The sequence below is a fragment of the Clostridium sp. CTA-1 genome, assembly GCF_054768215.1.
In genome coordinates, this window is the sequence record NZ_BAAAAP010000007.1 from 57,672 (window position 1) to 115,342 (window position 57,671).

Here is a 57,671-nt window from a genome sequence, read left to right on the forward strand (position 1 = left end):
GATTTGACAGCAGTTAGAATATTAGTAGATACAGTTAAGGATTGTTATGCAGCTTTAGGTATAGCACATACTGTATATAAACCTATACCAGGAAGATTTAAAGATTATATAGCAATGCCTAAACCTAATATGTATCAATCATTACATTCCACAGTAATGGGAGTAGGTGGTAGACCCTTTGAAATTCAAATAAGAACTTATGAAATGCATAAAACTGCAGAATATGGTATAGCAGCTCACTGGAAATATAAAGAAGCTGTAGAGAGTTCTAATAATATAGATTTGAAATTAACATGGCTTAGAGAAATGTTAGATTGGCAAAAGGAGACCACAGACCCAGAAGAATTTATGCAAGGCTTTAAAATAGATTTATTTTCTGATGAGGTTTTTGTATTTACTCCAAAGGGCAAGGTTATAAGCTTACCTAACAGAGCGACACCAGTAGATTTTGCATATAAAATACATACAGATATAGGTCACAGATGCATAGGCGCTAAGGTAAATGGTAAAATGGTACCTTTAGATTATGAACTTAAAACGGGAGAGATAATAGAAGTTCTAACCTCTACTACGCCTAAAGGCCCAAATTTAGATTGGCTTAGTATGGTAAAGAGCAATCAAGCTAAAAGTAAAATAAGAGCTTGGTTTAAGAAAGAAGATAAAGAAGAAAATATAAATAAAGGTAAGGATATATTAGAAAAAGAAACTAAAAAACAAGGTTACAACTTTGGGGAACTTGCAAAGGGCGAAGTTTTAGAAACTGTATTAAAAAGATACAATATGAGCAGTATAGAAGATATGTTTGCTGCTGTTGGTATAGGGGCTCTAGCTGCTTCAGCAGTGGTATTAAGATTTAGAGAGCAGTATCTAAAGAAGAATAAACCAGAGCTTAATTGGAATGAAGTTAGGGATCAAATAAGCAAGTCAAATAAACAAAAAAAGAAAAAGAGCAGTTCTCCAGGAATAATAGTAAAAGGTGAGGACAATTTATTAGTTAGATTTGCTAAATGCTGTAACCCTGTACCAGGAGACAAAATAATAGGATACATAACAAAGGGTAGAGGAATATCCATACATAGAACTGATTGCAAAAATATGGAACAGTTAGTAGAAGAGGATCCAACAAAGATAGTAGAAGTTAGTTGGGGAAAGCCAAAGGGTGGAGAGTATATTTCAGAACTAGAAGTTAGAGCTGAAAATACAGATGGTTTATTAGCAGATATTATGCTAACCATAAATGGAAGTAAGACAAATCTTTATGCTGTGAATGCAAAACCAATTAAAAATGACTCAGTGGTTGTAAATATAAAATTAAAAATAAGTAATATAGAAGATTTAAAATCAGTAATGAAAGACATAAGAAAACTAAAGGGTGTCTTAGAAGTATATAGGACTAAAAAGTAAATACTATAACTATATAAGATTAAAATAAAGGTGGGATATGTTTGAGAGCGGTAGTTCAAAGAGTTATATCTTCTAAAGTAGAAGTAGATGGAAAAGTTATAGGAAGTATAGGCAAAGGATTAAATGTTCTTTTAGGAATATCAAGAGAAGATACAGAAGAGGATATAAAATATTTAAAAGAAAAAATAATAAATTTAAGAATATTTGAAGATGAAAATGAAAAATTAAACAAATCCTTATTAGATATAGGTGGAGATATAATAATCGTTTCTCAATTTACTTTATATGGAGATTGTAGAAAAGGAAGAAGACCGAGTTTTGTAGAAGCTTTAGGAGGAGAAGAAGCTTATATATTATATAATAAGTTTGTAGAATCAATAAAAAGAGAAGTAAACAATGTAGCAACTGGAGAATTTGGAGCGGATATGAAGGTTTATATAGAAAATGATGGGCCAGTTACAATACTTTTGGATAGTAAAAAGACATTTTAAAAATTTAGTTATATACTAGAAAGAGTAGAAAAAATTAAAAAGAGGTGTATTTAATGGATATAAAGACAATACCTGTTGGTATATATAATGCGAATTGTTATTTGTTAATAGACCAAGATAAATGTGCAATTATAGATCCAGGTGGAGACTCAGAGGATATAATAAAGACTATAGAAGACAATAATTTAATGCCACAATTTATTTTGCTAACCCATGGACATATAGATCATGTAGGCGGGGTAGAGGCAATAAAAGATAAATATAATATACCTTTTTATATAAACAAAAAAGATGAGGATCTAATTAAAGAGGCAGGATATATATTTGGGAACTTTGGTAAATACAAAAATGCAGATGAGTATTTGGTAGAAGGAAAGGTGTTTCAATTAGGGAATTTAAAAATAAAGGCTATAGAAACTCCAGGACATAGTCCAGGTGGTATGAGTTTTTTAGTGAATAATGTTATATTTACAGGAGATACATTGTTTAGAGAGTCTATTGGAAGAAGTGATTTTATTGGAGGAAATCATAATACATTAATAAATAGTATTCAAAGCAAGATAATTGTGTTAGAACCGGATATATATGTGTTACCAGGTCATGGACCAGAATCTACAGTAGGTTATGAAAAAGATAACAATCCATTTTTTTAAAATAGCATATATCCCTTTAAAAGCATTGGAGTGCATAATATGAAGCTGAAAGTAAATTTAAACGATATGCAGTACAGATACGATGTATATCAAATATTAAATATATATTATAATTTTTATGATATTATTTTTGATAATGAAGATTATGATATGAAAATAGAAATAACTGATGAAGGAATGTATATAAAAAAAGAAGAAGATGAAATAAAATATGAAAAAGATACTAGTTTAGTTAAGAAAGAATGGGTAAAAAAATTTCTTTTTTTATATTTAAAATCAATTACTAATAAAAATTTGCCCTGGGGAACTTTAGTAGGAATAAGACCAAGTAAGATAGCTTTAGATTTAATGAATAAAGGAATGGAAGAAAAAGAAATAATAGATTGGTTTAGTAAGCATCGCAATACTAGAGAGGATAAAACTAAATTATGTATAGATATTGCTAATATGGAAAAATCTATTGTAAACAAGGATAAAAACACTATAAGCGTATATGTAGGTATGCCTTTTTGTCCAACTAGATGTTTATACTGTTCCTTTACATCAAATCCAATAGGCAAGTGTAAGAACTTAGTAGAGCCTTATTTAAAGGCTCTTTATTATGAAATGGATATGCTTTCAAAATATATACAGCATAAGGGGCTAAAAATACAATGCGTTTATTTTGGGGGGGGAACTCCAACTTCTGTTAATAATGCTCAGTTTGAAAAAACATTAAACAAAATATATTATAATTTTGTACATAATAAAGAAGTAGAAGAATTTACAGTGGAATGTGGAAGACCAGATAGTATCACAGAAGAAAAATTACTATCCATGAAAAAATATAATGTACATAGAATAAGCATAAATCCCCAAACTATGAACAATAGCACTTTAAAAAATATAGGAAGAACCCATTCGGTAGAAGATATAGAAAGAATTTATCACTTAGCTAAGAGCATAGGATTTAAGAACATAAACATGGATTTAATAGTAGGTCTTCCAGGTGAAGGAATAGAGGAAATAAAAAACACTTGCAGGAGGATTAAAAAGTTAAATCCTGATAATATAACAGTTCATGGTATGTCAATAAAAAGAGGTTCTATACTTCACGAAAAGTTAGTTAACAAAATGGAATTTAATATTCCTAAACAGGAAGAATTAAATAGAATGTATGAAGAAACGGAAGTTTTAGCTAAAGATTTAGGCATGAAGCCTTATTACATGTATAGACAAAAAAATATGTTAGGAAATATGGAAAACGTAGGGTATTCAAAAGAAAATAAAATAGGTATATATAATATACAAATGATAGAAGAAAGACAAACCATAATAGCGTTAGGAGCAGATGCTGTATCTAAAATAATATTTATGGATGAAAATAGGATTGAAAGATCACCTAATGTTAAAGATGTAATAGAATATACAAAAAGAGTAGAAGAAATGGTACAGAGAAAGAAAAAAATATTAGATACTTTATATTTATAATGTTTAGGAGGAATATAAATGTCATTGCAAGCGCCAAAGGGTACAAAAGATTTATTGCCTACAGAATCATATAAGTGGCAATATTTAGAGAATAAATTTAGAAATATAGCAGCAGATTTTGGATGTAGAGAAATAAGAACTCCAGTTTTTGAATATACAGAGTTATTTCAAAGGGGAGTAGGGGAAACTACAGATGTAGTTCAAAAGGAAATGTATACTTTTGAAGATAAAGCTGGTAGAAGTATAACTTTAAAACCAGAAGGAACATCACCAGCAGTAAGAGCTTTTGTTGAAGGAAGATTATTCAATGAAACTCAACCTACTAAGATGTATTATTTTACACCTGTTATGAGATATGAAAATGTTCAAAAGGGGAGACTTAGACAACATCACCAATTTGGAATAGAAATTTTCGGAGCAAAAGATGCATCTGTGGATGCAGAAGTTATAAGTATACCTGTTAGAATATATAAAGAATTAGGTGTAAATGGTGTAGAATTAAATATAAATAGCATAGGTTGCCCTAAATGTAGAAAAACTTATAATGAAGCACTAAAAAAATATTTATCTAAAAACTATGATAAACTATGTTCAACTTGCAAGATTAGATTTGATAAAAATCCACTTAGAATATTAGATTGCAAAGTTGATACTTGTAAAGAAATAGTAAAGGATGCACCAATTATATTAGATTATATATGTGATGAATGTAAGGAACATTTTGAATCACTAAAAAGTTATTTAGATGTGTTAAATATAAATTATAAAGTAGATCCATTTATAGTTAGAGGATTAGATTATTATAGTAAAACTGTATTTGAATTTATAACAGATGATATAACTATATGTGCAGGAGGAAGATATGACTATCTTATAGAAGAAATAGGTGGGCCTTCTATGCCAGCAGTAGGATTTGGAATGGGAATGGAAAGATTACTTTTAACATTGCAAGAAAAAGCAATAGAAATTCCGGAAGAAGCATATGTAGATTTATATTTAGGAAATATGGGAGATAAGGCTAAATTAGAAGTTTTAAAATTAGCTAAGGAATTAAGAGACAGACACATAAAATGTGAAATAGATCATATGGGTAAAAGCGTTAAAGCCCAAATGAAGTATGCCAATAGGATAGGTGCAAAATATTCTATGGTATTAGGTGAAGAAGAATTAAATACTGGTAAAGCAACAGTTAAAAGAATGGAAGATGGAGAGCAAATAGAAGTTAATATAAAAGATATAGATACATTAATTAAAGTATTTAAATAGACAAAAATAAAATAACAAATCTATATTTGGAGGAATAAAAATGGGAGAAGCGTTAAGAGGACTTAAGAGAACAATAATGTGTGGTGAGCCTAGAGAAAATAATATAGGACAAAAAGTTACAGTTATGGGATGGGTTCAAAGAAAGAGAAATTTAGGAGGTTTAATATTTGTAGATTTAAGAGATAGAACAGGAATTATGCAGATAGTTTTTGGCGAAGAAATAAAGAAAGAAGCCTTCGAAAAATCAGATAACGTAAAATCAGAATATTGCATAGCTGTAACAGGTGAAATAGTTAAAAGACAATCACCAAACAATGATATGGAAACTGGAGCTGTGGAATTAAAAGGAGAAGATATAAAAATATTATCTGAATCAGAAACACCTCCTATATACATAAAGGAAGGTTTGGATGCGTCTGAAAATATAAGATTAAAATATAGATATCTTGATTTAAGAAGACCAGATATGCAAAAAATATTTATGGTAAGACATAAGACATGTAAAGTTGTTAGAAATTTCTTAGATGAAAATGGCTTTTTAGAAATGGAAACTCCAATACTTACAAAAAGTACTCCAGAAGGAGCCCGTGACTATTTAGTTCCAAGTAGAAATTATAAAGGAATGTTTTATGCATTACCACAATCACCACAAATATTTAAACAGCTTTTAATGGTTTCAGGCTATGATAAATATTTCCAAATAACAAAATGTTTTAGGGATGAAGATTTAAGAGCTAATAGACAACCAGAATTTACACAAATAGATATGGAATTATCATTTGTAGAAGAAGATGATGTAATAGAATTAAACGAAAGATTATTAGCTAAAGTATTTAAAGAAGTTGCAGGAATAGATGTGAAACTTCCAATAGAAAGAATGCCATACAAAATAGCTATGGAAAGATACGGTTCAGATAAACCAGATTTAAGATTTGGAATGGAAATAAATGATTTAACAGAAGTTGTTAAAAATTCAGAATTTAAAGTATTCAAAGGAGCTATAGAAAACGGTGGTTCTGTAAGAGCAATCAAAGCAGGTAACTGTGCTAATATGGGAAGAAAACAAATAGATAAGCTACAAGACTTTGTTAAAACTTATAAAGCAAAAGGATTAGCTTGGATAGCTTACAAAGAAGATGAAATAAAATCTCCAATAGCTAAATTCTTAACAGAAGAAGAAATGAAAGCTATATTAGAAAAAATGGATGCTAAAGTAGGCGATTTAATATTAATAGTAGCAGATAAAAATAATGTAGTATTTGAAAGCTTAGGTGCATTAAGATTACACCTAGCAAAAGAATTAGATATTATAAATAAAGATGAATTTAGATTTGTATGGATAACTGAATTCCCATTATTATCTTACAATGAAGAAGAGGGCAGATATCAAGCAGAACATCATCCATTTACGGCATTAATGGATGAGGATATAGAACTATTAGATACAGACCCAGGAAAGGTAAGAGCAAAGGCTTACGACATAGTATTAAACGGAGAAGAATTAGGTGGAGGAAGTATAAGAATACATGATAGTAAACTTCAAGAAAAAATGTTTAATGTATTAGGCTTCACTAAAGAAAAGGCTTGGGAAAGATTTGGGTTCTTACTTGAAGCATTTAAATTTGGACCACCACCACATGGTGGATTAGCTTATGGTCTTGATAGAATGATAATGTTTTTAGCAGGAACAGAAAATATTAAAGACGTAATAACATTCCCTAAGAATCAAAATGCATTCTGCCCATTAACAGAAGCACCAAATGTAGTTGATGAAAATCAATTAGAAGAATTAGGAATAAAAAAAATAGAAAAAGAAGATTAATAAAATAAGGAAAGTGCGAGGCGCTTTCCTTATTTTATCTATTAAGTATTCGTGTCATTTTAAGAGTGTAACTTTGGTTTTTACCTAATTTTTTATCCATATGACTTAAAACAGAATAAGAAATACTTAAAAATACTAGACCAACTGCTGTTGCAAGTAATTCATACTGTTTTATGCCTAAGTTTTTAAAAATTAAAAGAGAACTAACTAAACCAATTACTAGCATTATTAATGGAAAAGTATATGTCCAAAATGTCATAGCAAAAAATGATTTGGTAGCCATATCTATTTCTACCATATCTCCTATAGACACTCCTAGCGTATCTTTAACATCTGTAGTTATAGATTTAGATCCACAGTTAGATTTGCAACCAGCACAGTTATCTCCACAACCAGATTTTCTTTTAAATATAACAGAAGCATAGCCATCTTTTACTGATTTAATATAACCTATTTCTTTCATAAAATCACCCCTATATTAATGGCATTTGTTGTTTATTAATTATATCATAGATTTAAATAATAAGTAAAATGATATATATGTAAAATAAGGTTAGATATTTTAAAAGAATTTAAATTTACATAAATAAAAAATATTATAAGTGAAATATTATAATTAGAAAGGAGTGTTTTTATGTCTAATAAATATAATAGAACACAACATGATAAAAAGGAAGACGGAAATTTTAAAAAGAAAAATATAAAACATGATCCTCAGGCAGAAAGTGCAAGGGCAGTATTTGGATTGAAAGAGAATAAATAATTTAACTATATCTGAATAAAATTTTAAAAAATTATGATTTTCGTAATGTATTACATTAAAATTATAAATAAATTATATACTAATAATATAAAAGTAATAGTTATAAATATCCCCTCATAAAATTTTATGGGGGGATGAACATGGAAATAATGAAATTTTTAGTCCTGTCCATTATATCTGAAGCTCTTTGGGAAGGAACAAAAATGTTTTGGCAGGATGGTAAGTTAAGTATTGATAGAGTAGGAGCTCTCATTTTTAGTGAAATATTATGCTTAAGTACAGGTATGGATTTTTTAAAGGAATTAGATATAAATGTTAATGTTCCTTATTTAGGAATAATTTTCACAGGATTTTTAATTTCTAGAGGATCAAATTTTATGCATGATTTAATTTCTAGCACAACTATAATGAAAGAAAATATAAAAAAGTAAAAGCATATAAAAATTTAATTTGTACACTCTATAATTAGAAAGGGGTGTATTAAATTATGCATAGAGAAGATAAAAAAGAAGCAAAGAGAATGAAAAAAAGTGAAAAGCCAGAAAAAATACAGGTAGATGAAATGAAAAAACATTCATCTAAAGGTGCCATAAAATTAACTGAATAAAATAATAAAGATATGTTTTATTAAAGTAAATATATAGTTTATTATGGGTGCACTATTTATAGTACACTCATATTTTATGTTTATAGCTTATTTATAAAGAATTAAATTATAAATAAATTTGTAATTATTTAAATAAATATAAAAGAATCGATTTAAAACGATATGTATTTTTCTCTTAGATTGAAAATATGAATAAAAAGAATTTAAAATAAAAAACTATAAGAGAAAGGAGAGGATTAAAATGTATTCTAATAGTTATAAAGGAGAAAAACATAAAAAATCAAAAGAATTAGATGGGCATAGGCCACAATATGATGCAGATAATAGAGAAAAAAAGGCGCCTTCTAAATATGAGAATTTTAAAGGAGAACCTATAGAATAAATATAAATAAATTTTTTAAACTATAAAATTAAAGGATATTTTGAAAATATATGATTTAGAAGAAAATAATACAAAAAATTCATTTAATTCACTAGAGTAATATCAAAAAAATAACACAAACTTATATTACAAACTTAATTAAGTTTGTAATATTTTTAAAGATAAAAGGAGGACGATTAAAATGGCAAACAGAAGTTCAAATCAATTAGTAGTACCAGAAGCTAAACAAGGATTAAAAAATTTAAAAATGGAAGTTGCTAACGAAGTAGGTTTATCAAACTACGATACTGTTGATAAAGGAAACTTAACAGCAAGACAAAACGGCTATGTTGGTGGCGGAATGACAAAGAAAATGGTAGAAGCATACGAAAATAGCTTAAAATAGTAATTGAGTTAATTAAATTAAAATATAAAGCTTGTTAATTAAAACAGCTTAAGAGATTAGATATATTTATATGTATCTAATCTCTTTTGAATTTATGGATAATATATTATGCATTTATAGAGTAGTTATAATTAAACAGTTATATAGTAATACCAATTAATTATTAAAAATTAATTGATTTGTTGACTAAAAGGTAATAATATGTTATTATTATAACGTTAAATCATTCTTGCCGGAGTGGTGGAATTGGCAGACGCAACGGATTCAAAATCCGTCGAGGGTAACTTCGTGCGGGTTCGACTCCCGCCTTCGGCACCAATATAAATATGCTTAAAGACTTTGGATTAGATTTCCAAGGTCTTTTGTTTTATGTTAGTATAATTATTAAAACAAAATAGCATTTATTTAATAATACATTATATTTTTTACATTATACATCAACTTCCTGAATTAATTTTATTTTATCTTCGGCGAATTTTTCAGAAGAAGTTTTTTCTTTATTCAGTGTAAAGGTATCTTTTTTCTCATATATTATTTCCCCATCTTTTTTTATACTTAATACCCCACTAAAATTAAACATAAATTAAGACCCCTTTCCCAAATCGAACGTGTGTTCAAGTATATTTTAATATGTTTTAATAAAATTTGCAAGTTTTTTAATTAAATTACTTTATGTGAAAATTATTACATATTTATTCTGAAAATGTAATTGTCTGCATACAGAATTTAAGGACAAGTATTTACTTTTTTAGACAAAATAAAAAGCTAACAAACATATACGAGTTACATGTAGTTATAAACATAACATCATGAAATCTCTATATATTTGTTAGCTTTACATATCTGCATTTTAATCTCAGATAATTAATTTTTAGTGTATTTTATTTATTTGGATTGAAATCAAAGCCAGCTTCTTTTAATTTTCTAGATAAATCAGCTTCTTTTTCTAACTCTTTATTTCTTTCCTCTAGCTCTTTAATATAATTTATCATTTGTTCTCTGGTTATTCCATTTGGAAATATGTTCTTATCTAATTCAAATTCATAATTATTCCCATTTATATTAGCTTTAGAAATTATACTATTTCTATTTTCAGATCTTCCTAAAATATAATCTACGGAGCAATTAAAGAAGTCAGCTAACTTAGATAAGGTAAGAGTATCAGGAATTCTGTTACCATTTTCCCAATTAGAAACTGTTTGTTTTGATACATTTAGAAATTTTGCCAATTCAGTTTGATTTAAATCTTTTCTTAATCTTTCACATTTCAACCTATCTTTTATTTCTGCCAACTTTTTCACCCCTTTATTTATACTATATTATAAACCATATGTTGACTTTTTAAAACTAATGTAAACTATAAGAATATTTTTTAAGAAAAATGATAAAATACAGTTGAAAGTATTCTTAAAGTTGACTATAATAAAAATATAAATAGTATTCTTATAGTTTACTTAAAAACAGCTATTAAGGAGGTGAGTTTTATGGCAACAGCAAAAAAACTAAAAGCTTATAGATGCTTAAAAGGTGCAAAACAAGAGGATATAGCAAGACTAATAGGAGTAGCTCTAAATACTTATAATTTTAAGGAGAATGGCAAAAAACCTTTTACCTTAAATGAGGCCAAAATTATATGAGATTTTTTTGATACTACCATAGACGAACTTTTTTTCAAAAGAAATAGTAAACTTTAAGAATACTTGAAAATCCATAGTTTAACATTGAGAGGAATAAATCCTAAGGAGGAGTCCTCAAGTGGCAGTAATAAAAACAAAAGAATATAGAACAATAAGAAACTTATCTATTTCAAAATTGAGTTGCAAAAGTAAAATAGCTAGAAGTTATATTACAGAATTAGAAGAAGGTAAATATGAAAATCCAGGGTTAAAGGTTATTTGTAATCTATGCAAAACATTAAAAATTACACCAAATGAATTAATTGATGAAGAACTATGGAAGTGGTGGTAGACATAGTAAACCAATAATTATTGGATAAGTATAAAAAACTATATATAAATTATGGATTAATTTAATTATAGAAATATTTTATTTTGTATACTATGGATAAAAAAGAAAGTGGTGATATGTTGGCAGAAGTTAAATGGATAAAGATAACAACTAATATGTTTGATGATGAAAAAATAAAATTAATAGATGCTATGCCAGAAAGAGATACTGTTCATTATATTTGGATAAGGCTTTTAGTTCAAGCAGGTAAAACAAATGCAAATGGATATATTTTTCTAAATGATAATGTTCCATATACAGAAGAAATGCTAAGTACAATTTTTAATAGGCCATTAAATAGTTTAAGGCTTGCGTTAAAAGTACTTAGAGATTTTGGCATGATACAGATACGAGAAGATAAATTAATAAAAATAACTAACTGGTCCAAACATCAAAATATAGAAGGTATGGAGAAAGTTAGACAACAAACAAGGCAAAGGGTAGCTAAACATAGAGCTAAGAAAAAAGAATCATTGGAAGAAGCTAAAGGGGAAAGTCTCATAAGTAATAAAAATAAAAAAAGTGTAATGTTACATGAAACGTTAAGTAACGGTAGAGATATAGATATAGAAGATATAGATATAGAAATAAAAGAAGATAGAAAGAGTGATATAAGAAAAAATTTAGATAAAATCAATGAAGTATATTTTAATACTTTTTATAGGCAAATAAGTGCTACTTATTTAAATCAAGTATTAAAAATTATGGCTAAAGAAGATTATACTGATCTATTAATATATGCATTAAATATTACAAAAAAAAGAGAACAGGAACAGGGCAAAATAAAAGGCTTTAAATATACAATGTCAATTTTGGAAAGCTGGATAAATAAAGGATATAAATTACCACAAGATGTAAAGAAAAACGAGATAAGTAAGAAATGGAGGGAAGGCGAGGTATATGAAACAAGTAGGAGAAGCTTTGGAGAAGACCTTAAAAAGCAGGGAATTGGATTATAATATTGCTGGTCAAAATGAAAAAGTTGAAATATGTTCTGTATGTGGAGAAGCTATTGAAAAGATTACTTATATTCCAGGGTTAAATAGGGTATAAAAGGTCCTGTAATGTGCAAATGTAAAAGGGAGGCTCTAATAGCAAAAGAAAAAGAAGAAATAAATAAAGAAAAGCAATTAAGATTAAAAAGGATTATTAAAAATAGTTTAATAGATGAAAAATTTAGAAATAGTAAATTTGAAAATTGGGATTTTACTAAAGGTAATGACAAAATGTATAAAATAGCTAATAAATATACTAAAAAATTTGAAAACATGAAAAAAGAATCTGTAGGACTGTTATTATATGGTTCCCCAGGAAATGGTAAAACCTATACTGTTGCATGTATAGCAAATTGTCTTATAGAAAAAATGTTACCAGTTATATGTGTAAATGCAGATAGCTTATTGAATAGAATTAAAGACACATATAAAAAATGGGGCAAAGAAGTAGAAGAAGATGTATTAAGAGGATTAGATAATGCAGATTTATTGATAATAGATGATTTAGGGACAGAGCAGGATACAGAATGGACTAGAACTAAAATCTATAATATTTTAGATAGTAGATATAGAAATGGATTACCACTTATAATTACAACAAATTTATCTCTTATGGAGCTTAAAAATAGATATGAAAAAAGGACATACTATAGAATTTTAGAAATGTGCACTCCTATTTTAAATGATGGTAAAAATATAAGAGAAGAAAAGGCTAAAGAGAAAACAGAAATATTAAAAGAATTGTTAAATTAAGAATATTGATTGTCTTGAATAATATAATAGAAAATTAAGTATGGTGGAGGGATAAGATGTCAACTGTATTAGTTAAGGAAGTAGAAAATAAAGTTTTTGAGGAGATAGAGTCATTTAGAGAAGAAAATAAAGTACTGAAAATTTTATTAAAAGAGTATGTAAAGAAAAGCATAGATTATGAGAAATTATTAAAGGAAAGTATGAATTTATTAGACAAATATCAAGAGGAATTAGAAATTTTAAGAGTTGAAAAAAATAGATGGACGGATGAAGTGGTCAAGCATTACTTTAGAATAAAAGACTTGCAAAAATCTCTAGATAGTATAGGAAAAGAAATAATGATATATGAGTTAAATAAAAATAATAAGAAATGTAAGAAAATATATAAAGTTTAAACTAAAAGGCAATTCTAAAGATCTTTAAAGATATCAAAAAGTAGCATTATAATTATGGAAAATATAATAAAGAATTATTATAGGAGGCTAGATATGTTGGATAAAAAATTATATACAAGAACAGAAGAAAGATTATATAGGTATTTTAGAAGTAAAAAAGAATTGAGTAAATTAAAAAATAGGGTAAATCATCTTTCTAATAGAATAGAAATTATAATGGATAAAATTAAAAATAATAATGTAACATTAGAAGAAGAGTCTAGAAGTAGAACATATGATGAAATAGTACAAACCTCTAGTAATGGAACAAGCTATGCGGAGAGGGAGTTAGTAAGGCAAATAGAGAGATTAGAAATAGAATTAGGAGAAAAAATTAAGAAGAAAGGAAAAGTAGAATATAAAATAAGAGAAATAGAAGAAGAAATATCCGTAATGGAGGATAACCTTTCATCACTAAATGAAGAAAATAAAAAATTTATAGAGTTTAAGTATGGAGAAAATAAAAGTGTAGATTGGATAGCTATAGAAATGTTTGGAAGAGCAAGGAGCACAGCTTATAGAAAAAAGAATGAATTAGTAGAACGTGTAGCACAATTGAATAACCTTATAGTATAAACAGAGTTCTTGGCTTCAGAGGGAGTTTTTACTCTCCCTAAAGGATAACGACTTCTTAGGAGTTTTACTCCTTAGAAGTCGTTATCCTTTAGGGGAAATCGTTATCCAGGGACGTAACCGCTCTTTACTTCCACTTTGAAGAAGATGGGAGTATTAGAGCGGGTAATCATCGGATAAAAATATTTTGGGACAAAAATGGGACAAAGTTGGGATAAATAAAGTATTGAAATGAAATATAATAGTATTATAAAAATAGCAGAGGTTTTATTGTATAAGACAACTGCAAAGTATTCATTTAAAAAATAAGTGAATAGTATGAAAGCAAATTAAAATTTACAGCCTTTAAGAATAAGTTAAAAAACTAAATAATTTGGATTGAAAATTTTATCATCCTTAAATAGTGCATTAGATTCGCAAAATAAGTTTTAATGCTTATAACTTCTTATAAGTAAAGTTATAAATTAAGACTTTTATAAAATCTAATGCTTATTTATTTGAAGAAAACTTAAAGGTTGTACAGTAAGCATAGGAGGTGAGCTATATTCAATAATTTATCATAATGAGGATGATTTAAGGTTATGTAATAGGCTGACTAAATAAATGATTAAACTATTGTTAAAAATATTTGCAGAAGAATTAGTAACCTTAAACAAATAAAATTTAATTGAGGAAGGTGAGAAAAAGTGAGAACACCTTTAGAGATTTTGAAATTTAATTTACAAGAAAAACAGTATCCTTATTTTGAGGATAAGGAGCTAGAATTGCTATTAGAAATCAATAATAATGATGTAGAAAAAGCAAGCTATAAAGGGTGTATTCTTAAGGCAATTGCAGATGATGGCATAGAAGTTGCAGGTATAAAATTACAAAGCAATAGGGTTTATTGGTTAACCTTAGCAGAACATTTTAAAGAAGAGCAAAAGATTCTAAAGAATCAGACCCCTATGGAAAGAGTTGATGAACATTAATGAATAATATAAATAGGGCAAAAATAAGCAAAAATATATATGAACAGCTAGAAAAAAGAGATTTATTAAAAGAAATAAAAATATTAAGAATAGGTAAAAATGCTTTTGAAGAAAAACTAGATGAAGTATATGTATGCACTATAAAAGGATATTATTATAAAAATAATAGTAATATAATTACAACTTCTATAGAGGGATTAGAAGTTAATAATTTGTATAATGACAAATTATTAATTATCTATAATGATATAAGCTCTAAAGTACAAAAAGATGATTATTTCATATTAGATGGAACTAAGTATGAAATAGTTGACACAGGAAATATTCAAAACCTAGTATTTGATATGATACTAAACAGGGTGTGATTATATGAGAGAATTTGAAGTAAATATAGATAGCATTATTGATGGATTATCTGAATTTGAAATTCAATCTAAGACTGCTATAAGTAGGTATGCAGATATTGCTGCAAAAAAACTAGAAGAAGATGCTAAAAAAAATGCACCTTGGAAGGATGAATCAGGTAAGGATATTGAAACAATTAAAGGTGGAAAAGAGTGGAAATGTGATAAATGTAATATTTATATTGCTGGAAACAAGGATTACTATCAGTCATTAGAATTATGTAATGATAAAAAATATGCAATATTAAAACCAACTATAGATAAGTTAAGCCCACAAATACTTAAGGGAATGAGTAATTTATTTGGGAAGTGATGTAAATGTCTAAATTTAATTACAAAGTTCCAGGAGATTCCATACAACAAGACCTAATTAATAATGCTATACCTGAAACTTTATGGCAAAAGGTATATTTATATTTAAAAAAATTAGGATATAATGTGTATGCTCCTGGACAAAAGAGAAACAAATGTACAGAAAGCTATGTAGTTATAAAGGAAAATGGTGTCCATGCCCTAGTTGGAAATATATCTGGTTATAAACTATTTGATATTATAGCTTATAGCCCTATGGATCAATATTCCACTATGGAATTTTATGTAGAGAATTTAAAAGAAGCTTTAGAAAAAATAAAAGATTTTAGACTTACAGGGAATGAGACACCAAGCATTATAGATTATGATGTACAAGCTTACACTACAAGCATAGAATATCAACAATTTAAAAGTTTAAGGAGGTAATTTAATGATAAGTGGAAAAACTTTAGTTAATGTTGTGAAAGTTAATTTTATTGATGAGGTAACAAATACAAAACATACAATAGAAACAAGTAATGAAATAGATATAGAACCTATAAACAGTAAGGGTAAAAGAGATATATTAAGGATTAAAAATAAAATTTATGGAATAAATGAAACAGATGATATTGTTATAGGTTACAAGTTAAAAATGAAAGACAATCTATTTAATATAGAAACTATGGCTTTGATAGATGGAGGAACTATACAAGATAATAAATATTGTGGAACAGAAGTAGGTATAGCAGTAGAAAGACATCCATTTACTATGGAAATATTCACAGAAGAAAAAGACTATTCTAGAACCACAGGCTATGTTAAGTTCGTGTATAAGCATTGTAAAGGTAAGCCAGCTAAATATAAAATTCAAGATGGAAAATTTTTAGTGTCTTCATATGAGGCTGAAAGTATACCATTTAGAAATGAAAAACCTGTAGAAATAGAATTTTTAAATAAATTAGAAGAAAATAATAATGGAGAAAAGCCAGGAGAATCTACTCCAATTGAAGATATAGGGGTAGAAGGTGGAGAAGTAGAAAGTAAAAATCCAGATGTGGGAGTAAGTATAACTAACAGGGTAGTGTGGAGTTTTTCAAATAAAATTAATCAAGACGATGTTAACCTAGAAAACTTTATTATAAAGAGAAAATCTGATAATTCTAGAGTAAATGGAAATGTAACTATAGATGATACTAAGAAAATAGTAACATTTGTACCTTATTCTTTAGCAATAGATACAGTTTATATTGCTGAAGCTAGGGAGATAAGTAAATTAGATGGAAGTGGTAAAACCACAGCATTATCCACAGAATTTAAAACAATAAAAATTAGATAGTGAGGGGATAATAAAATGGATTTAAAGTTAACTAATATAGAAGATTTAAAAAAAGTAGCTCAAGGTGAAGTGATTCAGTTGCCACAATTTAGCCAAGGGATACCTTTTAATGCTAGAGTTAAAAGAGTATCTCTTTTAAATTTGGTAAGAAAAGGAGTAGTACCTAACAAATTATTAAGTGCAGCAGAGGAACTATTTTATGGTAAACAGAGTTCAAAAGAAAATGTTGATTTAGCACAAATGACAGATGTTATGTATATTATGGCTGAAAATGCACTTGTAGAGCCTTCCATAGAAGATTTAAAAAGTGTAGGATTAGAGCTTACAGATGAACAAATAGTAGCATTGTTTAATTATACACAGGAAGGTGTTAGTGAATTAGACTCCTTTCGTGAAGAGCCAGAGAATACTGAGTGTAATATCGATAAGTAAACAATATAGACAAAGGCCCAGTGAAGTTATAGGGTTGACTAATGATTATGAGGCCTTTTGTTTTGATGAGGCCTGTGTTTATATATTAAATGAGATTAGTAAAGAAGATGCTAGAGAGCCTAAGTTTAGAGATGGAGATAGAACAAATAAAACTAATAATGAAGATGTTATTCAATGGTTAAACGCTAATAGCAAAAGTTAGTTTTTAACTTTTTGCTTTTTAACCATAAATAAATATTAAAACTATATTATATAAATTTAAAAGGAAATAATAAATATAAAAAGAGATTAAAGTAATAAAAATTTAAATTATTATTTAAATGAAGCTAGAAAACTTTTTATTCCCAAAGGTGGGAGGTGAGAAAAAATATGGCAGTGAGGGTAGGAGAAGCAGTTGCTCAGCTAACATTAGATACTACTGAATTTACAAGGGGCATTAATGGCGCAGGAAGAGAATTGGAAATATTCGTGCATAGAGTTGAGGAAGAAAAAACTAAAATTGAAAAGCTGCAGGAAGCACTAACCAAAAAAGCAAAGACTTTCAGTAACATAGGAAAATCTATGGAAAGGCCTAGTGCTGCGGCACAAAATCTTCTTAAAACTGGGATAAAAAATACTCTTGATGAAGAAGCAAAGAGTAAGAACCCAAAAAAAGGCCCTGCTAATATTGCAAAGGGCAATTATGAAAAAATTCAAAAGGATATACAAGCTTCCATAAAAAAAGTACAAGATTCTTTTGCACAATTACAAACATCTATAGTAAAACAATTAATACCGATATTTAATAATCAGTTAGTACCCATATTGAATAATAAGTTAATCCCAATATTTGCAAAGGTAGCTAATAAAACAATAGAATTAATGAATTCATTTAATAAATTACCCAATCCTGTAAAAAATGCTATTGCAGTAATGATTGTATCAATAGCCGGAGTTGCTAAAACATTTACCGTGCTTGGTAAAATTGTAAGCACTATAAATAATGTAATAGGTGTATTCGGCAAACTAAAAAAAGCTGCTGGAATATTTAGTGTGCTACGAACTTTAATTACTCCCCATACACTTATAATTGTAGCTGCTATTGCAGCAATAGGATTTATAGTATATGAAGTAATCAAGCATTGGGATACTTTGAAAAAATATGCAACTCAGTTTGGAAAATTCATAGGAAATGTATTTAAAGGAATAGGTAAAGTTATAAACTCAATTATACAAGGAGCTATTCATGCATTTCAAGGATTCATTAAAGTACTTCAATGGGTAGGTGGAATGGTACAAAACATAATAAATGGATGTATAGCGATATTTCGAGGCGTTGGAAATATATTACATGGAATTGTACAAGGTTGGATTAATATATTTAAGGGACTAGGTAATCTAGCAGGAACACTTTTTAATATAGGTAAAAATATAGTTGATGGCCTTATAAATGGTATAAAATCTATGTTTGGAAATGTAGGAGCAGCAATAGGAAGCTTAGCAAGTAAAATAGCAGATAGATTCAAAAGCTTTTTAGGTATAAATTCTCCATCACGTGTATTTTCTAATTATGGTAAATCACTTGGAGAAGGTCTCATACAGGGTATTGATAACCAACAAAGTGCTGTAGATACTAAAATTAAAGATATGGCCGATAAGATCAAAGGCTTAGGTAATGTAAGAGCAAATTTTAATGGATTAAATAATATGTCACTTAGTGGAGCGTATGGTGGTACTGGAGCATATGGTGGTACTTATGGATCTCCATATGGACTTAATAATATGAGTAAAAGTATGGGACTTACACAAGATATAAAAATGTATGTAACTATACCAAATGCAGATAAAGAAGGGGCTACTAAGATAGCTAATGAATTTAAACAAATGACAGAAAGTTCTATGAAAAATGTTATGACAGGATTATTTATGAATGATGTATTAAGAGATTAGGAGGTGGCTTGTATGAACTTAAATAGAATAAAAGATTTTAAAGTAGATCTACTTTATGAAGATGGAAAAAATACAGGTGGCGTAATAACTAATTATAAGCCACCTCGTCCTGCTTATTTTCGTAAGGGTATTAGAACAGTACAAGGATACACATATTTTGAAAAAGGTGTTAAAAGTGATTGTATTATTGAGTTTACAGTTGTTTTTAATATAAAAGGAGAAAATGATGATGAAACACAAAGTAATATAACTAAGTTTTTAAACTTTAGAAAAAATTATTCAGGTAGATTCATATTTGTAGATGAATTTGGAATTCAATACAAAGGATATTTACAAAATAAGTTTGAGATAGATACTCCTATCGAAGGTGATATATATTATATAAATTTAGAGCTTTTATGTAATCATGAAGCTAGTGGATGGGTGAAGGATAATGGCAAAGTGTAAAGTAGAATTTTATAAAAAAAATGGATATCAGGCTTTTGAAGATGGTGATGCTAATAAAATAATATTAGAACATTGTTTAGTGTCAGTAAAAATAAATAGAAATTTAACTACACCTACTGCTGAAGCTACGATTACAGCGCAATATGAAAATCTACCTACTGCTATTTTTGCAGGGGGAACGCAAGGCGTAATAGATAATTTTGCACAGGTAAAAATTTATATAGAGGATGTACTTCAATTTGCAGGTGTAATAAAAAAATATGATTATAATACACTTGATAAAACGATAGAAATGACTTGCCATGATATGTATTATAGAATGCTAAATTTATGTGATAAGGAATTAAAATTCTATAATAAAACTGCAACAGATATAATTTCTACTGTTGTATCAGATGCTAAATGTAGTTTTCAAAGAAGTGGAGGAAATAATTATACTGTACCTAAATTAGAATGCGAAATAGGTACTATGTATAATGATATAATTGGTAATTTAGTAGAAACTATGTATGCTAGAATAAGGGCAAACAAAAGCGGTACAATAGTGTTAGAAGAACAATATCCTGCTTATAGTGAATCAAATCATGAATCAAATCATCATGATTATGTCTTATCTGTTGATACTAATTTATCTAGTGAAACTGCCAGTAGAGATTCTAATTTAATGAGAAATATATTAAAAATTTGTTGTAATGATAAATATTCTATTTTTGAATCTAAAACCATGACTAGTTATTTAAATGGCGAAAGATGGGTAGACATAATTGATAATCCATTAGCTAGTACTTCATTATTAAAACAAAAGGTAGCAGGATATAAATTTTTAGATATGTGGAGAGAAAGTACTGTTTTAAATGTAGTGCCAGTAGCTGGAATACCTAACATTGATTTAGGACAAGTAGTTAAATTAGTAAATAATCAAAGAGGTAGTGGTTGGTATTTAATCGTTGGAATAAGTACAGAAATAAATGCTGACACATATGTAGATACATTGCAATTACAAGGTATGAGAGATAAAAGGAAGGTATATGAACAATGCACCCAAATAGGCGGTGGAAAATTAAAGCAATAGTAGGTGATTAACATGGCACATATGGGATATAAAAATTTTAGAGAGCCAGTAGTCTATATTCTAGATCAAGAATTAAGAAAAAGGGATTTTAAAAATCAAATAAATACAAGTCAAGATTCAAAGTATACTGGTGAATTACCTGAATATCCATGTAGAATAATTAGAGATAGCAATAATAAAGCATATAAATTTATATATGCTAATGGAACAGATATGCAATGGCAAGAAGAACTAATTAGAAATGCAGAAGGCAGAGTATATAGAATCAAAACAACCTATCCTAATAATATAAATAAAACAATACAATTAATTAAAGATAGTCATGGTAAATTAGAAATAATAGATTATGTATAGGAGGTGGCAATAATATGGGATTACCTTCCTATGTAGTTAACTTTGATGAACTTTCAGATCTTATTAAAGATTATTTACAAAATGGTGTAAAAGTTGACATAGGCAATATAAATTTTTCTACTAAAGATATGGAAAATTTATTATCACAAATTAAAGATAAAATACAAGGTGTAGATTATAATGATTTAATAAATGCTTTAAATGCCTTAGGTGTAAAGTTAGATAATTTAAGTGGAAATTTAGGTATATCAGGTACACAAAAAATTTATGGAAAAATGCTAGAGATTCCTGCAATAGAAGGAAAGCATATAATAGGATTTAAGGGAAATGGACAAATAACAGGTATAACATATTCACAATCAAGCTGGAGATTTGAAGATAGCTGGGATTTGCAAATAGGCAATGATAAATTATTTGAAGGTGTACGTACTAAAGAATATGGTGAACATAAATTTTTCAATGTATTTTATCCTATAAATGGGACAGTTGAGTTTATTTACAATAATATTAGTGGAACGAGTAAAGTTTTATGGGTAGATTTTTGTGTATTGGAGAGTTAAATTATGAGTTTACCTAAATATATAATTAATTTTGATGAGCTTACAGATAATTTAAAAAATAATTTATTAAGTTTGATAGATGATAATATAAGAACTAATTATCCAGAAATAAATACAAATAATATACAAGAGTTATTACAACAATTAAAAGATCTATTGCCAAGCGTACAATATGAAGGTCTAAAGAAGAAAATTGATTCTTTAATATATAGAAAAATTGAAGGCATTCAAAAGGTAAAAGGTATATTATTAGACATCCCAGCAATACAAAATGATTATAAAGAGCAATTTAGATTTGATAAAGATGTATATATTACAGGACTGCATTTTAATCAAACAGGCTGGAAAAAGGATGATAGATATAGCTTAGAAGTTAATAAAATGAAAATAATAGATAATGCAACAACTAAGGAAATAGGAGAGCATAAATACTTTAATACATTTTATAAAGTAAGTGCTAATACTCTTATTTCTTTTATTTTGCATAATTTAAGCGGCAATAGTAGGCAAACAATGATAGATCTAGAATATATAGATGGAGAGGATTCTAGTATTACAGTAGAACCACCGCCAAACATAGAAGATATTCCAAATGATTGGGACATAGCAGTAGTAATGAATTGGGAAGAGAATACAGACGCAGATATAGATTTGCATGGATATATAGAAGATAAACATGTTTGGTATGGTAATAAATACCATGATGGATTTTATCTTAATTTTGATTATACAAGTCATAAAACAAACAAAAATCCTGAAATAATAAGTGTTAAAGGATACAAAAATAAAAAGCTTCATATAGGTGTAAAGAATTTTAATGGAGTAAAACTAAAGGATCCTGTAACTTTGGAAATATATCAATATAGACCTTATGGTAATAAATTGCTTAAAAAATTTAATGTGAATTTAGATACAAATAGAGGGTTAAAAGATATATTTACAATAGACTTAAATACTTTAAAAATAACAAATTTAAATAAATAATTGATAACAGGGGGTAGATAAAATGGCTACAGATAATTTTTATTGTGTAAATGGGAACACAAGTGTAAAAGATATAATTAAAAACTTAACAAAAGAAATAACACAAAATGCTGGAATTTATAAATGGGATTTAGTTTGCCCTAGTTCAATAGATAAAGTTAGAAATTTTAGTTTGATAAAAGCTACTACATCTTATGGAAAAGAATTTTATATTAGATTTGAAAGGACAGCAGCATTAACTCCAACAAGTGAGGAACAAAAACTATTGGATAAAGAAAGGTACAGTAAACCATTTACTGAACAGGAAATAATACTTCTTAATAGATATGTTGAGGCTATGCCTTTAACAAGCTTTGAGAAAAATTTAATAAAGAAAAATTTAGATTCATTAAATATAGATGAACAAAATAATTTGCAACAATTACGAATGAGAAAAAATATAACAAATGATAGAGAGCTATTTTTGCTTAGAAAATATTATAATGGTGAAAGTCTTTCTACTGCTGAACAAAATGAATTAGACACTTATAGGAATGCACACAATTTAACTGCTCAAGAATTGATAGATTGGAGTAAACTCAAAACCAATACAAAACTTTATACTGATTCTATAATAAATATACTTTATAAACAATATGCTGGATTGGGATTATCTCAAAGTGAACAAAATTCTTTGGCAAGTTATAGAAATAGTATGGAACTGACACAAAGCGAAAAAGAAAAATTAGCAATGTTAAAGGGTAGAATGGACAATAGAAACCATATGTATATAACTATAGGTAAAGAGATGCATGACACTAAAAAAATTGTAGAGGTAGATGGAGAACAAAAAGAAATAGATATTAAAGATTTAGTAGAAGAGAGTTGTTCTGTACCATCAAGATTTGCATGGTATAAGAAACTTGCACCAGAAATAGGTGAGTGGCTACCTATAGAATATTATATAAATATCACAAAAGATTCAGTGAATATAATACTAGAAGGGGATAAAAGTGCAGATAACTACCCTTATAATAATAATTTAACAAGTTATGCTTATATTGGGGCTATTAGACCAATGGAAGATTCAGCATCCACAGATGATAAATATAACTTTGGAGTAGTTACATCTTCAGATATACCACCATTTTTTACAAAAAAGTTTGGTGAAAGAACTGCTACAGGAATTACAGATGTATGTATGATAGGTAATAAAATAGGTATGCCGATGCAGCCTCATTATCCTGAATTTAGTACAACAACAACTTTTGTAGATAAATGTAATACGGAAGGTAGCAGGTGGAATCATAAAAAACATAAATTTGATGAAATTATTTTGTTTCATCCTGTTGATGGTGAAAGAGGAAAGCTGATTAATGTATTAGCTGGGGATAGTAATGGAATATGGGATAAGGATACGCTAGTTTATAAAAAAGGTACAGAGGAAGAAGAAAATTATAAAAAGTTTAAAATTACAGCACCATATAGTTTAATGAACAATAGTCCTAATCCATTGTATTGTATCGCAATCAGATGGTATAAATCAGAATAGAGGTGGTATAAATGCCCCTACATAAAATTCCCCTATGTAGTTTTAAGTATGTAGGGGATAATACTCTTTCTAGTGGAATCTTTATATATGATACTAGAGAAGGTATTGCTAAAAATAATAATATAACTAAGTTATATTATAAAAAAAATATAGAAATAGAAAAAGGTAGTATCTCCAATTTGTTATATAAAGGTGATACTAGAATAGAAAAGCTTTATAACAAATTATTTTATAAAGAAAATAATTCTATATATAAAATATATAATTATAATTTAAGTGTTAAAGATAGAAAGATAACTAAAGGATTAGCTAAAGATTTAAGTGTTAAAAATAGAAAGATAATTAAAGGCTTACCTAAAAATTTAAGTAAAAATGATTTTAAATTTATAAAAAACAAAAATTATAATTTGGAAAAAATAAAAATTAATGAATTTACAAGAAATAAAATTGTTCATTTAGACATTTATAAGGATTTAGGATTTACTAGAGAGCAGCTAAAACAAGTTGGAATAATTAATATTATCGAATTAAATAATTCTAACAATATTTTAAATTTAGAGGATCATAAAAAATATAAGGATATTAATATAGGCTATAATATTAGATCATTAACTAGAAACTTTTTTAAAGGTATTGATATAAACCATAGTGTTAATTTGCAAATATATAATAAAGCTACAGAAATAAGTAAAGGAAAAATTATTATAGTAGATAAATTAAAAATAAGAAGTCTTCACATTATTAGAAATAATATAAATATAAATATTGATGTCATTAGAAAGATAGGTATTAAAGAGAATATTATTAATGTTAGTAGAAGACATGAAAAAAGAGTAGATATATCAACAAATATTTACTTATATAGAAAGATAGGAAAGCAAATATATTTAAATAATTATACTAAATTGTCATACAAAACAAATAATTTTAAACTTAATAAGCATAATTGCATAAATGTATTAAGAATTTATCCTACAGATATTATGAGATATATTTATAGAAAGTTGTTCTATATTAATACTCTAAATACAATATATAAAACTAATAATATTTTAGGATTAAATAAAAATAATTTTCATAAGATAGGGAAGCACAGCATAGTAGTTTTAGAAAAAAATATTACAACCAATATTGTTAGAACTGGTCTATTTCTTATTGAAAATAATAAATTTGAAAATATCTATAAGGGTGAATCATTAGGTTTAAATAAGGATAAAATTAAAATTTCAAAAAGAATTCATATGAATTTAATTAAAAAATCAAAAATAAATATTTTTAAACGGTTTTTTAATTTCAGAGATTTAAAGATAATTAAGAGATGGTGGGTATTAGAAGCAACTGACCCTAGAGATGAGAAAATATTACCTATAAAAGATTATAATTATTCTAATAAACCATTATTAGTGAACAGTAGGATTAAGCCTTATGGAAATTTAATAGAACAGAATAAACATCCTATATCTTATGCACCATATATGGATTCCCAAGGAACTGATTTAAATTATGGTAAAGAAGAAATGCAATTATCTATAGAAATAATGATAGATATGATAAATATAGTAGGAATGATAGTCCAGCATAGTTCTAGTCAATTAGCTAATGTAAGTGGACAAGAAGCTATAGAATTTATTATGGAATTATTATTAGATTGGCTTAATATGGAGACTACAATAGAAGCAATGAACAAAAGTGGAAGCAGAGAACACTATTTAAGAACATATAGATGGATGAGATGGGAAGCTGAAAAAATATGGTTTATGGCGGACAAAGATCATACACAAGATAAGATGATGGGAATTAAATATGCAGGTATGTTATTTGCTAATTTAATAGACTACATGAAATATCACCATTTTGATGTAGTACCATTATGGAGAAATTTAAAATATATGGATATAGAAAGACAGTTTAATCGTGTAGCATTTAATGGAGATGTCATAAAGACTTTAGATAAACTAAAGGGAAATAGGCACTATATGATAGAAACACAAAATTTTGAAAAGAAAAATATATTAGGGGGTAAATAAATATGGCTTATGGGAGAAATGAATTTGGATATTATGATGGATATCAAGCAGTAGCAAGTAGTAATCAAGGGAGTTTTAATAATCCTAGACAAAAAATGTGGATGGTACAAAGACGAAGTGATTATGGATGGAGAATTGAATTAATAACTAACTCCTTTGAAGCTGCAAAAGATAAAGCTAGATTTTTGTTAGATTGTGGTGGAGAGTATATGAATATAAATAGAGTTATGGTATCTGAAATAGTACCAATAGATAATGTTATTACACCATCTGTATAGGAGTTGATATTGTGAAACTTATACAAGTTAAAAATGGATTATTAGAAGCCGAGAATTTTTTCTTGGCTTCTTCTTTTTCTGATTTCGCAGGAGAATGTAATGTAACTAGGGACATTAAAACAGGTAAATTAAAATTAATAAGTAATAATAAAATGGAAAGAAAATTTGATTATAAAGAATTTGTTCTTGAAGTTGAAAAAGAAAATTTTAGTGATATGAAAGATATGGATTATTCTATGCTTTATTTAGGTAATAGCGACTATATTTTTGGTATTAAGGATTTAAAATTAAGTGAACAAAATAGATATTGGAAAATACTTAAGAAAGATAATTATATACAAGCTTATTCAAGTAATGATGGTAAAAGTTATACAAATATAGGTGGAATGGAATTTATAGAGCCACTTACAAAGCAAGGTCTCATGAAGTATAGTGATGAAGATTTTATATTAAATAATTATAAGGTTTACTCTAACCCCTATGTAACTATTCAGAATTTCCCAGAAAATACTTTATGCGAATTATATGATTTAGATAACAAATTAATTAAGACTAGATTATTTAATTCAGATATGGAATGTAAGGTTTTTATAGATGGTAACATGATGGGATATTTTACATTTAAAGATATGGATGGAAAAGTAATATATACTAGCGATACTCTTAATTTACAGTATGGGGATATGTGGGTATTCAGTCCATATAATTTTGAGATTATATATCATGGAAATGTTGTAACTAATATTAATCCGGCTATGCTTCAAGATTTAGAAGAATTAATAACAATTAAAAATATAGGTGATAAGGATTATAGAAATATTAAAATAGGTACAGAGACACCGAGTAATGATTTAATTCAGTTGTCTTTTCATGGTGTAAATTATACAGATTCTTTAATTATAGATAGTATAAAACAGGGTGAAAGTAAAGAGATATATGTAAAAATAACTAAAAATGCAGAAAATCATAATTTTGCAGTTAGGGATTTTCACTTAGTTATCAATGAATAGGGGTGACTATATGAGTGAATTTTTTAATGTTACTTTAGCTAAAGATGTAGTTATTGATGATAGTAAAATCTCAAGGATTACAACTTGGAGTAGTGAACAAATCATGGAGCAAATTTTAAACTATACAAATAGTTCACAAAGAGGTGATGGTTCAGGTTTGAAGTATATGGAGATAAATGATGTAGTAAATATAGATGCTGGTGGGACTATAGATAAAGATTATGATCTAGGAGAAAATTCTTTTATAATAACTACACTTTATTTAGATGTAGCTGATGGTAGCAATTTTGAATTTAAGATTTTTGATAAGTCTACAAATGGATTTTTATTATATGACACAAATAGAGTTTCTTATTATACAGACAGTGTATTTGTTCCTTATAAAGATAAGGATGAAAAAGAAAATAAAGAGAACAAACTTCATACACAAATGGTAAATTCAAATCAAAATTCTTCAGTAATTTTAAATATAAAAATTTTAGGTCTAGAGATTAATTCAAATGACTAAATTGAATTTTATAAAGAAAGGATGACTTTTAATGTTAGTAAAAGGAACTTGTGCAAAAAAAGATTTAATGACAAAAATATATAAAGCAATTTTATCTCCAGGTTCAAATTGGACTGAAATTTCAAGCAATAAAATAAATGACTATGTAGTTGGTGGCAATGATGGATGGATTTTTAAAAGTCCTCAAATAGGTTATAAAAAAGAAAATATATTTATGAGGTTGAAAAGTCCAGATTTAAGCAATCCTAAAATATCAGGAAATCATTTATATATATGGTTAAGCGATAATTATATTCCTAGTAATACTACAGGAGAAAATGGAACTTTTACAAAATTAGGAATGAAAAATAGAATTCTATTTACTCCTAGTAATATAGCAAACCATAATCCAGATACACTATACAATTATTATGTAGACATACTTGATTATAGAATATTAATAATAATTGAGCTTCATACTGTTTCAATGGTAACATATCCTAATTTCATATATGTAGGATATCCAGATATAAATACTAATTTAGAGGGAGAGGAATATACTAATCAAATCATTGCTGCTTCTAATTTAGGAGATTGTCCTAGTAATACTCCGAGGGTATATTGGCATAAAGCACCTGGTTCTACAGGCAATGGAAGTCAGTATAATAAATTTGCTAAAACTTTCTGTTCACTTAATCTGTTTAATCCTAATCCTATGGGATTATATTTATTAAATCCAATTTATTTAATGGCAGATAATTTAAATAATAATGTGCCTAATACTGGATTTTTGGGTATTCTTGATGGAATATATGGTTTGCCAAACACTAATATAGTAAATGGGGACATAGTAAAGATAGATAATGATCAGTATAAAATATTTAATATTGGTCAATATCTAATTAATCAAAATAAGGATTATGAGGATCTAGGAGAAGGCAGAGGGATAAACTATTTTAATTCATTACAAGGTGTTTCTTGTATTGCTATAAAGATTTAAGGAGGTAGAAGTTAATGGAAGTATATGATGGTTGCATACAACCTAATTTAATAATAGTATCGGCTGAAAGAGATACTACCTCCAATAACGGTCACATTAATGATTATATAATTTCCAAAAATGGAGTTATATTAAGAAAGAGAAAAGGATCTATTATTAATTATATGATACCCCAAAAAGGTACTATAACAAGATTAAGAAAAGGAATAAATACTAAAGATTTTCATATAGTTCCTTTTAAAAGAATACCGAGAGAAAGAGTTTTAAATAAATATGCTGGCAAAAATATAAAGATATAATTTATACAAATAAATGAGGATTTTATTATTGAACAGGAGGTGACTATATGAGTGAATTTTTTAATGTAACTTTGGGAAAAAACATAGCCTTAGATGATGCAATAATTTCTAATAAAACTGGATGGTCAAGCGAGAAAATACAAAAAGAAATAATGGATAGAAGAGTTATTAAATTTGAGGAGCTTCAAGATGTAGATGTTATAAATAAACAAGACAATCAAGTTGTGGCTTATTCAAAAGATACAGGCAAATTTACAACTATAAATTTGGAAACATTAAGAGAAGCTACAGGACTAAGTATAAAACAAATATGTAGAACAGGTGTAAATGGAACATCAGATAATCCAGAAAGTATAGAGATTCCTATAAAGACTTTAAATTTTAGAGTTTTACCAGTTGATGTACTAAGATATAGTACAGAAAATAAAGATGATATTGTAGAAATAAAAAATGATTTCAAGAATACAGAAGTTACGCAATTTCAAAAAGATAACCAAATTTTATTTGATGATAAAGCACATTTAAAGACAGAGTATGATTCTACATTTAATTTAATCAATGAATTTGATGAAGATGTAGAATATTCAGTTAGATTTAAAAAATCAGATTATAAAAAAGTTGATAAATTTAAAGTATATGAAGATGGAGTAGTACAAAACTTAAAAACAATAGCAGTTCCATATGATAGATTATTAATACCTATAAATAATCTAAATTTAAGTAATGTTAGAAACATTGATTGTTTTAAAATTGAAGCTTTAGGAAATAACTTTAGGATTGTTTGTAGTGTTGATGATGGTACAACATGGAAAACTTTTAAAAATCAATCATGGGAAAATATTGAACTAGAAATAGAATCCATTAAAGAAAAAGGGATACCTATAGAAGTATTTAATTCTATAAATTCACTGTTTTGGAATGAACTAATTACTGCTAATAAAATTAGATTTGCTTATTTATTTTCTATGGATAATATACAAAATATTGAAGAAATAGACAAACTAACTTTGCAATATGATAAAAATGGTAGTTGGATTCAATGCAATTGTAATGAATTTAAAGCTACTTATGTGTCAAATAGTTTGTTAAAAGTAGATTTATATTTTTCAGGAGATGTAAAAATTAATTATGGAACAAATAGTGAATGGAATACCTATGAAGAGCATTGGACAAAAGAAACCTTTAAAGATTTAAACTTATTGGCTAATATTAAGGATATTTTTACTATCAATAAATATTATGCTACTTCAAGCAGCGAGTTTATTATAAAAAATAATATAAAGAGTGTAAATAAAGATATAGATATGAAAAAAGAGAATCAGCTTCATTTAGTGATAACGGATAATGATATTGTAATTTTAGATGTATTTATATCACCTGAAGATAGTCAAAAATATCTATTAGGAATAAGTCCTAATATAAAAGTTTTTGTAAAAGGACAATTTGATGCAAATCTTTATATGATAGTTTCTTAAAATTTTTTAGATATTAGAGAGGAGAAAAAATTATGGCAAAAATTCTTAATTCAGATTATATAAGTGGAGAAGTACAAAGGGTAGTTGAAACACCATTAGGTTATATAATAAATGGTATATATTATGATAAAAAGACAATGACTCCCAAAGCATTGCAGACATTTCCAGCATATGGGTGTAGGTTATGTTTAGGGATGGATAAAAATCTTTTGCTCAATAATAGTTATTTTAATCATTATAAAACAATGAGAAATAGTATAATAAATGATAGATACGATCCAACTATAAGTTATATATTTACTACACATTATAATAATGGTACAAAAACAATTCTAAAAATAAGAGAATATAATGGTAAAGTTGATATTTTAAAGTATCTTAATTTTGGTGCTTTATCAGGTGGCAATCACCATATAATAAATTCTTATGTTGGACAAGATAAAAACTATATATATGTGTTAAGTAGTGGTACTTACTCAACCAGTAATTACAATGATTTTTTATATAAAATGGACAAGGAAACATTGGCTATTGTCACAATAGATACCATTACATCAAATTCTTGGCTAACTCCAATAAAAGAGACTGAAGAATATATATATTATGGACAAACTAATGATAAAGGATCTCATTATATAAAAAGGTATAATAAAATAACAAATAAAGTAGAAAGCTTACCTTTGCCAGTAATGAATGATCAAAAATATTATAGTGTTAGTTATTCTAATTTGTTATCAAATTCTAATTTGGATTTTTATATGTTTTCAGTATTTCAAGATTCTAAATCTCATAAAATGCAAATAGTTAGATATTATTTTGATATGACAAAGAATGATATTAAAGATATTTGTACAATAAAAACTTATAAAATGGGAGATGGGGAACAGCTTATAACACAGCCTATTATTAATGTAGATGGTATGAATACACATTATGAACCATTTATTACTACTATGGATAATAAATCATATTTAAATATCGCAATTTATGAAAAGGTTAGTTCTACTTCGAATAATATATCGTATTATGGAATTTATACTTTTGAAATTGATAAAACAACAAAAGATATTACCTATAAAAGTTTTCTTAACATAAAGGATTATTTTAGAGGCTTCATAGGAGTTAGGAATAATACATTTTTAGTAGGAGCTTCTGATGAAAAATGTTATTTCTTGAATTTTGAAAAAGATAAGTTTGTTATAACAAATGTTTTAAATAATAGACCTCAATATATAGGCGCAGATTTAGCGGAGAATATTTGGATAGTTAATAAATTAGGTGAGGTAGAAATGTATTCTCCATTTGTACCAATACATGTTAATATTGAATACGAATTTGAAAACTATAATTATGAAGGAAAAGATATAGAAACATATATATCTATAGAATCTAAGAACTATTTAAATGAAAATATAGCATCAAAGTTAAAACTTACTATAAAAGGAGAAGCAGTATTCTCAAATAATAGCGATAATATAATAATTGATACCACATTGGAAACAGGCAAAAAACGTATTCCGATTACTATAAAAGGTGATGGCGCTATAACAATAGATGCAGAAATGGCACCTTAAAAATAGGATGAAATTTATATGTTTTTAAACAATACAAATCGTAACTCTGAAAAAGATAATATAAAGATAATACAAATCGATAACACTAGAGTAGTAAAGAATATAGTTCATATGCCTGAGCTTTTGATGTTAACGAACGATGATAATAAAAGAAAAAGAGTAGTATATATATATAATAAAAATTTGTATAATAAAATAATACAAAGCAATAGCACTAGAATAGTAAAGAGTACAGTTCAAATGCCTGCCCCTTTTTTGTTAGATAATGAAGATAGAAAAAGAGAAAGATCAGTATATATATATAATAAAAATTTATATAGTATAAAAAATTTTTTAAATAAAGCAACATGCTATGTTAATAATAATGATAAAGGCATGTCATTTTTTAAAAAATTAAATATAAAGTATGTAGAAGTATCGACTTATGTTCATAAGAATGTTAATGAGGAAGTAGTTATTAAAAATAATAATATCATGATTAAAAACATTAATAATAAAATAGTTGCTAAAGATAATAATATAGTAATTAAAAGTAGTGATATTATGATTAAATATTATGTTCCTTATTCAGGAAATATTTTAAAGTGTAATGAAGAAAAAACAAATGCTGAAGGCAAAATTAAAGATTTCAGAATAGTGGCACAGAAATATTCTTATATAGAATACCATCTCGGATTTGATAAAAATATAATAGAGGATATAAAAGGATTACCACAAGGAATGATATTTGATAAGAAGTGTTTAAAGGGAACACCTATGATATCAGGTGATTATTTAATAAATATTAAGCTAAATAATGGAACTATAGTAAAGGGAATATTGAAAGTACCACGCCTACCAAGACAATTATAAATAAAATAATGGAAAATATTAAAATAGTTTTTAAAATATTTTTATGGATGAAGAAATCTTAACTGAATACAATGTTTGTGCATATAAAGATTTATAAAAAATATTAGGACTGAAAGAAAGAGTTAATAAAAAATTAAATTTGAAGAAAAAACACTCAGTAATGGGTGTTTTTTTTATAAAGATTAAAGGAGTGATTCAAATGGCAGAATTTTTAGGAACAGTTAAATTAGGTACATTTTATCATAGAGGAGAAGAATTACCTTTACCAACTAGACCTTGGCAATCAGGTACTTATCCAAATGCTTTATCGAAAAGAGGTGAAGGAGACACACCTAAATTTTCAGGTAATATAAGTGATTGGACCATAGGTGATACTTCTTCACATGATAATAAAAAATTAAAATGGGTAAAAATTAAAGATGGGGATAAAACATTATTAATTTGTGATAGGATTGTTTTAAATTCTATTAATTGTGATGAATTAAATAGTGGTGGATATGTAGATGGTACGAAGATAACCATTGATGGACAAAAATATCTTTGTAGATTACTTAGTGGTGGTAATGATTGTAGAGATGATAATAGACGTTATTCTGCAGGCGGTACTCCTACTAATAATGAATGGGATAGATTCATATGTAATGAAGATAGTATAAAAGGTATACCTAAACCTAATTCTAATGATTTAGATTGTATAGACGATACCTATAAATCATTAGATGGAGAACATAATAAATTATGGAATTGGTGGGGAAGTTATAACTGGTGTAAAGAAATATATAAGAAAAATTCTAAATACCGTGTTGTTAGAGGTTTCAAATCTGCCCGATATTTCAATGACGATTATGATGGCTTTTATATTGGTAATGGCGTGGGTTGGCGACCAGTTCTTGAAGTTCTCAACTCTGATAACGAAGATTCAGAAGGTAATGACTCAAGAGATTCTAATACCGAAGATAATAACCCTAAAGATACAACCACTAAGAAATTCTTAATAAAACAAAATGATAATTATTATACAATAGATAATGAATATATTGATTTAGGTAAAATAAATACTAAAAATGATTTAAATAATCTACTTGATAAATATGGTTTTCAGGACTTATCCTTAATTACTAGAGAATTTGATGGTAAAAAGGTTCATATGTATAAAGATAAAAATGATATCTGGGAGACAGATTCTGAATTAGATATGAAGAATGTTGAAGACGATATTCAATTGGTCGAAGAAAATAATGAGAAGTATATTAAATATGGATTTACTAAGTGTAATATTCCTGATGAAATAAAGAATATTAATGATGGTAAATTTGAAGTTTTTATGAAGGAATAATAATGAGATATGTAATATATTATTTAAAAAATTATAGGATTGGTATAGAACATTGTGAGGCTAACATCGAAACAAAATATATAAAGGACAGGATAGAATTTATTGTGAGGATTGGAGGAAAAAGAAGTGAAGTATTTGTTCTATAAATATTCTTTAAGATATGATAAACCAACTGAAACTTATATTGGCTTAACAGAACATCTAGCCAGCTATGACAGGTGGGAAATATTTCTAAAATATAAGTTTGAAGAAGAAAACGGGTTTAGATTACTAAATTCAATTGGAGGTTATAATGCAAAGAATTTAAGTGTTTCCGATGTTGTTTATTCAGATAGATTTAACCGTAGCGATATTACGTCAAATTATAAAGAGTTAAAAGATATTGTTTTTATATGTAAAATAGTAATTAGATATAAAGGGGATCCACATAAGTGGGGGTACCCTTGTTGTAATTTTGAAGAATATGCTGTTGCATCAAAAATCATTCCTAATATATTGTTAGAAAAAGTTATAGGTGATGAAAACCAATATCCTAAAGATGGGGCTCACACCGATGGATATTATTATATTAGAAAAAATAAATTAAATAATAAATTTTTAATCAAACAAAACAATGATTATTATTTAATAAAATCTAATTTTTATAACATTGGACAACCTATAGACAATACTCAATTACAAAATTGGTATCATAAATATGGTTTAGATGATATAAATACAATTACTCAAAGTCTGAATAACAAAGAATTTCCTATGAGCAAAAATGAAAATGGAATATGGAAAACTGATTTTGAGTTAGATATAAATGAAGTTAGAGATAATATAGAATTAGTTGACATAGATGAAAACAATAAATCTATTAAATACAATTGTAATGATTATAGAATATTAGATTTATGCGATGATGAGTTTGATATTAGAATGTTGAAAGAAAAATAAATATTATAATAGTTAGATGACCATAATGGGTCTTTTTTTATTGGAAAAATTAAATGAATATAGTAATTATATTTCTATAATTTTTGTAATATAAGATAGGATGTAGAGTAAAAGTATATACAAAAGATGCATTTTATTTAATGGAGGTATAATGTGGAGTTAAAAGTTTGTGAAGAAAAACATAAAAGATTAGAAGAAAAAATTGATGTACATGATATTAGACTTAATAATCATGGAAAAAGAATTGATAAGATAGAACAAAATCAATCAAAGATAGATACTAAAATTGAGAATCTTTGTGATCAATTAAAGCAACTTGTATCTGTTTTAAAATGGTATATAGGATTATCAGTAGGAGCCTTAGTAAGCTTCTTTTTTTATGCAGTTCAGTATGGGATTTTCAAATAGAAAGTGAAGTGAAGTACATTGGAGTTTTTACAAATAAAAAAGATTATAGCATTGGTAACTACTATAGTATTTTGTTATTTAAGTATTAAGGGGAGCTTATCAAGTACAGAATTTCTTTCTGTATTTACTTTAATAATAGGATTTTATTTTGGTCAAAGTTCAGCTAGACAAGCAGTTAAGGAAAGTAAAGAGCAGGAGTAAAGCCTGCTCTTTTTATTATTATTATGAAAAATATTAGCTATAAATTTTCATGAAAATTTTTTATTTTCAATTCAGTTATACAAATGATTATAGAAATTATTATTATTATTTAGTTATAAAATACAATAAAAACACAGGGGGTAATTTTAATATGTTATTTAACTTAAATCCAGGACATACATTAAGTGGTGGAGATGTAGGAACTAGAGGAATAAATGGATTAAAAGAAGAAGTCTTAACAAGACAATTGGTAAATGAAATAGATAAAGAACTAAGAGGTAGAGGCCATAGTACTAGTATATGTAGAGTTGATTATGCATCTACATTACAAGAAAGTTTAAATAAGCAAGTAGCTTTATGTAATTCAGTAAATGCAGATTTTAATATTTGTATACATTTTAATACTACGATAGGTGGATATGGATCAGAAGTATATACTTATAATGGTAAGTATTTAATAGAAGCGGATAGAGTATTAAAAGAATTAAATAAACTAGGCTTTAGAAATAGGGGGATTAAAGATCAGCCTTTAGCATTAACCAAAAGAACTAAAGCTAAAACAATTTATGTAGAGGTATGCTTTATAGACAGTGCAGGAGATATGGCTATACTTAATAAATATGGAATGAATGGAATTGCTAAAGCAATAGTAAATGGAGTGTTAGGCACATCATTAAATGTGTCATCTAAGCCAGTTGAAGAAAATACAAGTACAGGGTGGATAAATTTAGATGGGAAAACAGGTAATATATATACTCCAAGTGGTGTAAATGTTAGAGATGGGAAGTCTACATCAAGTAGAATACTAGGAACTCTTCCCAATGGAGCCAAAGTACAATTATATCGCAAGGAAGGGGAATGGATGCATGTATATTATCCTCCACATGGTGGGTACATATATTCTAAATATATAAGATACTAACTAAATTAGTATCTTATATTAAATTTCTATACTAAATGTTAAAAATAACATTGTTTCAAATAATCTTTTAAGTATTAGTAAAATACGTTATTAATTTAGTGTATAATAGTTATAGTTTAAAATATAGGGGAAGTGATAATATGCTTAGATTTTTAGATGCAGGAGAATCTCATGGAAAGGCATTAACGGCTATAATAGAAGGTATACCATCAAATATTGATATAGATATAGATTTTATAAATAATGAACTAAAAAGAAGACAAACTGGCTATGGTAGAGGGATAAGAATGGCAATAGAAAAGGATAAAGTGGAAATATGGTCTGGCGTTAGAGAGAATAAGACCACAGGAAATCCTATAACTTTAATTATTTATAATAAAGACTATGAAAATTGGAAAGAACTTATAAATAAAAAAGCAGAAGATAAAGATAAAATTTTTGTTCCTAGACCAGGGCATGGAGATTTAGTTGGACACATTAAATATAATACAGGAGATATAAGAAATGTAATAGAGAGAACCTCAGCTAGAGAAACAGCTATTAGAACAGCCGTAGGTGCTATGTGTAAATATATATTGAAATTATTAGGTATAGATATAAGAAGTAAAATCCAAAGTATAGGAGAAATATTTGATGAAAACGTAGATATATATGATAATGATGTATATAGAGAAATAGAAGATAGTCTTCTAAGATGTTACAATAAAAAAGCAGAAAAAAATATGATGGATGAAATAGATAACTGTAAAAAAGAAGGAGACACTATAGGTGGAAGTATATATATATCCGTAAAAGGTATGCCAGTAGGTATAGGAAGTTATACTCAATGGGATAGAAAACTCGATGCCCTATTAAGTTATTCTATTATGTCTGTGCAGGGAATAAAGGCAATAGAGTTTGGGGAAGGTTTAGATTTAAATAAAAGAGGTAGTACATTTAATGATGAAATATATTATGATGAAAATAATATAAAAAGAAAAAGCAATAATGCTGGAGGAATTGAAGCTGGAGTATCTAATGGTGAGGACATAATAATAAAGGCTTATATGAAACCAATACCATCTATAAAAAAACCTATAAAAACTATTAATTTAAAAGAAAAAATCAATGTAGAAAATAGATATGAAAGATCTGATGTTTGTGGTGTTGTTCCAGCTTCTATAGTTTTGGAAAATGTATGTGCCTTTGAAATATTAAAAGAGATTTTAAGCACATATCCTTGTGATGATTTCAACACGCTAAAAAAATATATAAGAGAAATGTAAAATTTGGAGGTTCATTTATGAATAAAGAAAGATTATTAATATTAGACAGTAATAGTTTATTAAATAGAGCTTTTTATGCACTTCCTGATCTTATGACTGAAGAGGGAATTCATACTAATGCTATATATGGTTTTGTAAATATGCTTTTAAAAATGAAAGAAGAGATAAAACCAGATTATATAGTAGCAGCTTTTGATAGAAAGGCACCTACCTTTAGACATGAAGAATATAAGGATTATAAAGCAGGTAGAAAAAAAATGCCAGAGGAACTTGCTCAGCAGTTTCCTATAGTAAAGGAACTTTTATCCGCATTGGCTATAAGTATATTTGAAATTGATGGATTTGAAGCAGATGATTTAATAGGAACTTTGTCTGTGTTCGCAGAGAAAAAAGGAATAGAAGTTTACATAGTTACAGGAGATAAAGATGCTCTACAATTGGCTACGGATAATGTAAAAGTAGTTATAACTAAAAAGGGGATTACAGAAAAAGAAATTTATGATAAAAATAGAATGATAGAGGAGTTTGGAGTTACTCCTAAAGAATTTATAGATGTAAAAGGTCTTATGGGAGATAGCTCTGACAATATACCTGGAGTACCTGGAATAGGTGAAAAAACTGCCTTCAAGCTTATAAAGGAATATAAAAGTATAGAAACAGTACTTGAAAATATAGAAAACATAAGAGGAAAGAAATTAAAAGAAAATTTACATGAATATAGAGAACAGGCTATATTTAGTAAGAAATTAGCTACTATTATGTGTAACGTTCCTATTGAAATAAGTTTAGAAGAGATAAAATCAAAGGAAGAATATAATATAAACAAAGTTAGAGAACTGTTTCAAAGATTAGAATTTAAATCTTTAATGAATAAAGTAGGTAAAAGTAATGAGGAAGAAACTGTAGAAGAGGAAATTTCTTATAAAAATATAGTTTCTATAGAAGAATTTAAAGGTTTAAAAGATAATATAATAGAATATAAAGAAAATAAATTATATCTATATTTTGAATTAGAGGATATAGTTTTATTTTCTAAATCTAGAATAAAAATATTATATGTTAGTTTTAAAGATGAAGTTTATAGAATAGACTTTGAAACTTTGCTAAAGAATACTAAAGAAGAATTTATAGAAGTGTGTAAAGAAATATTTGAAAGTAAAGAAATTAAAAAAATTACCTATGATTCCAAGAATCCAAGGACTGTGCTTAGAAAACTAGGAATGGAGTTTAATGGTATAAATTTTGATATAAATTTAGCTGCATATCTAATAGATCCAGTTAGGAAAGAATATGAAATATCTAGTTTAGCTTCAGAATATTTATTTAAAAATATAAATAGAGAAGATGAAGATTTAAAAATAAAAGAAGTTAATATAATGCCTAAATTATACAAAGTATTGGAAGAAAAAATAAAAGATCAAGATATAGAAGAATTGTTATATAAGATAGAACAACCTCTTACAGAAACATTATCAGCTATGGAAACAGAAGGTTTTAAAGTTGATAAAAATATACTTTTACAGCTAGAGAAAAAATTTAAAGGAGAAATAGAAAGCACTAAGTCAGAAATATATTCAATGTCTGAGGAAGAATTTAATATAAATTCTCCTAAACAGTTAGGAAAAATACTCTTTGAAAAATTAGATTTACCCGTTATAAAGAAAACTAAGACAGGATATTCTACTAATGCAGAAGTACTGGATAAATTAAGAGATAAGCATCCAATAATAGATAAGATAACTTATTATAGACAGTTAACAAAAATATATTCTACTTATATAGAAGGATTAAAAGCTGCTATAGATGAAGATGGGAAAATACATTCAAACTTTAATCAGACTGTTACAGCTACAGGAAGATTATCTAGTACAGAGCCTAATCTTCAAAATATACCTATAAAATATGAAATGGGAAGAGAAATAAGAAAGGTGTTTATTCCAAATACAGAGGATTCTGTAATACTTTCAGCGGATTATTCACAAATAGAATTAAGAGTATTGGCACATATATCTAATGATAAAAATATGATAAGTGCTTTTAATGAACATGATGATATTCATACTAAAACTGCATCAGAAGTGTTTAAAGTTCCAATAGATGAAGTAACCCCTCTTATGAGGAGTAATGCTAAAGCTGTTAATTTTGGTATAGTTTATGGTATAGGAGATTTTAGTCTATCTCAAGATTTAAATATAACTAGAAAAGAGGCAAAGCAGTATATAGATGCTTATTTGGAGAGATATCCTAATGTAAAAATTTATTTAGAAAATATAGTAGAAGAGGCTATCCAAAAGGGGTATGTAACTACAATATTAAATAGAAGAAGATATATAAAAGAGGTTAAATCTTCAAATAAAATAGTTAAAGCTGCAGGGGAAAGATTAGCTATGAACAGTCCAATACAAGGAAGTGCGGCAGATATAATAAAATTAGCTATGGTAAATGTTCATAGAAAATTAAAAGAAGATAATTTTAAAAGTAGTATAATATTGCAAGTACATGATGAATTAATATTAAATGTTTATAAAGATGAACTAGAAAAAATCAAAGCCTTAGTAAAAAGAGAAATGGAGCAGGTTTTAGAATTAAAGGTTGGGTTAGATGTGGATATAAATATAGGTAATAATTGGTATGAAGCAAAGTAAGGGGTTGTTTTATGTATTGTTTACAAGGTATTTTTAAAGTTGGCCTTACAGGAGGTATAGGTTCTGGTAAAAGTACTATATCAGAAATGATAAGAGAAAAAAATGTACCAGTAATAGATGAAGATAAAATAAGCCGAGAGGTATTAAGATTATATCCAGAAATCTTAATAGAGGTAAAAGAAGTTTTCGGTAAAGAATTTTTAGATGATAATGGTGATTTAAAAAGAAGAGAATTTGGTAGTTATATATTCAGAAATAAAAATAAAAGAATAGAATATGAAAATATAATAATGCCTTATATAATAAAAGAAACTTTTAGAAGAGTAAAAGAACTAGAAGAAAATAAAGAACAAATTTGTGTTTTAGATGCTCCTACACTAATAGAACAGGGGTTATATAAATATATGGATATAAATATATTAGTTTGGGTGGATAAAAATACACAAATAAATAGGGTTGTAAAAAGAGATAGATTAACTACAGGGGAAGTTATAAACAGAATAAATGCTCAAATGTCTATGGAAGAAAAGAAGAAGTTTGTAGATTATATAATAGATAATTCTAAAGATATAGAAAATACAAAGGGAGAACTAGATAAGATTTTTATGGAAGTAATGATTAAAGCAAAGCAGAAAGGGGGAGTGCTCTAATATTAGGGCAAAAAAAAGTGAAGTTTTTAAGAAGACTTTTGATTTTAATATTAACAATTATTTTATTAATAAATATAACAACTATAGCAAAATATATTTTCCCTATGAAATATAGAGATTATATAGATATGTATGCTAATGAACATAAATTAGATCCTTACTTTGTAGCAGCAGTTATAAAAACTGAAAGTAATTTTAAAAAAGATGCTACCTCTAAAAAAAATGCACAGGGACTTATGCAAATAACTCCAGAGACAGGAAAATGGGTAGCGGAAAAAATGGGAATGAAAGATTTTGATATTAATGATTTAAAAGATCCAGAAACTAATATAAAAATGGGATGTTGGTATTTAAATAATTTAAAAGAAGAATTCGATGGTAATATGGATCTTGTATTAGCTGCATATAATGGAGGTAGAGGAAATGTTCAGAAGTGGTTAAAGGACTCAGAGCATTCAAAAGACGGTGAAAGTCTTCATTATATACCTTTTAAGGAAACAGACAAATATGTAAAAAAGGTAAGGGCTATATATAATATATATAGATTTTTATATAAAAGCTAAGTAATAATAATTTAATAAGTTCATTGACAATAATATAAAAATATTATAATATAACTATAAATTATTTGTTACATTAAAATTTATGTACCAAAATTTAGCAGGTGTGCTGGAATAGGCAGACAGGCACGTTTGAGGGGCGTGTGTTCAAGGACGTATGGGTTCAAGTCCCATCACCTGCACCATGTGCTTAAAATTTATTAACTTTGAAGAATTATTATTTAAAGCTAATAAAGATACCTATATTTTGTAATAAATTTACAATATAAAAAACATTTTATATTATGTTTAAATAATATAAAAAAACTATTGAAAAATTATAGATTAGTGTTTATAATAAATATAGAAAATAAATTAATAAAGATTACAAATTCTGAGATATACGCTAGGCTCTATATTTTGAACCTACATCACAAGTACGGGAGTTCAATATTTAGATATGGATATGAACCTTATTATGAGACCTATAATTGGCATTAGGGAGATAGAAACATCTGTGAGAACACCCACCTATCGGAAGATAGGTGTCAAAATTGGAGCTACGGTATTTTGGATACTACAATAAGAGATAAAGAGAAGTATTTATACTTCTCTTTTTTTATATTATATAGAAATATATACTATAAGGTTATGGAAATATCTTATCTAGAACTTTATTTATTAAAAAAAATATATATGATATAATTATATAAATCATATAAAAGTTAATTTATTAAGAAAAGATTGTGGGAGGAGTTTTTATGCCTAATAAATTTTTAATTATAGATAATAGCATACTTCCGGATATTTTTGAAAAGGTTGTGAAGGTAAAAGAGCTTTTAGCTAATGGAAAAGTAAAAGATATAACAGAAGGTGTAAAAACAGTAGGAATTAGTAGAAGTACTTATTATAAATATAAAGACTTTGTATTTTCTGTATCTGAAGGTGTGAAAAGTCAAAAGGCAACTATAGGATTATTACTAGGACATGAAAGAGGAACTCTTTCTAAAATATTGGATAGAATAGCAGAGTATCAGGGGAATATACTTACCATAAATCAAGATATACCTATAAACAACACTGCAAATGTAAGCATTACCTTTGATATATCACAAATGAGTATAGGACTAAAAGAATTAGTTGAAGAAATAAAAAATACTAAAAATGTAATAAAAGTAGATTTGATAGCTATGGAATAATAAAAAACTTCATCTTTTTAGTAGATGAAGTTTTTTATTTACTACAGGGTGAATATAATTAAATTATAAGGTCCCCTACAATAACTGTTATAGCGGAACCAGATAAAATTATGTTTTCACCTTCTAATTTAATTTTAAATTTGCTGTTTCCTTTTATATAAGTTTTTTGTTCTTTTAGGCTTTCTAAATAATCTATAGTTAAATCTTCTTCTATTTTTAAAGCTTTAGAAAAGTTATGTAATAAACATAATTTTTTTTCAAGAGTTAAAGGAATTTTTATTTCTATAAAGTCAGTATTTAATTTTGTTTCTAAAACATCTTCCCTACAATAAAATTTAATGTGTTCTTTTTCGTCTATAAGACCTTCTTGCCATAAAATATGAGAAGCAGCTAAAATAGATTTTACACATAAGCACAATTCACCTTTAGGTGAAAAGATATTTGTTTTATATCCATCAGTTTCCTTACATAAAAAAATGGTTTCTGATAGGTTAAGTTCTAGTGCTACATTTTCCATGTAATCCTTTTCTACGGGCTCGTTTAATAAACATACTCCAATAGAATTTCCTAAAAAAACTTTGTTAGTAAAAGTATTTACTTGATAGATATTCATTATTTGTACCCCCAAACCAACATAATACGTATATATTATAACATAGAATAAAAAAATAAAATTAAGTATTTGATGAAATTTTATATTTATTTTTAAATTTATAAATTTTCTAATTTAAATTTCTTATATAACTATGTTAAATGTGAAAAAATTGGAAAAATTAATAAGATGTATTAATAAATAGTTTCCTAAAATTATAAGAATGATAATTTAGAATATAAATTTATATAAAAAGAAAAAATAATTTATATTTATACATTTATATGTAGAAAAAGGGTATATGAGGTATGATTTAATATATAAAGGGCCATTTATCTGATGGGCCTTTATATGTTAAATATATTAAATGAAATGTTACATTTAATATATAAAGGATTTTTTAGTAAATTGTAGAATAACTTTATTAAAGTAAGGGAGGGATATTATGTTAGATATAAAATTAAAATATAAAGATATAGAAATAGTTAATATAGAAAAAGAAAATATAGAAGATATTTTTTATATGATGAAATCTAACGAAAATGAAGTAAATGTAGATTACCATCCCTTAACAAAGGTAGAAGAATTAGAGGACACATTTATAGAATATTATTTAAGTGAATGTGAATTTTTTATTAAAATAATGTATAGATCTTATTTAGTTGGATTGATAAAGGGGAGAGCAGAATTTAAAAATCCAAATGAAATTTGGATCCTATATTTTTTGAAAAATCGATATAAATTAGAAGATAGAGAATGGTATAATATAATTCATAATTTAGAAATATATTTTTTTAAACAATATGGCATAGATGATTTTTATGTAGTTGTTAATAATAACAATTTGAATTTAATAAATATATTTAAGAAAAATGGTTTTTCTATATCACGAATATATGAAAAAAATAAATATGATAATATAAATAATAATGAAATAGTATTAAAAAAGCTAAGGCATGTAAACAGAATTAAATATTACATATGAAAATAATTTGGGATAGAATTTAATAAAATATAGGTTTTGTTTTTAAATTAAAAAGCTGTGAGTTTAGAGTATTATAATATTGTAAACTCACAGCTTTTTTATTTATTTAAATAAATTATTTACCTATAATATTTTATTTGAAATTTTCTTATTAGTTATATTTATGAAAATATAGAATATATATTTATAAAAAGCAATTTAACAATTATGGGAGGGATGAGAAAATGAGATACACACGATATGATATTAGAAAGAGAAATAAGTCTAATTTTACATTTTTTTTAATAATAACATTAGTTTTAGTTTTAGCTTTTATATTAGGGACTGTGATATTTAATCTTGTATCCCCTAGTAATATAAAAAAGGGCAATACTATTACAAAAGACAATACTAATATAGTTAGAAGTAAAGATAACAAAAGCAATAGTTCAAACTACATAATTATACAAAGAGGAATATATGCAAAAAAAGAGAATGTTTCTGGAGTTTTAAATAGTTTAAAACCTTATGGTAATATATTTACTATAGAAGATAATGGTAAAACTAGAGTTTTTCTGGGGATATATGAAGAAGATGAAGGTATAAAACTGATGAAAAAATTAACAGATAATAAAATAGATAATTCTAAAATGACATTTGTAATAAATAAAAAAGATTTATGTGATGCAGAGATATCAGAAATTATTACTGCTTATATTAAAATAGTAAATAAATTATCAGAAAAGGATGTTAAATCAGTAAAGACAGAAGAAATAAAAAAATGGGTATCTTCATTAGATAAAGTTGAAAAGGATAGTTCTAATATAAAAACTTTAAATAATTTAAAAGAACATATAAATAAATTACCAAAGGATTTGACAAAAGATCAGTCCAGTAAAAGTTATATTTTTATTTATAACATTTTAAAAGAAATAAATAATAAATAGCATCTGTTTTTCAGATGCTTATTTTTTGCTTAAAAAATTCTTTAGAGACTTGTTTAAGTTTTTATTAAATGATAAACTATACTAGATATAATTTTAAGGTGGGGTTGTTATGAAAAGTCCAGATAAAAATAAAAGTTTATTAGGAGTTTTTATACTATTAGGGGCTATTTTAGGTAGCATTGCTGGTGAAATATTAGGTTCTAGCTTTACTAAGTTATCCTTTTTAAAAACCGCATATAAAGTAGGAACTGCTTCACCACTGAATTTAGACCTAAAAGTCTTAAATTTAGCTATAGGTTTAAATTTTGATATTAATATTATGACTATAATGGGTATAGTATTGGCAATAATATTATACAGGAAATAATAGGAAGTGATATCAGTGGAAAATATTATATTAGCTTCTGCATCTCAAAGACGACAAGAGCTTTTAAAAAGAATATTGGGGAATTTTCAGATTATAGTAAGTGATTTTGATGAAAGTAGCATACCTTTTAAAAATAACATACCGTCTTATGTAATGAATTTAGCAGAAGGAAAGGCTAGGTCTGTTAGTAAAAAAATAATGGATCAAGATAATAATCTAATAATAGGATGCGATACAATAGTAGCTTTTAACAATAGAATATTAGGTAAACCTAAAGATAAAAAAGATGCATTTGAAATGCTACAGGCTTTAAGTGGAAATGAGCATGAAGTTTATTCTGGATTAGCCATATTAGATGTTAAATCTAATAAAATAATAAAGGATTTTGTTTGTACTAAAGTTAAATTTTCAAAACTAACTTCAAGTCAAATAGAAAAATATATAAATACAGGAGATCCTATGGATAAAGCAGGTGCATATGGCATTCAAGGAAAAGCAGGAGTTTTTGTTGAAAACATAAATGGATGCTATTATAATGTTGTAGGGTTACCTTTAAATAAATTAAATTCTATGTTAATGGAGATGGGGGTAAATCTTTAAGAGGAGTTGTATAAATGGACAATAACTTTAAAATAAAGGATTTACCTAAAAATGAAAGACCACAGGAAAGACTTATAAGATATGGACCAGAAACTCTTTCAAATTCAGAACTTTTAGCTGTTATTTTAAGGACTGGTACTAAGAATCAAAATATAATGATGCTTGCAAATAGTTTGATTAAAGAAACTGGTGGCTTAGATCAGCTTTTTAATCAATCTATAGAAGAGTTAACTAAAATTAAAGGCATAGGTGTAACAAAGGCAGTTCAAATATTAGCATTATCAGAGCTTTCTAAAAGGTTTAAAACTTATAAATCTGGCAATGAATATAAGATAAATACACCTTTAGATGTATCTAAATTAGTTATGGAAGATATGAAGTATTTAAAACAAGAAAAATTAAAAATATTAATTTTAAATACTAAGAATATAGTTACATACATAAGAGATGTTTTTATAGGAACTCTTAATTCATCTATAGTACATCCAAGAGAAATATTCTGTGAGGCTATAAAGAAAAATGGTGCATCCATAATTATATGTCATAATCATCCATCAGGGGATCCAACCCCTAGTAAAGAAGATATAAATATAACTTTAAGATTAAAAGAATGTGGTAAATTAATAGGAATAGATTTATTAGATCATATAATAATTGGTGAAAATAAGTATGTAAGTATGAAAGAAAAAGGTACAATATAACGAAGGAATAGAGAGGAGTAAAACTTTTATGAGATTGTTTGGTATAACTAAAGATATGGGAATAGATTTAGGTACAGCAAATACACTAGTATATATTAAGGGAAAAGGGGTTGTTTTAAGCGAACCCTCTGTTGTAGCTATAAATAAAGATGTAAATAAGGTTCTTGCAGTAGGTGATGAAGCAAAACAAATGATAGGTAGAACACCAGGAAATATAGTGGCTATTAGACCATTAAAAGATGGAGTAATAGCAGATTTTGACGTTACTCAAATAATGCTTAAAAAATTTATAGAAAAAGTAAGTCCAAAGGGAGGATTCACTAATCCAAGAATAGTAGTCTGTTTCCCATCAGGAGTTACAGAGGTAGAAAAAAGAGCTATTGATGAAGCAACAAAGTCAGCTGGAGCAAGAGAAGTAGTTCTTATGGAAGAGCCAATGGCAGCAGCTATTGGAGCAGGACTTCCAGTTAATGAACCTACAGGAAGTATGATAGTAGACATAGGTGGGGGAACTACAGAAGTTGCTATTATATCATTAGGTGGTATAGTAACAAGCAAATCTTTAAGAGTGGCTGGAGACGAATTAGATCAGTCTATAATAAACTACATAAAGAAAGAATATAGCTTGATGATTGGTGAAAGAACAGCTGAAAATATAAAAGTAGAATTAGGTTCGGCTTATGAAACTGATGAAGATAAAACAATGGAAATAAGAGGTAGAGATTTGATTACAGGCTTACCAAAAGTTATAACTATTTCTGAAAAAGAAGTTAGAGAAGCTTTAAGTGAACCAGTTATTTCAATAATAGAAGCTATAAAAACTACATTAGAAAAAACTCCACCGGAACTTGCATCTGATATAATGGACAAAGGAATAATGTTAGCAGGAGGCGGTGCTTTACTTAGAGGATTAGACCAACTTATAAACGAAGAAACTCATATGCCTGTTCACATTGCTGAATCTCCACTTGATTGTGTAGCTGTCGGTGCTGGTAAAGCATTAGATACTATAGATAAAATATTAGATAGCAAAAAATAATAGACTATGAAATTCTTTAAAAATAAACTGACAGTAACTATAATTGTACTGTCAGTTACCTTTTTAATATTAATTACACAAAGTGCGGAGAGAAGCAAGATATCTTTTGTTGAAAGTGGTATAGGTTCGGTAGTTAATCCGGTTCAAGGAGTTTTTTATAAAATAAACAAAAAAGTTAGAAATTCTATTGGTTTTGTTCTTAACATACCAGATGTAAAAAAAGAAAATGTAGAATTAAAATCTGAAAATAGTAAGCTTGCAAGTCAGTTAGTGGAGTATAAGTCTTTAAAGGATGAAAATGAAAGATTAAGAAAAATGCTTAATTTTAGAAATCAGCGTTCAGAATATAACTATGTTGGTGCGGATATAATTGGTAAAAGTGGCGGTAACTATTTAGATGAGTTTACCATAAATAAAGGGTCGAATGATGGAGTAGCTAAAGGTATGATTGCAATAACAAACGAAGGTTTAGTAGGACAAGTAATAGCTACAGGAGGAAGTTGGGCTAAAGTTCAATCCTTATCTAATGAAAATTTAGCTGTTAGTGCTATGGTTGATAGTACTAAAGAAAATAGTGGTGTTGTAAAGGGAATTAAAGATAGCCAAAATAATATTTTAGCTAAATTATATTTTTTACCAATGGATTCTAAGATAAAAGAAAAGGATATTATTTTAACTTCTGGTCTTGGACGTATGTATCCTAAAGGTATAAGAATAGGAGAAGTTACAAGTGTAGAAGTAGATAAGGGTAAAGTAATGAAAAATGCTATAATTAAACCTTATGTAGACTTAAGAAAAATAGAAGAAGTATTTATAGTAATACCTAAAAATAAAGAAGAAGTAAAATATTAAGGTGATGCATATGAAAAAAAAATTAATATTAGGAGCTATTTTAATATTACTTAGCATATTGGATAATTCTTTGATGCCTTTTATAGCAATAAAGGGAGTATATCCTAGCCTTTTATTTGTTTTTATAGTAAGTTACTCTATAATAAAGGATAAATGGGAGGCTATTTGGATTGGCATTTTCGCAGGGATGCTTCAAGATTTATACTTTGCCAATGTATTTGGAATAAATTCTTTAATAAATATGTTTGTTTGTTTAATAGCAGCTGAAATAGGTACAAATATAATAAAAAGTAAAATATTAATACCAGTAATATCTTCGTTTGTATTAAGCATATTTAAAGGGATTTTCATATGGGCTATAGCTTATTTTTTAAAGATTAATATGAGTTATAGTGTAATAGCTTTTAATAGTATGTATAATGGGGTAATAACAATTATAGTTTATAAATTAGTATATAATTTATGTAGAAAAAAATATATGGATAAAAAGTGGGAATTCTAAAGGAATGGTGATTTAGTCAATGAAGATAAACAAAGATAAAAAATTTACTAGATTTGGTGGTCTTATGTTGGTAATGGCATTTATAATTACCGCAATTATATCTAGACTTGTTTATTTGCAACTTATGAATTCACAGGAGTACAAAGAAAAAGCAAATAATAGATCCATAAGAGAAATTCCAGATCCTGCTCCAAGAGGAAATATCACAGATAGAAATGGAGCGGTATTAGCTACTAATAAGCAAAATTACATGCTTATATATAATGAAACAACAGAAAATAAAGAAAGCTTTTTTTCTACTATGGAAAAAGTGTTTAGTATATTAGATCAATATAAAGAAAAACAAACAGATGATTTTGAACTTAAAATTAATCCCTATAGATTTGAGTTTAAAGCTAGTACAACTGAGGCAAAAAGAATAGCAGAACTAAGATTCAAAAAAGATAGAGGATTAGATGATGTAGTTATAAAAAAATTATTTTCAGGTAAAAATAAAAAAGAAAAAGAAGAATTAACAAAGGAAGATAAGGATAAAATAAATGAGGAGTTATTAAAGATAACTCCAGAAGAAACTTTCAAATATTTATTAGAACAATATAAAATAGATACGAAGAAATATTCTCTAGAAGAGCAAAGAAGATTTATGATAGTAAAAGATGCAGCAAAAATGCAGAGTTTTTCAGGATATAAATCTGTTGATGTAGCAAGTAATATAAAAAAAGAAACAGCTTTTATATTTCTTCAAAAATTAAATGATTTACCAGGTATAGATGTAAGTACTCAACCTATAAGAGTTTATCCATATAAAGAAGTAGGATCATCAGTGCTAGGTTATATATCTAAAATAAGTGGCGATAATGCGAAATATAAAGAAAAGGGATATGATCCAAGCTCTGATTATATAGGTATAGATGGAATAGAGGGAGTTTTTGAAGAAAGACTTAAGGGATCTAAAGGTGGAAGAATTGTTAAACTTAACAAAACAGGAAGGGTTATAGAAGAATTAGGAAGAAGAGAACCTTATCCAGGCCAAAATATACAACTTACCATAGATACGAATATACAGAAGGCTGCAGAAGAATCACTGGATTCTGTAATGAAAGATCTTCAAAACAGTCCTATAAGAGGAGATGTTAATACATCTAATGCTACAAGAGGGGCTGCTGTAGCAATAGACGTAAATACAGGAGAAATTTTAGCTTTGGCAAGTAGACCAGGTTTTGATCCTAACTTATTTGCGACTCCAGGAGGATTGACCCCAGAGCTATATAAACAATATTTTAATCCGGATTTAACTGAGTTTGGAAAACAGTATATACTTAATAAAGGCTTAATGAGTTATTATCCGGGAAATACTTTAGACGAGGTTTTAGAAAAACTATTTCCTTTAGATAAGAGTATAAAAAATAATAAAACTATTAGGCAAGATTTATATGATATATATCCGAAACCTTTTTATAATTATGCTACTATGTCAGTAGTACCCCCAGGATCTACATTCAAAGCTATGACAGCTATTGCGGGATTAGAATCAGGAGTTATAACTCCTGGATATTCCATAAGTGATACAGGTGTCTTTGATGATGGAAAGAAGTTTGTAAAGAAATTCGCAGTAGGTGGCTATGGCTCCGTTGATTTATATAGAGGATTAGAGGTTTCTAGTAACCCTTATTTTATGACAGTAGGTAAATTATTAAGAGAAAGTTTTGGTGATGATATACTTGCAAAATATGCTTGGAAATTTGGTTTAGGTGTTCCGCCAAATTCAGATGAAAAAGCTTCTACAGGAATAGAAATTCCTGAAAGATTTGGTCAAGTATTTAATACTTATACTCTATCTAATGTTTACGCAACTCAATATTTGTGGCAAACTATGTCTACTTTAAAAGCAGGGAAAGATGCAAGAGGAAATCAATTTACACCTATAAATTTGTATGATAACGAAAAGGATTCAGACAAGGTTAAAGACTTAAAAAAACAAATTAAAAATTCTATACAGGATTCTATAAGACAAGGAACTAAAAAGTTTGATTCTAATAACTATATAAAAATGCTTACAGAATTAGTTAATGAGGATCCTATTTATAAAGGTAAAAATGTAAATAAAGATCAAATAAAAAGGATTGTAGATGTTATATACTATGTAACAATATCAGACGCTAACTTCCAATTAGGTGTAGGTGCTAATATGTATAATGCATCTATAGGCCAAGGTATAAGTAACTTTACTCCATTGCAATTAGTTAACTTTGTAGGTACCCTAGCTAATGGAGGAGATAGATATAAGCTGCATTTAGTAAAAGAAATAAAAGATGCGGATGGTAATGTAGTAGAAAAAGTTAAACCAGAGATAGTTGAAAAGACTAATGTAAGTAAAGAAAATTTAGCAGCTGTAAGGGAAGGAATGGCAAGGGTTAATGCAGGGGCAGATGGTACTGCGGCAGCAGTATTTAAAGATTTCCCTATTAGAACAGCAGGTAAAACAGGATCAGCTACCTTCAGCAATAGCCAAGATGCTTATGGAAGAACCTCTTATGGTGTTTATATAGGATTTGCCCCAGTAGATAATCCAAAAATCGCCGTAGCGGTTATTGTATTTGATGGTGGACATGGAGGTTTTACAGCACCTGTAGCAAAGTCCATGTATGAAGCTTATTTTAAGAAAGAACTTAATAAAGATAAGCCAGATACAGCTAAAGCATCAGATGCTGGACAAAAGGAAAATACTAAAAATTCAGATGCTACCGGAAATGATGCAAAGGAAATAGAAAATAAAGATACAAATAACAGATAAATAAACATAAACTATATCCACACTATAAATTATTTTATATAATAGATAGTGTGGATATTTTAGAATGGTAAATATTAAATAAATAAAAGTATAATAAACAGAAGGAATTAATAAAAAAATGTGGAAATATAAATTAAGATAGTGTTTTTTATAGCTACTTTGGAGGTTTTTATTTTGGAAGACAATATAGTGATAAAAGGTAACAAAGAAGGTCTTGTTGTAATAATTAATATGAATAAATTTAGAGATTTTAATGATATGATTAATTCGTTAATAGAAAAGTTGTCTCATGGAAAACAATTTTATAAGGGATCTACCTTAAAAATATCTACAGAATTAAAACTTATAAACGAAAAGAATTTAAGAAGACTCAAAGATGTTCTTTTTGAAGAATTTATGATAAAAGACTGTATATTTGAGGATAAGGAAGATCGATCCAATAAACCCTTTAGTGGCATATATGAAGGAAGAACAAAATTTATAAGAAGAACTGTAAGAGGAGGACAAGTAGTACGATATAATGGAAATTTAGTTATAATTGGGGATGTTAATTCTGGTGCAGAGATATATGCAGCTGGTAATGTGATAGTTTTAGGAGCCTTAAGGGGCCATGTGCATGCTGGATTCACAGGAAATCATAAGGCCATAGTGGCAGCATTTTATCTACAACCTTCCATACTTCAAATAGCAAATGTTATGACTAGATCACCAGAAGATAATGTAAAACCTCAATATCCAGAAGTTGCAAAGATTAAATCAAACATAATAGTGGTAGAACCATATCTACCGGACAAATTTATATAAATTAAGGAGGACAAAAAATGGGAGAAGTAATAGTTGTTACCTCTGGTAAAGGTGGAGTAGGAAAAACAACCACATCAGCTAATATATCTACGGCTCTAGCTGCAATGGATAAAAAAGTAGTCGTTATAGATGGAGATACAGGATTAAGAAACCTTGATGTTTTAATGGGTCTTGAAAATAGAATAGTATTTACTTTATTAGATGTAATAGAAGAAAGATGTAAGTTAAAGCAAGCATTGATAAAGGATAAAAGGTTAAGTAGTCTATATTTATTGCCAACAGCACAAACAAGAGATAAAGAAGATGTTAATGTAGATGACATGCTAAAGATAGTCAATGATTTAAAACAGGAATTTGATTATGTAATTTTGGATTGCCCAGCAGGTATAGAAAGAGGATTTGAAAGTTCTATAGCTGGAGCAAATAGAGCTTTAGTAGTTGTAAATCCAGAAGTAACATCTGTAAGAGATGCAGATAGAGTTATAGGAAAATTAGATGCTAAGGGGATAGATAACCATCAGCTCATAGTAAATAGATTAAATTATGAAATGACACAAAGCGGAGATATGTTAGATATTGAAGATATAATTGATAGTTTAGCTATAAAGCTTATAGGGGTAGTGCCGGACGATAGAGGTATAACTATAGCTACAAATAAAGGCGAACCTATAGTTTTGGATAATGGAGCTTTAGCAGGACAGGCTTTTAGAAATATTGCCAAAAGGATTACTGGAGAAGAAGTACCTATAATGGATTTAAGAAGCAAAGAACAGGGTTTTTTTAAATCCTTTAAAAAATTATTTGGATTAAAGTAGGAGTGATAGGATAATGGATTTATTTAAGTTTTTTTCAAAACAATCATCAAAGGATGTAGCTAAGGAAAGACTTAAACTTATATTGATACAAGATAGAAACTCTATATCTCCAGAAGTTTTAGAATCCATAAGAGAAGATATGTTAAAGGTAATATCTAAATACATAGAGATAGATGATGAAGATGTGGATATAAAAATGAGTAGTGTAGAAGAAATAGAAGGTATGTCTCCAGCGTTAATAGCTAGTATTCCAATAAAGAGAATAAAGAAAAAATAAATAAAAAATTAAGAAATTTTTTTAGCTATGTATAAATTTGTACATAGCTTTTTGTATATGATGTGGTATAATCATATTTGTAATTAAGGGGGGATAAAATGTTTGATAAATTTTTTATAAATAGAAAACTCTTAAAAGAGTTAGATTATAGCATGATTATAATTTCTGTATCAATAATGATTTTTAGTGCTTTAAATATATATAGTGCTACTCATACGCAATATGATATATATTTTTTAAAAAAACAATTAATTTGGTTAGTTGTAGGTCTTATTATAATTTATGTAGTTCTAATATTTGACTATATTATTATTGAAAATTATGCTGAAATATTTTATTGGTTTACTATATTTTTACTTATTTTAAATGATACAGTACTTAAAAAAACAGTTAATGGAGCAAGTTCTTGGATGGAAATAGGACCTATATCTATACAACCTTCAGAATTTGCTAAGATAGCTTTAATTATAATATTAGCTAAAAAGTTAGATGATATGGAAGGGGAAATAAATAATTTAAGAAACTTTTTAACCTTAGCTTTTTATGTTGTAATACCTATGATATTGCTTGTAGTTCAGCCGGATATGGGTATGATTATGGTGTTCTTTTTTACTGTGTTAGGTATGTTTTTTGTAGCAGGATTAGACGGAAAAGTAATATTAGGAGGGCTTGCTGGACTAACTGGGTTAGTAGCTATTATTTGGAACTCTCCTTTAATGCAACAATATTGGAAAAATAGGCTTACTTCGTTTTTACATCCTGAAGCAGATGAATTAAACACGGGTCTTCAACTTGTGCAATCGAAAATAGGCATAGGGTCTGGGGGCTTCTTAGGAAAGGGATTTTTAAAAGGAACACAGATATCAGGTGGATATATTCCAGAAGCTCATACAGATTTTATTTTTTCTGTGGTAGGAGAAGAATGGGGATTTATAGGAGCTACAGTTTTATTGGTACTTTACGGTATATTAATATATAAATTTATAAAAACTGCAAAGAATTCTAAAGATATATTCGGATCAATGGTTACTATTGGCGTAACGGCTTCATTTATGTTCTCAATCCTTCAAAATATCGGAATGACTATAGGGCTAGCACCTATAACAGGTATAACTCTTCCGTTTATGAGCTATGGAGGAAGTTCGTCATTGAATAATTTCTTAGCCTTAGCCTTAGTGTTAAATATAAATATGAGAAGAAAGAAAATAAATTTTTAAAGGTATATAAATGATATAAGATTTAACCTTCTTAAGAATTAAAAGTCATATATTGTTAAAAATTCTGTTTCAAAAACTTAGGATTTTTAATAATATATGATTTTGTTATTTGTAGAGAATTTTTAAAGTAATAAATAGATAAAGAATTCAATATAAATAAGAATATAAAAGTATTATAGGAGTGGTTAGATTGTACAATTCTCAATACGAAGAATATTATAATTCATTAAAAAATAGAAAAACTACTAATTTAAAGAACAATAATTATATGTATGGACAATGGAATAATAGAAAAGAAAGTTCTAATATGAAATTTTTTCAAAAGCGTATTATAAGAGATTTGATAGGAGTATTTTTATTATTGATATTTGTGCTAGGTTTAAAAGCTTTTTCCAATCCTAAAACTCAGATGGTGTATAATTACTCTAAAAAAATAGTTAATGAAAATTATGATTATAAAAATTATGATTATAAAAAAGTAATTAATAAGGCTAAAAACTTAGATGCAAATTTGGTAGAAGATAAAATTTTAAAATATATAGATACTTTTAAATCAAAGGTTACAGGGGAAAAGACTGTAGAAGGGTTAATAAGTGATGACTTTGTATTACCTGTAAGTGGTAAATTAACTTCTAAGTATGGGGAAAGAGAAGATCCTGTAAATAAAAAGAAGGCTTTTCATAAAGGGATAGATATAGATGCTAAAGAAAATACAGAAGTATTAGCAAGTTTTAGTGGAACAGTAAAGGAGTGCGGAGAAGATAAGGAGCTAGGTAAATATATACTCTTAGATCATGGACAAGGCATAGAAACTAAGTATGGGCATTTAAATAAAATAAAAGTAAAAAAGGGGGAAGAGGTTAAAAAAGGAAAAACTATAGGTGAAAGTGGTAGTACTGGGAAAAGTACAGGAGCTCATCTTCATTTTGAAATAATTTATATGGGAGAGAACAAAAACCCTCAAGATTATTTTACTAATATAAAAGAATAAAAGTAATGTATAGTGAATACTGTAGTAGATGTAAGCAATTTTTAAGAGGCAAATATGGTAAAAATAAATAAATATTTTGTTCCCTATGTGATATTTTTATTTTATTTAGGTTACAAAGGAAGTTTTTTATTATCTATTGGTGTTGTTTTTGTTCATGAACTAATTCATTATATAACAGCTAGATATTTAGGATTTACAGGATTTAATATAGAAATTTATCCTTTGGGATTATCCTTAAAATTAGATAAACTAGAAAATGCTAACTTTAAAGAAGATTTATTAATATCATTATCTGCTCCAATAGCTAATATTTTTTTTGCAATAATTTTTTGTATAGCTCATAGAGTGTATAATAATAATAGTTTGTATTTATTATACAAAAGTAATTTGATAATAGGTGTGTTTAATCTTATGCCAGCTCTTCCTCTAGACGGTGGAAGAATACTAAGAGATTTATTATGTTTTAAAACCTTTTATAGAAGAGCAAATGAAATAACTATAAATATTAGTATTGGCATAAGTGTTTTTTTTATGGTATTATATATTTTTTTATTTATGAAAGGCTATAATAATTTTAATTTAGGTATAATATCCTTATTTATAACAGGGTTTTCTTTAAAGGAAAAGGAAAGGGTAGCTTATATTATTATGAGACATATAGTTAAAAAACGATTTAAATTTATAAAGAGAGGATACATTGAAAATCAAAATGTGTCTGTTTATTGTAATAATACTTTATTACAAACACTTTCACTTATAGATAAGAATAAATATTATATATTTA

General features: G+C 27.1%; 67 protein-coding genes, 2 tRNA genes, 1 other RNA gene and 2 pseudogenes (2 of these 72 cut by a window edge). 68 read left to right on the plus strand and 4 right to left on the minus strand.

All coding sequences use genetic code 11. The features are described from left to right. The 6 genes in view from ACYUEW_RS07295 to aspS are tightly spaced (at most 53 nt apart) and all read left to right on the plus strand, a layout consistent with a single transcriptional unit that may run on beyond the window. Nucleotides 1-1,404, plus strand: the 3' portion of a protein-coding gene (locus tag ACYUEW_RS07295; RefSeq protein ID WP_459566352.1) for a RelA/SpoT family protein. Its footprint begins 768 nt before the window's first position; the window shows 1,404 of its 2,172 coding nt (coding positions 769-2,172); the start codon falls outside the window, past its left edge; it ends in the stop codon at nt 1,402-1,404. Nucleotides 1,405-1,445: 41 nt separating this feature from the next. Further along, a complete protein-coding gene (gene dtd / locus ACYUEW_RS07300; protein WP_003483799.1) occupies nt 1,446-1,895 on the plus strand; it encodes a D-aminoacyl-tRNA deacylase in 450 nt (149 codons plus the stop codon). 53 nt (nt 1,896-1,948) lie between these two features. Further along, a complete protein-coding gene (locus ACYUEW_RS07305) occupies nt 1,949-2,548 on the plus strand; it encodes an MBL fold metallo-hydrolase (RefSeq protein ID WP_085333747.1) in 600 nt (199 codons plus the stop codon). Between the two features lie 39 nt (nt 2,549-2,587). Further along, nucleotides 2,588-4,018: a coproporphyrinogen III oxidase gene (locus ACYUEW_RS07310; protein WP_003483801.1), complete on the plus strand. Its 1,431-nt coding sequence runs from the start codon at nt 2,588-2,590 to the stop codon at nt 4,016-4,018. An 18-nt stretch (nt 4,019-4,036) separates the two neighbouring features. Continuing rightward, nucleotides 4,037-5,284, plus strand: a complete 1,248-nt coding sequence (hisS, locus tag ACYUEW_RS07315; RefSeq protein ID WP_460276518.1) for a histidine--tRNA ligase — start codon at nt 4,037-4,039, stop codon at nt 5,282-5,284. 40 nt (nt 5,285-5,324) lie between these two features. Beyond that, entirely contained in the window at nt 5,325-7,106 is a 1,782-nt protein-coding gene (gene aspS, locus ACYUEW_RS07320; protein ID WP_460276519.1) for an aspartate--tRNA ligase, read from the plus strand. 34 nt (nt 7,107-7,140) lie between these two features. Here the strand turns inward: aspS and ACYUEW_RS07325 are convergent, their stop codons facing one another. Next, the gene (locus ACYUEW_RS07325) at nt 7,141-7,569 is read right to left on the minus strand and encodes a SoxR reducing system RseC family protein (protein ID WP_003357856.1); all 429 of its coding nucleotides are present in this window, start codon (nt 7,567-7,569) and stop codon (nt 7,141-7,143) included. Between the two features lie 171 nt (nt 7,570-7,740). On the opposite strand from ACYUEW_RS07325, the gene ACYUEW_RS07330 reads away from it, so the two are divergent. The 5 genes from ACYUEW_RS07330 to ACYUEW_RS07350 all read left to right on the plus strand — a co-directional run bounded on the left by ACYUEW_RS07330 (nt 7,741) and on the right by ACYUEW_RS07350 (nt 9,561). After that, nucleotides 7,741-7,869, plus strand: coding sequence for a CPC_1213 family protein (locus tag ACYUEW_RS07330; RefSeq protein ID WP_003357913.1), 129 nt, complete (start codon nt 7,741-7,743; stop codon nt 7,867-7,869). A gap of 140 nt (nt 7,870-8,009) precedes the next feature. Then, complete coding sequence (locus tag ACYUEW_RS07335) at nt 8,010-8,300, plus strand: hypothetical protein (RefSeq protein ID WP_003360080.1); 291 nt, start codon at nt 8,010-8,012, stop codon at nt 8,298-8,300. 417 nt (nt 8,301-8,717) lie between these two features. Further along, a complete protein-coding gene (locus ACYUEW_RS07340) occupies nt 8,718-8,858 on the plus strand; it encodes a hypothetical protein (RefSeq protein WP_003483805.1) in 141 nt (46 codons plus the stop codon). Nucleotides 8,859-9,039: 181 nt separating this feature from the next. After that, nucleotides 9,040-9,243, plus strand: coding sequence for an alpha/beta-type small acid-soluble spore protein (locus ACYUEW_RS07345; RefSeq protein WP_003483806.1), 204 nt, complete (start codon nt 9,040-9,042; stop codon nt 9,241-9,243). A 231-nt stretch (nt 9,244-9,474) separates the two neighbouring features. Beyond that, a tRNA-Leu gene (locus tag ACYUEW_RS07350) sits at nt 9,475-9,561 on the plus strand. Nucleotides 9,562-9,673: 112 nt separating this feature from the next. Here ACYUEW_RS07350 and ACYUEW_RS07355 read toward each other — a convergent pair. Both ACYUEW_RS07355 and ACYUEW_RS07360 read right to left on the minus strand, forming a co-directional pair. After that, nucleotides 9,674-9,823: a hypothetical protein gene (locus tag ACYUEW_RS07355; RefSeq protein WP_043032293.1), complete on the minus strand. Its 150-nt coding sequence runs from the start codon at nt 9,821-9,823 to the stop codon at nt 9,674-9,676. A gap of 301 nt (nt 9,824-10,124) precedes the next feature. Next, nucleotides 10,125-10,535 carry a helix-turn-helix domain-containing protein gene (locus ACYUEW_RS07360; RefSeq protein WP_460276520.1) on the minus strand — a complete coding sequence of 137 codons (411 nt, stop codon included), beginning with the start codon at nt 10,533-10,535 and terminating at the stop codon, nt 10,125-10,127. Nucleotides 10,536-10,727: 192 nt separating this feature from the next. Between ACYUEW_RS07360 and ACYUEW_RS07365 the strand changes: the two genes are divergently transcribed. The 42 genes and pseudogenes from ACYUEW_RS07365 to ACYUEW_RS07570 all read left to right on the plus strand — a co-directional run bounded on the left by ACYUEW_RS07365 (nt 10,728) and on the right by ACYUEW_RS07570 (nt 43,425). After that, complete coding sequence (locus ACYUEW_RS07365; RefSeq protein ID WP_460276521.1) at nt 10,728-10,880, plus strand: helix-turn-helix transcriptional regulator; 153 nt, start codon at nt 10,728-10,730, stop codon at nt 10,878-10,880. 118 nt (nt 10,881-10,998) lie between these two features. Beyond that, nucleotides 10,999-11,211: a helix-turn-helix domain-containing protein gene (locus ACYUEW_RS07370; RefSeq protein ID WP_265203508.1), complete on the plus strand. Its 213-nt coding sequence runs from the start codon at nt 10,999-11,001 to the stop codon at nt 11,209-11,211. 92 nt (nt 11,212-11,303) lie between these two features. Continuing rightward, on the plus strand, nt 11,304-12,209 hold the full coding sequence (locus ACYUEW_RS07375; protein WP_460276542.1) for a phage replisome organizer N-terminal domain-containing protein: 906 nt from the start codon (nt 11,304-11,306) through the stop codon (nt 12,207-12,209). Further along, nucleotides 12,199-12,998, plus strand: a pseudogene (locus tag ACYUEW_RS07380) (ATP-binding protein). Before ACYUEW_RS07375 ends, ACYUEW_RS07380 begins: the two are co-directional and overlap by 11 nt. Before the next feature lie 56 nt (nt 12,999-13,054). Further along, on the plus strand, nt 13,055-13,393 hold the full coding sequence (locus tag ACYUEW_RS07385; RefSeq protein WP_460276522.1) for a hypothetical protein: 339 nt from the start codon (nt 13,055-13,057) through the stop codon (nt 13,391-13,393). A 93-nt stretch (nt 13,394-13,486) separates the two neighbouring features. Continuing rightward, a complete protein-coding gene (locus ACYUEW_RS07390; RefSeq protein WP_043032286.1) occupies nt 13,487-14,008 on the plus strand; it encodes a hypothetical protein in 522 nt (173 codons plus the stop codon). A gap of 683 nt (nt 14,009-14,691) precedes the next feature. After that, nucleotides 14,692-14,976 (plus strand): hypothetical protein, encoded by a 285-nt coding sequence (locus ACYUEW_RS07395; RefSeq protein ID WP_043032284.1) that lies wholly within the window; start codon nt 14,692-14,694, stop codon nt 14,974-14,976. Beyond that, nucleotides 14,976-15,341: a hypothetical protein gene (locus tag ACYUEW_RS07400; RefSeq protein ID WP_043032283.1), complete on the plus strand. Its 366-nt coding sequence runs from the start codon at nt 14,976-14,978 to the stop codon at nt 15,339-15,341. Before ACYUEW_RS07395 ends, ACYUEW_RS07400 begins: the two co-directional genes overlap by 1 nt. A 4-nt stretch (nt 15,342-15,345) precedes the next feature. Next, nucleotides 15,346-15,693 carry a hypothetical protein gene (locus tag ACYUEW_RS07405; protein WP_043032282.1) on the plus strand — a complete coding sequence of 116 codons (348 nt, stop codon included), beginning with the start codon at nt 15,346-15,348 and terminating at the stop codon, nt 15,691-15,693. A 5-nt stretch (nt 15,694-15,698) separates the two neighbouring features. Then, nucleotides 15,699-16,118, plus strand: coding sequence for a hypothetical protein (locus ACYUEW_RS07410; protein WP_460276523.1), 420 nt, complete (start codon nt 15,699-15,701; stop codon nt 16,116-16,118). A gap of 4 nt (nt 16,119-16,122) precedes the next feature. Then, nucleotides 16,123-17,010, plus strand: coding sequence for an Ig-like domain-containing domain (locus ACYUEW_RS07415; RefSeq protein ID WP_043032280.1), 888 nt, complete (start codon nt 16,123-16,125; stop codon nt 17,008-17,010). A gap of 15 nt (nt 17,011-17,025) precedes the next feature. Then, nucleotides 17,026-17,442: an esterase gene (locus ACYUEW_RS07420; RefSeq protein WP_460276524.1), complete on the plus strand. Its 417-nt coding sequence runs from the start codon at nt 17,026-17,028 to the stop codon at nt 17,440-17,442. A gap of 34 nt (nt 17,443-17,476) precedes the next feature. Further along, a complete protein-coding gene (locus ACYUEW_RS07425; RefSeq protein ID WP_043032278.1) occupies nt 17,477-17,644 on the plus strand; it encodes a hypothetical protein in 168 nt (55 codons plus the stop codon). 167 nt (nt 17,645-17,811) lie between these two features. Continuing rightward, nucleotides 17,812-19,371, plus strand: a complete 1,560-nt coding sequence (locus ACYUEW_RS07430; protein ID WP_460276525.1) for a hypothetical protein — start codon at nt 17,812-17,814, stop codon at nt 19,369-19,371. A gap of 12 nt (nt 19,372-19,383) precedes the next feature. Further along, nucleotides 19,384-19,818, plus strand: a complete 435-nt coding sequence (locus tag ACYUEW_RS07435) for a hypothetical protein (protein WP_043032276.1) — start codon at nt 19,384-19,386, stop codon at nt 19,816-19,818. Further along, nucleotides 19,805-20,890, plus strand: coding sequence for a hypothetical protein (locus ACYUEW_RS07440; protein ID WP_043032275.1), 1,086 nt, complete (start codon nt 19,805-19,807; stop codon nt 20,888-20,890). The genes ACYUEW_RS07435 and ACYUEW_RS07440 overlap by 14 nt, the downstream gene beginning before the upstream one ends. Nucleotides 20,891-20,902: 12 nt before the next feature. Further along, nucleotides 20,903-21,244, plus strand: coding sequence for a hypothetical protein (locus tag ACYUEW_RS07445; RefSeq protein ID WP_043032274.1), 342 nt, complete (start codon nt 20,903-20,905; stop codon nt 21,242-21,244). Between the two features lie 14 nt (nt 21,245-21,258). Then, a pseudogene (locus ACYUEW_RS07450) lies at nt 21,259-21,801 on the plus strand (caspase family protein); the annotation flags it as partial. Nucleotides 21,802-21,807: 6 nt separating this feature from the next. Further along, nucleotides 21,808-22,788 (plus strand): hypothetical protein, encoded by a 981-nt coding sequence (locus ACYUEW_RS07455; protein WP_043032272.1) that lies wholly within the window; start codon nt 21,808-21,810, stop codon nt 22,786-22,788. Between the two features lie 22 nt (nt 22,789-22,810). Then, nucleotides 22,811-24,319: a hypothetical protein gene (locus ACYUEW_RS07460; RefSeq protein ID WP_043032271.1), complete on the plus strand. Its 1,509-nt coding sequence runs from the start codon at nt 22,811-22,813 to the stop codon at nt 24,317-24,319. Between the two features lie 11 nt (nt 24,320-24,330). Beyond that, nucleotides 24,331-26,346: a hypothetical protein gene (locus ACYUEW_RS07465; protein WP_460276526.1), complete on the plus strand. Its 2,016-nt coding sequence runs from the start codon at nt 24,331-24,333 to the stop codon at nt 26,344-26,346. A gap of 2 nt (nt 26,347-26,348) precedes the next feature. Then, the gene (locus tag ACYUEW_RS07470; RefSeq protein WP_043032269.1) at nt 26,349-26,624 is read left to right on the plus strand and encodes a hypothetical protein; all 276 of its coding nucleotides are present in this window, start codon (nt 26,349-26,351) and stop codon (nt 26,622-26,624) included. A gap of 11 nt (nt 26,625-26,635) precedes the next feature. Next, a complete protein-coding gene (locus tag ACYUEW_RS07475) occupies nt 26,636-27,634 on the plus strand; it encodes a hypothetical protein (RefSeq protein WP_460276527.1) in 999 nt (332 codons plus the stop codon). Nucleotides 27,635-27,644: 10 nt separating this feature from the next. Continuing rightward, complete coding sequence (locus ACYUEW_RS07480) at nt 27,645-28,142, plus strand: hypothetical protein (protein WP_460276528.1); 498 nt, start codon at nt 27,645-27,647, stop codon at nt 28,140-28,142. A 31-nt stretch (nt 28,143-28,173) separates the two neighbouring features. Next, entirely contained in the window at nt 28,174-29,121 is a 948-nt protein-coding gene (locus ACYUEW_RS07485; protein ID WP_460276529.1) for a hypothetical protein, read from the plus strand. Nucleotides 29,122-29,135: 14 nt separating this feature from the next. Then, the gene (locus ACYUEW_RS07490) at nt 29,136-29,420 is read left to right on the plus strand and encodes a hypothetical protein (protein ID WP_043032265.1); all 285 of its coding nucleotides are present in this window, start codon (nt 29,136-29,138) and stop codon (nt 29,418-29,420) included. A 47-nt stretch (nt 29,421-29,467) separates the two neighbouring features. Further along, a complete protein-coding gene (locus ACYUEW_RS07495; RefSeq protein ID WP_071236014.1) occupies nt 29,468-30,895 on the plus strand; it encodes a hypothetical protein in 1,428 nt (475 codons plus the stop codon). 32 nt (nt 30,896-30,927) lie between these two features. After that, nucleotides 30,928-32,469: a hypothetical protein gene (locus ACYUEW_RS07500; protein ID WP_460276530.1), complete on the plus strand. Its 1,542-nt coding sequence runs from the start codon at nt 30,928-30,930 to the stop codon at nt 32,467-32,469. A gap of 18 nt (nt 32,470-32,487) precedes the next feature. Further along, complete coding sequence (locus tag ACYUEW_RS07505; RefSeq protein ID WP_460276531.1) at nt 32,488-33,321, plus strand: hypothetical protein; 834 nt, start codon at nt 32,488-32,490, stop codon at nt 33,319-33,321. A gap of 199 nt (nt 33,322-33,520) precedes the next feature. Next, on the plus strand, nt 33,521-34,657 hold the full coding sequence (locus ACYUEW_RS07510) for a hypothetical protein (RefSeq protein ID WP_460276532.1): 1,137 nt from the start codon (nt 33,521-33,523) through the stop codon (nt 34,655-34,657). Nucleotides 34,658-34,659: 2 nt separating this feature from the next. After that, nucleotides 34,660-34,803, plus strand: coding sequence for a hypothetical protein (locus ACYUEW_RS07515; protein WP_162266806.1), 144 nt, complete (start codon nt 34,660-34,662; stop codon nt 34,801-34,803). Beyond that, nucleotides 34,784-35,596, plus strand: coding sequence for a hypothetical protein (locus ACYUEW_RS07520; RefSeq protein WP_242867260.1), 813 nt, complete (start codon nt 34,784-34,786; stop codon nt 35,594-35,596). Before ACYUEW_RS07515 ends, ACYUEW_RS07520 begins: the two co-directional genes overlap by 20 nt. Nucleotides 35,597-35,749: 153 nt before the next feature. Next, nucleotides 35,750-36,004 carry a hemolysin XhlA family protein gene (locus ACYUEW_RS07525; protein WP_043032262.1) on the plus strand — a complete coding sequence of 85 codons (255 nt, stop codon included), beginning with the start codon at nt 35,750-35,752 and terminating at the stop codon, nt 36,002-36,004. 18 nt (nt 36,005-36,022) lie between these two features. Next, entirely contained in the window at nt 36,023-36,205 is a 183-nt protein-coding gene (locus ACYUEW_RS07530) for a hypothetical protein (protein ID WP_043032261.1), read from the plus strand. 151 nt (nt 36,206-36,356) lie between these two features. After that, complete coding sequence (locus ACYUEW_RS07535) at nt 36,357-37,127, plus strand: N-acetylmuramoyl-L-alanine amidase (RefSeq protein WP_043032260.1); 771 nt, start codon at nt 36,357-36,359, stop codon at nt 37,125-37,127. A 140-nt stretch (nt 37,128-37,267) separates the two neighbouring features. Next, nucleotides 37,268-38,392 carry a chorismate synthase gene (gene aroC, locus ACYUEW_RS07540; RefSeq protein WP_460276533.1) on the plus strand — a complete coding sequence of 375 codons (1,125 nt, stop codon included), beginning with the start codon at nt 37,268-37,270 and terminating at the stop codon, nt 38,390-38,392. A gap of 17 nt (nt 38,393-38,409) precedes the next feature. Next, complete coding sequence (polA, locus tag ACYUEW_RS07545) at nt 38,410-41,037, plus strand: DNA polymerase I (RefSeq protein WP_460276534.1); 2,628 nt, start codon at nt 38,410-38,412, stop codon at nt 41,035-41,037. Nucleotides 41,038-41,048: 11 nt separating this feature from the next. Beyond that, on the plus strand, nt 41,049-41,687 hold the full coding sequence (coaE, locus tag ACYUEW_RS07550; RefSeq protein WP_043032258.1) for a dephospho-CoA kinase: 639 nt from the start codon (nt 41,049-41,051) through the stop codon (nt 41,685-41,687). A 17-nt stretch (nt 41,688-41,704) separates the two neighbouring features. After that, nucleotides 41,705-42,250: a lytic transglycosylase domain-containing protein gene (locus tag ACYUEW_RS07555; RefSeq protein ID WP_043032257.1), complete on the plus strand. Its 546-nt coding sequence runs from the start codon at nt 41,705-41,707 to the stop codon at nt 42,248-42,250. A 97-nt stretch (nt 42,251-42,347) separates the two neighbouring features. Continuing rightward, nucleotides 42,348-42,432 (plus strand) — tRNA-Leu (locus tag ACYUEW_RS07560). Nucleotides 42,433-42,614: 182 nt separating this feature from the next. Then, a non-coding RNA gene (gene ssrS / locus ACYUEW_RS07565) (6S RNA) lies at nt 42,615-42,807 on the plus strand. Nucleotides 42,808-42,987: 180 nt separating this feature from the next. Then, nucleotides 42,988-43,425: an ACT domain-containing protein gene (locus ACYUEW_RS07570; protein WP_003357848.1), complete on the plus strand. Its 438-nt coding sequence runs from the start codon at nt 42,988-42,990 to the stop codon at nt 43,423-43,425. A gap of 58 nt (nt 43,426-43,483) precedes the next feature. Here the strand turns inward: ACYUEW_RS07570 and ACYUEW_RS07575 are convergent, their stop codons facing one another. Next, nucleotides 43,484-44,038, minus strand: a complete 555-nt coding sequence (locus ACYUEW_RS07575; RefSeq protein WP_003483877.1) for a PhzF family phenazine biosynthesis protein — start codon at nt 44,036-44,038, stop codon at nt 43,484-43,486. A 424-nt stretch (nt 44,039-44,462) separates the two neighbouring features. On the opposite strand from ACYUEW_RS07575, the gene ACYUEW_RS07580 reads away from it, so the two are divergent. The 15 genes from ACYUEW_RS07580 to ACYUEW_RS07650 form a co-directional block, all read left to right on the plus strand. Beyond that, a complete protein-coding gene (locus tag ACYUEW_RS07580; RefSeq protein WP_061327888.1) occupies nt 44,463-45,002 on the plus strand; it encodes a GNAT family N-acetyltransferase in 540 nt (179 codons plus the stop codon). 224 nt (nt 45,003-45,226) lie between these two features. Beyond that, nucleotides 45,227-45,928, plus strand: a complete 702-nt coding sequence (locus ACYUEW_RS07585; protein WP_043032255.1) for a hypothetical protein — start codon at nt 45,227-45,229, stop codon at nt 45,926-45,928. 109 nt (nt 45,929-46,037) lie between these two features. Beyond that, on the plus strand, nt 46,038-46,295 hold the full coding sequence (locus ACYUEW_RS07590; RefSeq protein WP_003483881.1) for a DUF4321 domain-containing protein: 258 nt from the start codon (nt 46,038-46,040) through the stop codon (nt 46,293-46,295). A gap of 15 nt (nt 46,296-46,310) precedes the next feature. After that, nucleotides 46,311-46,895: a Maf-like protein gene (locus ACYUEW_RS07595; protein ID WP_043032254.1), complete on the plus strand. Its 585-nt coding sequence runs from the start codon at nt 46,311-46,313 to the stop codon at nt 46,893-46,895. Nucleotides 46,896-46,909: 14 nt separating this feature from the next. Continuing rightward, on the plus strand, nt 46,910-47,596 hold the full coding sequence (gene radC / locus ACYUEW_RS07600) for a RadC family protein (RefSeq protein WP_460276535.1): 687 nt from the start codon (nt 46,910-46,912) through the stop codon (nt 47,594-47,596). Nucleotides 47,597-47,624: 28 nt separating this feature from the next. Then, complete coding sequence (locus ACYUEW_RS07605) at nt 47,625-48,635, plus strand: rod shape-determining protein (RefSeq protein ID WP_003483886.1); 1,011 nt, start codon at nt 47,625-47,627, stop codon at nt 48,633-48,635. 6 nt (nt 48,636-48,641) lie between these two features. Then, nucleotides 48,642-49,487, plus strand: coding sequence for a rod shape-determining protein MreC (mreC, locus tag ACYUEW_RS07610; protein ID WP_043032252.1), 846 nt, complete (start codon nt 48,642-48,644; stop codon nt 49,485-49,487). 10 nt (nt 49,488-49,497) lie between these two features. Continuing rightward, on the plus strand, nt 49,498-49,989 hold the full coding sequence (gene mreD / locus ACYUEW_RS07615; RefSeq protein ID WP_043032251.1) for a rod shape-determining protein MreD: 492 nt from the start codon (nt 49,498-49,500) through the stop codon (nt 49,987-49,989). 19 nt (nt 49,990-50,008) lie between these two features. Further along, nucleotides 50,009-52,783: a penicillin-binding transpeptidase domain-containing protein gene (locus ACYUEW_RS07620; protein ID WP_460276536.1), complete on the plus strand. Its 2,775-nt coding sequence runs from the start codon at nt 50,009-50,011 to the stop codon at nt 52,781-52,783. A 174-nt stretch (nt 52,784-52,957) separates the two neighbouring features. After that, nucleotides 52,958-53,587 (plus strand): septum site-determining protein MinC, encoded by a 630-nt coding sequence (gene minC, locus ACYUEW_RS07625; protein ID WP_080544090.1) that lies wholly within the window; start codon nt 52,958-52,960, stop codon nt 53,585-53,587. Nucleotides 53,588-53,604: 17 nt separating this feature from the next. After that, complete coding sequence (minD, locus tag ACYUEW_RS07630) at nt 53,605-54,402, plus strand: septum site-determining protein MinD (protein WP_003483897.1); 798 nt, start codon at nt 53,605-53,607, stop codon at nt 54,400-54,402. Between the two features lie 13 nt (nt 54,403-54,415). Then, nucleotides 54,416-54,679: a cell division topological specificity factor MinE gene (gene minE, locus ACYUEW_RS07635; RefSeq protein WP_003483899.1), complete on the plus strand. Its 264-nt coding sequence runs from the start codon at nt 54,416-54,418 to the stop codon at nt 54,677-54,679. Nucleotides 54,680-54,777: 98 nt separating this feature from the next. After that, nucleotides 54,778-55,896: a rod shape-determining protein RodA gene (gene rodA, locus ACYUEW_RS07640; protein ID WP_003483901.1), complete on the plus strand. Its 1,119-nt coding sequence runs from the start codon at nt 54,778-54,780 to the stop codon at nt 55,894-55,896. A 190-nt stretch (nt 55,897-56,086) separates the two neighbouring features. After that, on the plus strand, nt 56,087-56,887 hold the full coding sequence (locus tag ACYUEW_RS07645; protein WP_265203522.1) for a M23 family metallopeptidase: 801 nt from the start codon (nt 56,087-56,089) through the stop codon (nt 56,885-56,887). Nucleotides 56,888-56,941: 54 nt separating this feature from the next. Continuing rightward, nucleotides 56,942-57,671: the 5' portion of a M50 family metallopeptidase gene (locus ACYUEW_RS07650; protein ID WP_043032248.1), read on the plus strand. Its footprint extends 122 nt past the window's final position; the window shows 730 of its 852 coding nt (coding positions 1-730); the start codon lies at nt 56,942-56,944; its stop codon lies off the right edge, out of view.

Bases quoted from the DNA above. Each gene is read 5' to 3' on its own strand.
- ACYUEW_RS07305 (WP_085333747.1), top strand. From the start codon at position 1,949: ATGGATATAAAGACAATACCTGTTGGTATATATAATGCGAATTGTTAT.
- ACYUEW_RS07310 (WP_003483801.1), top strand. From the start codon at position 2,588: ATGAAGCTGAAAGTAAATTTAAACGATATGCAGTACAGATACGATGTA.
- hisS (WP_460276518.1), top strand. From the start codon at position 4,037: ATGTCATTGCAAGCGCCAAAGGGTACAAAAGATTTATTGCCTACAGAA.
- aspS (WP_460276519.1), top strand. From the start codon at position 5,325: ATGGGAGAAGCGTTAAGAGGACTTAAGAGAACAATAATGTGTGGTGAG.
- ACYUEW_RS07325 (WP_003357856.1), bottom strand. From the start codon at position 7,569: ATGAAAGAAATAGGTTATATTAAATCAGTAAAAGATGGCTATGCTTCT.
- ACYUEW_RS07330 (WP_003357913.1), top strand. From the start codon at position 7,741: ATGTCTAATAAATATAATAGAACACAACATGATAAAAAGGAAGACGGA.
- ACYUEW_RS07335 (WP_003360080.1), top strand. From the start codon at position 8,010: ATGGAAATAATGAAATTTTTAGTCCTGTCCATTATATCTGAAGCTCTT.
- ACYUEW_RS07340 (WP_003483805.1), top strand. From the start codon at position 8,718: ATGTATTCTAATAGTTATAAAGGAGAAAAACATAAAAAATCAAAAGAA.
- ACYUEW_RS07345 (WP_003483806.1), top strand. From the start codon at position 9,040: ATGGCAAACAGAAGTTCAAATCAATTAGTAGTACCAGAAGCTAAACAA.
- ACYUEW_RS07355 (WP_043032293.1), bottom strand. From the start codon at position 9,823: ATGTTTAATTTTAGTGGGGTATTAAGTATAAAAAAAGATGGGGAAATA.
- ACYUEW_RS07365 (WP_460276521.1), top strand. From the start codon at position 10,728: ATGGCAACAGCAAAAAAACTAAAAGCTTATAGATGCTTAAAAGGTGCA.
- ACYUEW_RS07375 (WP_460276542.1), top strand. From the start codon at position 11,304: ATGGATAAAAAAGAAAGTGGTGATATGTTGGCAGAAGTTAAATGGATA.
- ACYUEW_RS07385 (WP_460276522.1), top strand. From the start codon at position 13,055: ATGTCAACTGTATTAGTTAAGGAAGTAGAAAATAAAGTTTTTGAGGAG.
- ACYUEW_RS07390 (WP_043032286.1), top strand. From the start codon at position 13,487: ATGTTGGATAAAAAATTATATACAAGAACAGAAGAAAGATTATATAGG.
- ACYUEW_RS07400 (WP_043032283.1), top strand. From the start codon at position 14,976: ATGAATAATATAAATAGGGCAAAAATAAGCAAAAATATATATGAACAG.
- ACYUEW_RS07405 (WP_043032282.1), top strand. From the start codon at position 15,346: ATGAGAGAATTTGAAGTAAATATAGATAGCATTATTGATGGATTATCT.
- ACYUEW_RS07410 (WP_460276523.1), top strand. From the start codon at position 15,699: ATGTCTAAATTTAATTACAAAGTTCCAGGAGATTCCATACAACAAGAC.
- ACYUEW_RS07415 (WP_043032280.1), top strand. From the start codon at position 16,123: ATGATAAGTGGAAAAACTTTAGTTAATGTTGTGAAAGTTAATTTTATT.
- ACYUEW_RS07420 (WP_460276524.1), top strand. From the start codon at position 17,026: ATGGATTTAAAGTTAACTAATATAGAAGATTTAAAAAAAGTAGCTCAA.
- ACYUEW_RS07430 (WP_460276525.1), top strand. From the start codon at position 17,812: ATGGCAGTGAGGGTAGGAGAAGCAGTTGCTCAGCTAACATTAGATACT.
- ACYUEW_RS07435 (WP_043032276.1), top strand. From the start codon at position 19,384: ATGAACTTAAATAGAATAAAAGATTTTAAAGTAGATCTACTTTATGAA.
- ACYUEW_RS07440 (WP_043032275.1), top strand. From the start codon at position 19,805: ATGGCAAAGTGTAAAGTAGAATTTTATAAAAAAAATGGATATCAGGCT.
- ACYUEW_RS07445 (WP_043032274.1), top strand. From the start codon at position 20,903: ATGGCACATATGGGATATAAAAATTTTAGAGAGCCAGTAGTCTATATT.
- ACYUEW_RS07455 (WP_043032272.1), top strand. From the start codon at position 21,808: ATGAGTTTACCTAAATATATAATTAATTTTGATGAGCTTACAGATAAT.
- ACYUEW_RS07460 (WP_043032271.1), top strand. From the start codon at position 22,811: ATGGCTACAGATAATTTTTATTGTGTAAATGGGAACACAAGTGTAAAA.
- ACYUEW_RS07465 (WP_460276526.1), top strand. From the start codon at position 24,331: ATGCCCCTACATAAAATTCCCCTATGTAGTTTTAAGTATGTAGGGGAT.
- ACYUEW_RS07470 (WP_043032269.1), top strand. From the start codon at position 26,349: ATGGCTTATGGGAGAAATGAATTTGGATATTATGATGGATATCAAGCA.
- ACYUEW_RS07480 (WP_460276528.1), top strand. From the start codon at position 27,645: ATGAGTGAATTTTTTAATGTTACTTTAGCTAAAGATGTAGTTATTGAT.
- ACYUEW_RS07485 (WP_460276529.1), top strand. From the start codon at position 28,174: ATGTTAGTAAAAGGAACTTGTGCAAAAAAAGATTTAATGACAAAAATA.
- ACYUEW_RS07490 (WP_043032265.1), top strand. From the start codon at position 29,136: ATGGAAGTATATGATGGTTGCATACAACCTAATTTAATAATAGTATCG.
- ACYUEW_RS07495 (WP_071236014.1), top strand. From the start codon at position 29,468: ATGAGTGAATTTTTTAATGTAACTTTGGGAAAAAACATAGCCTTAGAT.
- ACYUEW_RS07500 (WP_460276530.1), top strand. From the start codon at position 30,928: ATGGCAAAAATTCTTAATTCAGATTATATAAGTGGAGAAGTACAAAGG.
- ACYUEW_RS07505 (WP_460276531.1), top strand. From the start codon at position 32,488: ATGTTTTTAAACAATACAAATCGTAACTCTGAAAAAGATAATATAAAG.
- ACYUEW_RS07510 (WP_460276532.1), top strand. From the start codon at position 33,521: ATGGCAGAATTTTTAGGAACAGTTAAATTAGGTACATTTTATCATAGA.
- ACYUEW_RS07515 (WP_162266806.1), top strand. From the start codon at position 34,660: ATGAGATATGTAATATATTATTTAAAAAATTATAGGATTGGTATAGAA.
- ACYUEW_RS07535 (WP_043032260.1), top strand. From the start codon at position 36,357: ATGTTATTTAACTTAAATCCAGGACATACATTAAGTGGTGGAGATGTA.
- aroC (WP_460276533.1), top strand. From the start codon at position 37,268: ATGCTTAGATTTTTAGATGCAGGAGAATCTCATGGAAAGGCATTAACG.
- polA (WP_460276534.1), top strand. From the start codon at position 38,410: ATGAATAAAGAAAGATTATTAATATTAGACAGTAATAGTTTATTAAAT.
- coaE (WP_043032258.1), top strand. From the start codon at position 41,049: ATGTATTGTTTACAAGGTATTTTTAAAGTTGGCCTTACAGGAGGTATA.
- ACYUEW_RS07570 (WP_003357848.1), top strand. From the start codon at position 42,988: ATGCCTAATAAATTTTTAATTATAGATAATAGCATACTTCCGGATATT.
- ACYUEW_RS07575 (WP_003483877.1), bottom strand. From the start codon at position 44,038: ATGAATATCTATCAAGTAAATACTTTTACTAACAAAGTTTTTTTAGGA.
- ACYUEW_RS07580 (WP_061327888.1), top strand. From the start codon at position 44,463: ATGTTAGATATAAAATTAAAATATAAAGATATAGAAATAGTTAATATA.
- ACYUEW_RS07585 (WP_043032255.1), top strand. From the start codon at position 45,227: ATGAGATACACACGATATGATATTAGAAAGAGAAATAAGTCTAATTTT.
- ACYUEW_RS07590 (WP_003483881.1), top strand. From the start codon at position 46,038: ATGAAAAGTCCAGATAAAAATAAAAGTTTATTAGGAGTTTTTATACTA.
- radC (WP_460276535.1), top strand. From the start codon at position 46,910: ATGGACAATAACTTTAAAATAAAGGATTTACCTAAAAATGAAAGACCA.
- ACYUEW_RS07605 (WP_003483886.1), top strand. From the start codon at position 47,625: ATGAGATTGTTTGGTATAACTAAAGATATGGGAATAGATTTAGGTACA.
- mreC (WP_043032252.1), top strand. From the start codon at position 48,642: ATGAAATTCTTTAAAAATAAACTGACAGTAACTATAATTGTACTGTCA.
- mreD (WP_043032251.1), top strand. From the start codon at position 49,498: ATGAAAAAAAAATTAATATTAGGAGCTATTTTAATATTACTTAGCATA.
- ACYUEW_RS07620 (WP_460276536.1), top strand. From the start codon at position 50,009: ATGAAGATAAACAAAGATAAAAAATTTACTAGATTTGGTGGTCTTATG.
- minD (WP_003483897.1), top strand. From the start codon at position 53,605: ATGGGAGAAGTAATAGTTGTTACCTCTGGTAAAGGTGGAGTAGGAAAA.
- minE (WP_003483899.1), top strand. From the start codon at position 54,416: ATGGATTTATTTAAGTTTTTTTCAAAACAATCATCAAAGGATGTAGCT.
- rodA (WP_003483901.1), top strand. From the start codon at position 54,778: ATGTTTGATAAATTTTTTATAAATAGAAAACTCTTAAAAGAGTTAGAT.